The following is a 57671-nucleotide window of genomic DNA, read 5'->3' as shown; positions in this document are numbered from 1 at the left end:
TTCTGCCGCAGTGTATTAATAATTGTAGTAGGCTCTGACTGGGCTGGGGGAGAAATATCTCGCTGGGCAATACTGCTCTGTTTTCCCTGAATTAAATCTGTTACAACATCAGCATCAGTATGAATTTGCTGTGCCAACTTCGTCAGACTGGCTGTAATCTTCCTAATGTTGACTACATCGGGATATTCATCTATCTGAAGATTTATTGTTTGATTGAAGATTTGAGCGCGGAGAACTTCCCATTGGTACTCTACTGCTTCAACTGTCCGATCTAAATCTCCTAAGTGAACTGAGTTTTTTCCTTTAGCAATGGCTTCTGATAACATTTGCAGAGCAATTGCCAACTGTTCTATCACTTGCTCAATTTCTTCCTGTAATCGATAAAATAGTTGATGTTCGGATGCGATCGCTAACAGTTCGCTCAGTGCGATAACAGAATTGACAATTTGATTGACATCCTCAATTAATACAAGTAACTGATTTCCCCGCAGGGTAGCTCCTCTTTGCCTAGTCCAAATAGTTGTCCAGACACTACGAGCAGATGTCAAATCCTGGATAACGGTATCTTGAGCTTGTAAAAATCGCTGTGTCCATTCCTGACGCTCATTTGGGTTTAATCCTCTCTGGCTTGCCAAGTTTACAAATTGGCTCAAGGAGAGATAACAGTTTGCAACTATCTCCATTGCCGGCACATCAGGACGCACCACCCACAATCCTAATAACAAAAAACTTGTCCATGTGCCACCAGCTAGACATAGCGCACAGTGCAGGATAAGGGTAGACCAATTAGAAAATGAAGCAAATTTAGCAAGGGAGATGACAAACATGATCGATGTAACCAAGCTGACAGATGCAGCCACATTGCCATAGAGACTTGCTAAACCTGCGATAAATATTACTAAGAAAGTTGTCGGGATGGATAACCAGAGATGATTACTAACCAAACTGGCGATTAGGAACATCAGAGTTACCCCAATGGTAGCTGCTATCATCGCAGTCGCTCTCTGGCGATAGGCTCCGTCAACATTTACCATTCCAACAAACCAAGCTGCCATCGTAGCGATCGCACTTTCAGCCGCATGATTAGTAATAATGCCAATTCCAATGGGGACACCCAAGATAACAAGACTACGCAATCCTGATAAAATGGCAGGTTTACCTGGCTTGAGTTGAAACTGCTGCAATAACCAACTGAGAGGACGTTTATCTGTAGATTGCATTATTTAAGCTGGCGACTATAAACAAAGCAGATCGCCTCTTACAGCATTTTAAACAAAATCACATCTATATTAACTTTCCCGTTTAGTGGTGTATAAATGCAGAGAAACAAGGGGCAAAATCCCCTTGTTTGAAACCTGCCAAGACAAGTAAAGTCTCGGATAGACGCAGTTTCTAACCGTCTATTTCACGTTAACTTAAAGGATGCCCCAAAAATGGAGTAAACCTTGACCAGAAAAAGCTTCAATCAAAACCGCAGATAGAAAACCAATCATTGCAAGCCGACCATTCCAATTTTCACTCTGAGGAGTGAAGCCAAAACGTACTGCATTAGGATCTTCTGAAACAATAGGCGTAGTAGGATTCTTAAAACCTGTCATAAGTAAAACTCCAAAGTTCAATTTTTGTAGCAGTTGTAACTGTCTGTAAAGTAATGTAACAGATATTTAAAAAAATGCAACATTCACTGAATAAAAAAAAGCTGAAAATAATACGCTCCTAAAGACGCGATAAATCGCCGTCTTTACAATAATCAGTCCTTTGTAGAGACGGCGATTTATCGCGTCTCTTACCTTAACCGAACAGTATTGACTTCACTACGACTTTCTCTCCCCCTGCTCCCTGCTCTTAAAGCAATGTCCTTTGCACCAATAAACCTATCCAATTCTTATTGCCCTAAATTGCTTCGCAGCTTGGGGATGTCACGATGCGGGGGAATACCAACGAATCATCGTTGTACCGTGACCTAAATTAATATCAAAAATATCAAAAGCGATCGCGATTCATTCCGGCTACCATCGCATTAAGTGCGGCTTTGCGATCGGTATCTATCCGAGACATAATATTTTCTTTGCTCATCGTCTTGTAGAAGTTGTATTGCAATACAACATAATATCGCTATTTTCTCAGAGCGCTTGTAGCTTGTAAGCGTTACACTACATAAAAAAAGCCTGCCAACGCAAGCTTTTTAAAAAATTTTGGCAGGGCGATCGCGCTGTTATCAAATTAAAATTTCCATTCGTGATTTGGATCATCTAGGGCGGCGCGAACAGAAGCTAAGTTAGCAAGGTCTTTGAAAGGGCTTGATTTAGCTATTTCTGTAATTGAATTTAAGGTAAGGGCTAGTTGGTCATTATTGCCGGCTGCGATCGCATGATCAACGACAGCAAACAAAGCGCGAAAGTTTTCTGCACGTTCATCAAAAGAGCGATCTAGATACGCCATCAGCAACTCTCGCTGGGCGTTAATCTTGGTGATTGTTTCTTTTTCCCAAGCTTCAATTTCTCGTCTCTTTGTCTGTTCTTGTTCGGCAATTATCTTATATTCAGTATAGGCTGAAGAAAGTATATCAACACATTGTGTTTTTTCTAAAGCTGCTATCTCACGCCTTTTAGTCCGTTCTTGCTCTCCAATTTGCTTGCAACTGGAAACAATGCTTACTAACGATTTTGTGGCGTTAACCGCAGTAGATATTGTACCGATACTTGGTAAAACCATTGCTAAATACCTCCCAGGGTTTTGTATTTAGCTTGGATGGTTAAAGTAGCAGGGTTTAATATTCCTTCATTATCTAAAATAGGAATTTTCATAATTTCTGCAAGTGCTTTAACTAAAAGTGCGACCTCTTGAAATTTGCTAGCATCGCGATCGCGATTAAAAGGTTGGGCTTCAAGATCCTGAAGTGCAGATTTAGCACGGTTGTTTAAATTACACAATAAATTAGCCAGTTCCACTGTTCGCCGTTTAACCTGTAATAGAAAATCTTGAGCTGCTTCAATATTGGCAATCTCTATGTTTACCCTAGCTTCGTACTCCCGCGCTTTAGTTAAAGCTTCCTCACCCTTACCAGCAAGTTGAAAACCCCCAACCATCAACGCCGGACCGAGTGTAATACCTCCCAATACAGCACCACCAACCGCCATACTGGTACCACCACCTAACCAAGTTATGGCTCCAGTCCAAGCCGCAGCACCACCAAGTTGTGAGATAGCAGCTTCAGTAGCCCACAATCCAAAGAACTTGGAAACTTGAACTGTACCTATACTCCTTGCTAAGGTAATTGCACCAGAACCTGCTGCTGAGGCTGCAACGGCTGCTGACACTCCACCTTTCACCCACTGTTCAGCTTTGATAACTTCTGTTTTGTACTCCTGAATTTGCTGAGTAGAGATTTCTAATCCAGCTACAATGTCCAGATTGTTTTGGGAACCTCGCTGACCAATTCTTTCAATAAAAGCTATAAAGTTTGAAATTGTACCCTGCTTGATACGAAGCTGCATTTGGCCATAGACTTCTGCTGATTGATTGGTAATTTCCCAGGCTGCTTTTAAGTTTTGTAAGCTACTTTCGTATTTTTGTTGAGCCTCTTGACCAATTTCCTTTGCCTGATTCATATTGCCAATGCCTTTAGCACCTTTCACTGCTCCGAAGGCTCCAGTAGCCAAAGCCGCAGCACCCAAAATCAGTGGAATCATGAAATACTCCTGATTATGATTAGTATTTTGTTAGTACTCGCCTACGGGTTTAACATCAAAAGAAGGCATCACCTTATACTTATTGTTCCCGCAGATACTAACTAATGAACATTCAGAAGGTATAAATTTGAGACTGCGATCAATGCAGTTGTCAATCCTTTTCGTGTTGAGTGCGATCGCTGTGGGAGGCTAACACCTCAATGCAATGGACAAGCGATCGCACTGGACTTGAGGCTAAAATATTAGCCACAGTCTTGTCGAGATGATTGTCAATGAAAATTAAAGCAGTATATGTAGGGTGTGTTAGGCGTAAGCCGTAACGCACCAAAAGCTTTGGGGGAGGTGCGTTACGGCTTACGCCTAACACACCCTACGTGTATTTCAATAATCAAACAGGAGTCCTATAGGTTCAGTCAGTATGTAGTAAGGTCTTGTTAGACTTAATCACACCTTGATTAGAAATACTGTACATCGATTTTGCAGTGCGATCGCATTCATCTGAGAAATTTTTATCGCCATCTGTCAAGCTGTTGGTCGCTGATTTATCCAATGCAGACTTAGAATCTATTGCAGATATCCCCACACCTTACCTAGACTGCAATGAATTTTCAGCAACGCCAGGGAGAAAAATATGGCGGCTGTAAGTGCGATTATTAATAGATAGAAACAGATAAACACTAATGATTTACCTGTTTCTATCTGTGATTGTCTGGTTTCAATACCTGGGAATTAAACCATTAGACTTGTTGTATTCCTGGACGGCCGTCTTCAACCACAAATGAAGCTCGTTTACTAATTGTGCCAGATGGGGTTGTCACATTTGACAAAACCAAATAGTCTGTCTTGCAGGTTGTGGAAGTCAGCCCACAGCGAACATACCCCCGTTGACTGTTGAAGAACTTAATGTGTGGGTTTTCAGGTAAGTAAGCTTGAACACTTGCGCTGGTATCTGCCCCATCTCCACCGGAGGTTATTGAGGTACAGACGAATTCACTCCCGACTATAGCAGATTCTGGGTTATTAAAGTCAGCCTTTAAATTTATTGCCCAGTTGGAATGAATATCGCCTGATAAGACTACTGGATTAGATGGTTTACGCTGTTCTAAGAAACGCATGAGGCGATCGCGCGAAGCCACATAACCATCCCACTTATCCATGCTGTAGGTTTCGCCAGCCCCTGCTTTTGTGTCTATCTGAGCAACTACAACTTGCTGCGCCAAAACGTTCCACTTAGCCTGTGAGCGATCTAAACCATCATATAGCCAATCCTCCTGACGCTTACCAGTAATGGTTCCATTGGGATCTTCTCCACAAGGACGTTGTTTAGTGCCATCACCACAGGGCTGATCGGTGCGATATTGGCGGGTATCTAAGACATGGAAGGTGGCTAAGTTACCAAAGGAGAGCCGACGGTAAAGTTGCATATCAGGGCCAACGGGACGCGAGAAGGGGCGCAGTGGCATGTGTTCGTAGTAAGCCTGATAAGCAGCAGCCCGCCGTTGGAGGAAAATTGCCGGATCTTGATCTGGTTCAGTATCAATTTCTGAAATATCGTTGGCGTAGTTGTTTTCTACTTCGTGGTCATCCCAGGTAACAATCCAAGGAAATGCTGCATGGGCTGCTTGCAGATTGGTATCAGTTTTATAAAGGGCGTGACGGTTGCGGTAATCTTTTAAAGTCAAAATTTCTGCACTGTTGTGCTTTCTGGGGCTAGTGGTTGAGGTTGAGATCCCGCCTTCATAGATGTAATCGCCAACATGCACTACTAAATCGAGGTCATCTTGAGCTAAATATTTGTAAGCAGTAAAGTACCCCTGCTCATAGTGTTGGCAAGAAACAAGGGCAAAGTTTAATTTGTTCAAGTAGCCACCTGCTAAAGGCGCTGTACGAGTGCGACCAATAGGGCTAGCATCTTGACCAACAAGAAAGCGATACCAGTACAAAGTATTAGATTGCAATCCTTCTACTACAACTCGCACTGAGTGAGCTAATTCTGGGGTCGCAAGTACCGTACCTCTAGAGACAATACGCCTCATATCAGAATCAGTTGCTACTTCCCAGCGAATTGGGACATTCACAGATGGCATTCCACCTCCCTCTAAGGGTTCAGGTGCGAGACGAGTCCAAATCACTACGCTGGTGGAATCGGGATCGCCTGATGCGACACCTAAGGTAAAAGGATAATTGGAAAATCTGCTTGTAGCGATCGCTGTTTGATGAGAAAATTGACCAGCGATCGCTAAACCAGACAATGCCCCTGCGCCGATAATTAAGTTGCGTCGTTTCATTCGACTATGCAGGAACTGCTCAAAATTCCGGTAATCTACCATTTTCCTCTCCTGAGTAACAGGTAAGTTAAAGCACAGCAACAGCTAACACAAAGAAGGCAAGGTAATCGTAGGCAAGCTTCATAATTAATTCCCTTACCAAAATCAGGTTTTAATTCCCAATTTTTCTCTTAGGGTCAATGTGTTAGATGCCATGTTTCTACAGAAAAGCCTACTAGTAATAGATTAATTTTTGGCAAAGAAAGCGTTAATATCAACTTAATTAAAGTTAGACTTTAACCTTTTTAATTGATGCTAATCTTCTCTTCATCATCAAACCCAGGCTACAAGCAAAGAGAGCGCCAACTAAAGGTGTAGATTCAGGTACTTGTCTATATGAAACTTTACCTGATATAGGTACAATATCTGAAGAGGTTCTAGAGAAAATTGTAAAATCTTCACCAATAATTTCGTAACTAAGATAACTGGCAGAATTAGATTTATCGTTGAACAGAGAATCTAATGCAAAAGATGTTTGTCCTGTTAAAGATGTGGTTTGAAATGAAACAGGAAAGTCTGGGTAGTTGACATCATCTTGTTCTGTGTAAACGGTAGAATCACTGTCAAATTGGAAAGACAGTGACTTAATCGTAGCTTCGGGAGTATAGCCACTCAAAGTTGAGTCGTCAAAGCTAAAAAAGCCATTTCCCTTAGTTGCAGAACTATCAACTGTGAAAGCGTAATTATTAATTGCGGCAGATACAGATTTAGCATCTACAATAGCAAAACCTAGAGCTAGGCTAGCAGCAGCAAGCGCTAATTTTGAAACTATTTTCATCTCGATTTTCCTCACAATAAACTTCTGTAAGCAATGCACACTAAAAGGTATAGAAATAGTTTGTCTTTAACTTCCTTATTTCCCCAACAAGGATTTATCACTGATTAGAACAGTGATATAAATCAATGATTTCTCCCTTTTTAATAAAGAGAAATAAGCCTCCAACTAATTTTATACACCTTATATTAAAATCGTCAGTTTAAGCAGACTTTAATTAGAGGTAAAATCACATCAAATTTCAGTTTGGAATATCTAGCGCTGATCGTTTTGATGAAATAGACTTTTACCTCTCCCCCTAAAAGAAAAAAGGCTTGAATCTTACTCCCCAACGCTAGCTATTAAGGGGCTGGGGGTTAGGTCTATATTTGATGCAATTAAGAATATAAGATTATTGAATTCACCAAAAACGCTTTCAAATAAAAATCTTCGTTTGTAGTCAGCATTAAAATCCCAGATGTGGGGACTAAAGTCCCCACCACAAACTACTTGTTGTCGTCGCTACAGAATACTACTCAATCTCTTATTCTTCTAACATTTTGAAGAATCGAGTAAAGTAATCTGGAAAGGTTTTCGCTGTACAGCCAGGATCTTTAATTACAATTCCTGGAACCTTCAAGCCAGTGACAGCAAAAGCCATTGCCATGCGATGATCGTGATAGGTTTCAATCTCTGCCGGGGTAATGGGGCCAGGCTCAATTTTCAGTCTATCGGGGAATTCTTCAACCTTAACTCCTAGGCGACGCAACTCTGTCACCACAGCTCGAATTCGGTCGGTTTCCTTATATCGAATATGTTCCACATTACGAATAGTAATTGGTGAACTGGCAAAGGGCGCGATCGCACCTAATGTTTGCACCAAATCTGATATATCATTCATATCAATATCGATGCCTTGTAATTGCTTCGGCCCAGTCACTTCGGTGTAATCATCCGTAGCCTTAATTTGGCAACCCATCTGTTCTAAAACATCTAGCCAGAGAATATCACCTTGACAGGATTGTTTCGTCAAATGTTTGACGCGCACCCGTCCACCTGTGACGGCGGCGGCGGCAAAAAAGTAAGAAGCATTTGACGCATCGGGTTCTACTGTATAATTTCGAGCTTGGTAACGTTGACCTGCTTTAATTTGAAATTGATTATTGCTGATTTGATTCACCTCTACGCCAAAATCTGCCATTAAACGACAGGTCATCTTAACGTAAGATTGAGAAACTAATGTTCCTTCAACTTCAATGCTCGTATCTTTTTGAGCATAAGGTGCAATCATCAGCAATGCCGAAAGCTGCTGACTTGTTTGGTTCGCTTTCAAACTAAAATTTCCGCCAGCGAATCCTTGACTATAGACGGTGTAGGGCATAAACCCGGAGTTTCCCTCAAAGTTAACGGTTGCTCCTCCCGTTTGCAGCACCGTCAACATGTCACCCATCGGTCGTTCTCGCATCCTGGGAACGCCATCTAGACGGTATTCACCGTTACCCAGTGCTACCAGCGCCGAAATAAACCGTGCTGCTGTACCTGCCAAACCGACAAATAAATCTGCCTGTTTAGCGGGAATCTCACCTCCTCTTCCCGCCACTTGGATTTGTGCTTGATGAGGATTCAAAGTAATGGGAATGCCTAATTGCTCTACGCATTTGACAAAATATTCGCTGTCTTCACTAAATAAGGCATTTTCTAAAATTGAGTCACCTTGCGCCAAAGCCGCGACAAGCAATGCCCGATTGGTAAGACTTTTAGAACCGGGAATTTCTACCGTGGCATCCACTGGCCGATCTAGAGCAGGAATTGCAATGGTATCCACGTTAAACCTCCAAGTAGGCGGTTAGCTACAACTTCTTTATATATTGCCATATTGTCAAGCAATTTAGATTTGAGATTTGAGATTTCATCACAGGAGCAGTGAAAAATAACCAATCCCCAATTCCCAATTGCAAGATAACTCCATCTCGCCTAATTTAATGCGAGACAAGGTGGTATTAATAAGTTCAACCGAAAAAGTAGGTAATTGAGCTTTTTTTCAAATAGTAACAATTGTTGCCGATCTAACCAAGCGATCGCGGTAAGATTTTGGACTTAAGCCCCAGCTAACTCTAACAAATACTTAATAATTTGTAATTAATGGTAGAGAGTAAATAATTTTACTTTTGGGTATACAAAATATAATTCCTTGTCAAACAGAAATTCAATTACATCCGAAAGAGAAATGACGAACGTAAATAAGTTTCAAAGACTAGTAGAACTTGCAAATGAATATGGCATTATTTGCCAGCCAACACCAGAAGAATGCTTGATTGCATCCTTACCTGGAGACGATGATTTTTTATTAGCTTTTACTTGGTCTGGCGCAGTTGAAGGAGAGCCGCTAGAGCATGAATTAATCGCAATTAGTGTACAGGATATAGTCAAAGAAGTTACCGTTGCAGCTTGGCAGATTCCTTTTTATTTATTCGGAAACGTTTTAAGACAAGCTCAGATGCTTGTTGCTGCCCACAAAGATTTTGTTAGCAGCTAGCAAATAAGTTTTAGCTAAAAACTATATCCCTGTTTACTGTGGTAGGGATTTTTAGTACATTGGACATGAGGGAAGGTGTACCTGATTATAATGCGATCGCCCGGTTGGAAAAACAAGCCTCATAAGCTGTTGCCAGACATCGCAGGCAACACCATCCGTAACTGCTACCTTAAACTTAATGTCACCCCAAAACTTGCAGTCATGTCCGCCGCTCAAGATTTTGAACTCCCAAAAGATGTAATATTTCCTCCAGGAGACTTATATAGTGACGAACCGCCCTTGGAAAGTGAATTACATCTAACGCTCTTTTATTACTCTGAAAAAATAAAATATTTGTAGGTTGGGTTGAACAAAGTGAAACCCAACAAAATCAAAGATTATTGGTGTTGGGTTTCGTTCCTCAACCCAACCTACGCCTAGATTTATAAAAACTAATTACAACACAGGTTTCTAATTTTTATAAGATGATTTGCTGCTGCTGTACTTTTCGGGACATGGCATTAAAGACGATCGCGGCAGGCTGTATCTGGCGACTCGCAACACCAGTAAAACGCAGCAGGGCGAATTGATTCGCTCAACGTCGGTGTCTGCCAACTTCATTCACGATCGCATCGCATGAGCGAAAGCCGCTCCCGGCGGCAGGTGGTTATCCTAGATAGCTGCTTTAGTGGCGCGTTTGCTGAGGGAATGTCTGCCAAAGATGTCGGCACAATTGACATCCGCGAGCAACTGGGCGGTGAAGGACGAGCCGTATTGACTTCTTCTACTTCAACTCAATATTCCTTTGAAGAAAAGGGGCAAGATTTATCAATTTACACTCGTTTTTTGGTTGAAGGTATTAAGTCAGGAGAAGCCGATCCCGATCGCGATGAGTTTATCTCCATCGATGAACTCCATGAATACGCTAGTCAAAAGGTACGAAAAGTTCAGCCTGCGATGAAGCCGGAAATCTATGCAATTCGAGAAGGCTTTAAAATTCGACTGACAAAGGTGGCTCAGGGTGATCCGAGACAGCGATACCGTAAGGAGGTAGCGCGATTTATTCATCGAGGCGAAATTTCCTTTGTTGGTCGTCGTACATTAGATGTATTGAAAACTCGCTTGGGATTGGAGACAACTGAAGCTAAGGCGATCGAAGATGGGGTGTTAGAACCGTACCGCAAGGACTTTGGCGAAAAACTCCAGCAGTATCAGCAAGTGTTCACCGAGCTACTTGAACGGGACGAGACGATTACAGATAGCGATCGCCACGATCTGCAAAATCTCCAACAAATTTTGGGGCTGCGGAATGAGGACACGATGCCGATTGAAGCATTAGTGACTGCACAGTTTAAGACACATCGGCAAAACCTGCAAACATATCAGCAAGCGTTTACAACGGCACTGCGACAGGAGTTTCCTTTGAGTATGGCCAGCCGCGATCGCTTACGGCAAACCCAGCAGCAATTACATTTTGAGGGTAGCGGAACGATCTAATTTTTTTCAAAAAACAGATTGGCTCAAATTAGGATTAGGTTTAAGTAAAGACTCCAACTAGAGATAATTATGAACCAAGAGCTTACCCAAGCGATCGCTTTAGTAAGCTAGAATATTAGTAAGAATTATTTTTGCTACTAATTGGTAGGAATATGAATGTAGAAAAACTCTCTATTTCCTTGTCACCATCTTTAGTGGAGTTTGTCGAAAACTACAAGCGAAATAAAGGATGTAAATCTCGTTCTCAAGTAATTGAAGAAGCATTAAAATTGCTGCGAAACCGAGAATTAGAGGCAGCTTACCGAGAAGCATCTGCTGAAGTTGATAACGATTGGGATGTGACAGTGGCAGATGGTTTAACAGATGAAACGTGGTGATATTTATTACGCAAATCTTAGTCCGGTGATGGGTTCAGAAATGGGTAAACGTCGCCCCGTGCTAATTGTCAGTAATAATATAAGTAATATTGCTGCTACAACCGTGACAATTTTACCGCTTACTTCTAATGTTAATCGTGTTTATCCCTTTGAAGTTTTGCTTAATCCAGAGATTAGTGGTTTAACAAAGCCTTCTAAAGTACAAGCGCAGCAAGTGCGAACAATCTCTAAGCAACGAATTACTGGTGAAGTATTAGGTAGTTTAAATGAAGAGATGATGGTACTAATTGATGCGGCGTTAAAATTGCATCTGGAATTGGTTTGAGTTTGCAGAAAAATAGCGATGTTTAAGTAAAGACCAAACTAGAAATAATTATGAACCAAGAGCTTACCCAAGCGATCGCCTTAGAAGTTCAGCTATTCCACAGCATCGAGCAGAAAGAAAATTTTCTCTTTTTACTTGGTGCTTTACTTGCTAAACTAATCAGTCTTCAAAAAGCCGCAGAAGTTCTGCAACTGGAACCAGCAGAATTCCTCAAAATTTTAGACCTTATGGGGATTGAATTTTCTTACCTTTCTGAAGAAGATGTTGCTGTAGAAAAAAACTGGTAAATGAATGCAAATTGTTCTCAATTCATCACCACTGATTTTTCTGGCTAAACTAAGCTACCTGAATCAATTTATCGAATATCCTGATGATTTTTACATTCCTCAATCTGTTGCTGAGGAAATTAGTGCTAAGTCAGATCCAGCTAGCCAAACCATTCAAACGCTAATCAACACTCGTAGACTTCAAGTTCGCACATCTAGCCTTATAACCCTACTCAACAGCTTAAATCAACGATTGGGTAAAGGAGAATCGGAAGCGATCGCTTTAGGGATTGAGTTGAATGCAGATTATGTTTTGTTAGACGACTCGACAGCTAGAAGAGAAGCTAAAAGACTTGGTTTGAGTATCAAAGGAACATTAGCCGTTATCAAAAAGATAAGCAAAGATGGCAAAATTAGCATTGAGAGCCTAGATAGTTTTTACCAAAAGATTATTTAAATTGAGTTTAGAGTTAAGCGATCTTTATTTGATCAAATCTTTTCTGAAGAATAAAGAAAGAGTTTACCCAAGCGATCGCTCGCCTACGGCTGTAAACTACGCAAATGCCGGGAGAAACCAAGCTAAGGGTAAAATCAGGGCGGAGGATCGTAAACAGCTAAGAGGGAAAATTATAAATGCAAAAAAAAATATATAGTACTAAGTCGTGGTTGGATAATGATACATTAGCCGCCTGGACTTTTCTTACACCAGCACTAATTTTACTAGGCGTTTTTATCATTTGGCCGATCGCTTATTTGTTTTACCTCAGCTTTACTGCTGGTAGTTTCACCTTAAAAGGTACTTATTGGATAGGCTTAAAAAATTATTGGCGCTTGCTACTAGATCCCGACTTCTGGCAAGTTTTGGGTAATACCTTTTATTTTACTGTTGCCACGATTATTCCCAGTTTAGTTATTTCCTTGGCATTGGCAGTCCTATTAAACCGCTCCATTCCCTTGCGGGGCATCCTACGGAGTGCTTATTTCCTGCCTTCGATTATTTCACTTGTAGCAGCCGGTTTAGGATTTCGCTGGCTGTTTCAAACACCAGGGCCAGTTAACGGACTTTTAAATTTTTTTGGCATTCCAGATATACCCTGGCTAGGAGATACATTTTGGGCAATGCCAGTAATTATTTTAATGAGTATTTGGAAACAACTGGGTTTCAATATGGTAGTTTTTTTAGCAGGGTTGCAAGCAATTCCTCCCAGTCGTTATGAAGCAGCAGATTTAGATGGAGCAAATGCTTGGCAACAATTTTGGTATATTACTCTGCCTGGATTGCGCCCTACTGTGATATTTGCAATCATCACCACCGCGATTTTTACGTTGCGGAGTTTTGAGCAAGTTTTTGTGATGACTGGCGGTGGGCCACTGAATTCGACTAATTTGCTGGTTTACTACATTTATCAAGAGGCTTTTGGTCAATTCGATTTTGGTTATGCAGCAGCAGCAGCAACGGTATTACTAGCAGTGACGCTGGTATTAGTTTATTTGCAACTGCAAACTTGGAAAGATGAGTAAAGGAGGCAGAGAGAATTTTGGGAGTTGTTAAATTATCCCGCAAATATGCAATGCCAGAAAATGTAGTGTATTAAATTAGAAAAAACTAGAGTTTTTATTTCTTTGATAAAGTGCGATATTCCCAAGGATTGACAAATTTAGTGTCACTCCAAATACCAAGGCGTTGTTCCTTGGCTTGGGCTTCAGCTTGTTGAACTAAGTCTTTGCTAGGACACTTATTTAAATAAGGACGATACACTTTTGCCAATCCTTCTTGTAACAATACCTGCTGCACAAAAGTGCCATTTTGTAAACGAACTTCGGCAATTTTGCGTCCATAGCGATCGCTATCTGTGATATTCAAAGTCACGCGATCGCCTCCTTGTTGCACTAGTTGTTGTACCCGTTCTTGGGCTTTCGCACCCCAAGTAAATTGATTGCGATCGCTAGTGCGTTTACTCTGCTTTTCTTTGTTGGTATGAGCGATTTCTGGCGCATCTACACAAGCAAAGCGCACGCTAAAGTTTTTGCCATTGGTATCTTTAACTACTATAGTATCGCCATCACTGACTCGCTCAACCGGTTCTCCAGAATTACCAGTAAAGCGATCGCAGCCGATCAGACCCAAAATCATGATAGTTGCACAAAGCCAAAATCGCACTGGTTTAGTTAATTTCTCCATCCAAACTCACCTGCATTACCTCTGTGGGATGATATTAGCAAAATGACCAAATATATTTGTTAACCTTTGACATACTGCCACAAGCAATTGAAAATTAAAAACGGGGCGTTGGATATTTGCTGGATGATTTAGCAACTTCCAAAATTCCCCCTGCCCCCTCGTGGCAACCCAATAGAAAATACGGTTTAGTATAAGAATTGTAACCTTCCAATTAGCAGTGGCAATTTCTGATGAATTTCTTAACTCACATTCTGCATCTAGCTGGTTCAGGTGCTTTTGCCTATTACTCTGCTGCTCAAATTCGTGATTTAAAAACCCGTCCCAACATCCTTGCGGGGTTTTATTTCGCTGAATCTGGTTCTGTGCCGTTTTTATCTACACTTAGCGATCGCGCCGCAGCCGAAGGCGATACATGGCTAGCCGAAAAACTAGCAAAACATGCATCCGATGAAACTAGGCATGGTAAAATTTTTGCCCACGCTCTACAACAGTTGAATAAACAAGTTATCGATTTTAAGCGCCAACCCCAAACTACAACCACAAATAAATCACAACAGCAGCGTAGTCCCTTTTTCGCAGCATTCTTTGAAGGCTACACCCAAGAACAGCTAAAACCGGCTGTCATTGACTGGGATATATTTATGGCTAGCACATACATTCTTGAGTTAGATGCTAGTAAAGACTTTGCGCGAATGGCGAAAGTATTACCTGATAACGACGCAACCAGTCGGAACTTGAAGTTAGGAATGCTAAATATTGCTCAAGATGAAACTGGACATGCTGCTTATCTCTACGAAGCAATGATGCGACGGATGCCTGCTGCCAAAGTGGAAAAACTTGTAGATATGTGGCGAACCCGCAAAGTAAACGCCGTGTTAGCAATGGTTGGCGGTATCCTCCAGCGTAACGGTGAAACGCGATCGCTAGTCCAAGATAGTGCGCCGTCAGAAATCGATTCTGAGTTGATAGCTACGTAATTACAAGTATCGTTTGTTAAAGAAATCGAGAACATTCAACATCTGGCTTGAAAAGTAAAAGGTAATTAGCGGTACTATTCAGCAAACCTAAGTAAGATACTTCTTAAAAACTGACTATGAAAGCTGAAGCAGAAAACAATCTCAGGCTGACTTGTGAAGTAGAAACTACCCTAAAGGTAATTGGCGGACGCTGGAAAGTTTTGATTATTAGAGAATTAATGACTGGCGTAAAACGTTTTGGTGAGTTGCAACGGGCTTTACCTGGAGTGACGCAAAAGATGCTAACCCAACAACTTAGAGAAATGGAGCAAGATAGCATTATTCATCGAGAAGTTTATCCCCAAATTCCACCAAAGGTAGAATATTCACTAACCCCTTTAGGAGAAACTTTGCAACCAATTCTCTATGCTATGCATGAATGGGCTGTTGAACATTTAGCTTTAACAAATCACCATCAATACTGATTACAGGTAAATTGCATTAAAATGTGTCTTTATTTTGAATTTATTCGTTGTTTCTTAAATATTCAATCGCTGCCTCTAATTTAGAAGAGTAACTTTCAGCAAACCTCTCAAACCAAAGTCCTTCAGAAGAAAGCGGATCTACTTTGGCTAACCATTCTTTTGCCTGCACTTTCAAAGCCTCTAATTGTTTGGCTTTGAGTTTTTCTTGGCAAATTCGTTCTTGTTCTAATTCTTGCTGTTTTTTTAACTCAATAGCAGCATCCTCTTCTGCAAAATCAGCCTTAATTTCTGCCAAAAGGTTATCCATGAAAGATGCCGGCTTTGGCGATGATGGAATGAACGATTTAGCCGTGGTTGATTTTGACTGCTGCTGTTTTGGTTGCACTTCTTTATATTCACTTTGGAGTTCAGCTAACAGCTTATCAATGGAATCCATTTTTGCAATTCCTCTAAATGGTATAGCTAGTCATTAATGGCATTGAGTAGCACTTCTGATAAACTCATATCTTCCATATCTTCCATAGTAATGGTGTCACAGATATCAAACTTAGCACCAGCACTTTGAAGTTCATCATCTAAAACTTTTAGAAAGCGAGTAGCTTGTACATCTGTGCCGACTTGAATGAAGGAAATAGCTAATTCTTCATCTCGATCGATGCGGCGAGAAGCTTCAATAATTACCTTCATGACTGCTTTGCGATCGTCCGGTTCACCATCAGTAACCACTAAAATTGTTTCACCATTTGGCTTTGTTTGACCGGCCGCTTTGCGTTGTAAATAATCATCAGTTGCGTGTTTCAACACACCTGCTAAGTCGGTTGTACCAGAGGGGTCATTTTCTCGGAAAATTTGCGGTACTATGCTGGATGTAACATTTTCGTATCGCTTAAATTTACCAGAGAATACGTAGATAGTAATGCCATCGGGGTCAAATTGCTCACATTTGCTAGCTAAAGCTAAAGTAGATTCTTGTGCTGCAAACCATCTACTTCTACCACCTTTTTGATCTTGGGTTGCCATGCTGCCGCTTTTGTCGATAATTAAGGTATAGTCACGATTTTCTAGCATTATTCAATTCTCCAGTTAATAGTCAAGATTTAGCGAACTATGGGCAATTAACCCATTAGTCAGTTATTGCGTTTGTCAATACATCTACAAGGCTCATTTCTTCTAAGTCGTCTAAAGTAACCGTGTCGCAAATATCAAATTTAGCGCCAACACTTAGCAACTGATCGTCCAAAGCTTTGAGGAACTTAGTGGCTTGGGCATCTGAACCTACTTGAACGATGGAAATTCCTAATTCTTCATCACGCTCCATTTGGCGAGTAGCATGAATGATGACTTCAAATACAGCTTTGCGATCGTCTGGTTCGCCATCGGTAATAACTAAAATTGTCTCTCCGTTGGGCTTACTTTTACCGGCTGCTTTGCGTTGAAAGTAGTTATTGAGTGCATCCTGAAGTACACCTGCTAAGTTTGTCGTTCCAGCCGGGTCATTTTCAAGAAATATCTGTGCAACCTTGGCTGAGGTGACATCATCGTAGCGTTTAAATCTACCGGAAAACACATAAACAGTGATGCCATCAGGGTCAAACTGTTCAGCCTTTCTAGCCAAGGCGAGTGTAGACTCTTGAGCGATCTCCCATCTACTTCTACCACCCACTTGGTCGGGTGTGGACATACTACCACTTTTGTCAATGATTAATGTATAGTCGCGATCGCTCATCATAATTTTCCTCTAATTGTTACCTTGCAATTCTAGTCTAACTCCGTTTTTTTACCAGTAAGCAAGGCTTATAAGCTTTTGTATAAATTCTGCAACTTCCAAAAACCACACCACAGATGATGAGTGCGTTGGCGTAGCCCGCCTCCGGCATCGCGTAGTACAGCACGGCGGAAATAAGCCAACCTTATGAAATGTCTAAAACCCTTACGCAATATGAATTACGAATTACGCGATCGCGCAGCGTCTCGTAGAGAAGCGGTACTAGTCCCCAATCCCCTGAAAACCCTCAAAATTAAAGATTGATTTGGTTGTTGCATCATTACTCATTATTTAGTCTGGGAATAATAAATACAATTATCCTGACACGCACAGAGCTAAATAAACCTGCCCTCGACAAATCTCACCTTGGCTTGAGCTTCTATTCAAGTCTATCCCTCTCCGACTCGGAGAAAGACGATTTTTCCTAGTAAAACCAGGGAGAGGTTTCTTTATTACTTAATTTTAGAGATAAATTCCAGTATGGACAATCCTAGATTCCTAAATAACCCGGCACAAAAACACAACACGCAGCAACAAAACTTCTCCCTGATATTTCTGCATCAGATGGTCAATGCCATCTCTGACCCCATTTTTGTTAAAGACCGTCAACATTGCTGGGTATTACTTAACGATACCTACTGTGATTTTGTCGGTCATAGCCGAGAAGAATTAATTGGCAAATCAGACTATGACTTTTTTCCTCAAGCAGAAGCTGATGTGTTTTGGAAAAAAGATGAGCTAGTTTTCACCACAAATATTACTAATGAGAACCAGGAACTTTTGACCGATGCTCAGGGTATAACTCATCTCATCTCTACCAAAAAGTCTTGCTTTGAAGATGAGACTGGTAATAAATTTCTAGTGGGTAGTATTCGAGACATCATTTTACAGCGTGAAGCCGATAAATTTCTCGGTGCGACTGACACAGTTACCAAGATTACCGATCTTATGCAAACCTCTGAGGCACTTGAAGAAACCTTAGAAGAACTCCAGGTAGTCAAAGAAGAACTACGCCAGCAAGCAGAGTCAGATTTACACCGCATTAATGCTGTACTGCAAGCTCAACAAGAAGCTTCCATCGATGGAATTCTGATTATTGATGAAAATCGTACAGTGACATCATTCAATCATAAATTCTCTCAGTTATGGCAAATACCTGCGTCAGTTCTCCAAACACACGACGATCGGCAACTCCTGGAATGGGTACTAGACAAACTAGTAAATCCAGAAGAATTTTTCACTAAGGTAGAGTATCTTTACCAGCATCCAGAAAAAAGCAGCCATGATGAAATTTTCCTGAAGTCTGGAAAGATTTTTGAACGCTATTCTGCACCGGTGCGTAAACACCAAGGATCTTGTGATGAGATATCTCTTTTAGGAGACTATTACGGTAGAATTTGGTATTTTCGGGACATTACCGAATACAAGCAAGCAGAAGCAGAACTTAGGGCTTCACAGCAAAGACTGGTATTGCTGATTGAACAAACGCCTTTAGCCATTATTGAATGGAATACGAAGTTTGAAGTTCAGACATGGAATCGGGCAGCAGAAGGAATGTTTGGATACACCACAGAGGAAATGTTGGGCAATGGTTTTGAGATACTAGTACCTCAAAACGCCAGAAAGCACGTAAATGAGATTCTCACCGCTCTGCTAGCACAACGTGGAGGAAGTTTTAGTGTCAACGAGAACATCACTAAAGATGGCAGGATAATGGTTTGTGAGTGGTATAACAACCCGTTAGTAGCTCCTGATGGCCAGGTAATTGGCGTTGCCTCAATGGTGTTAGACATCACAGAACGCAAACAAGCCGAAGAGGAACAGCAAAAATTTGTAGCGTTGGTTGAAAACAGTAGTGACTTTATTGGCATTTCTTCAATGGAAGCGCAAGTTGTTTATGTAAATCCTGCCGGACTCAAGATGGTGGGACTTAGTAGCCTGGAAGCAGCCAAAGCCAAGTCAGTGACTGATTTTCATTCACCACAAGCTTTTGCAGAGTTCCACCAACAAATTATGCCTTTGATGTCTCAACATGGTTTTTGGCAAGGTGAGTTTCGCCATCAACATTTTCAAACTGGCATAGAAATTCCGACTGATTGCAGCCTGTTTATGGTTAAACATCCTGAAACAGGAGAGCCTTTTTGTCAGGTAGCTGTTGCTAGGGACATCACAGAACGCAAACAAGCCAAGGAAGCCTTGCTAAAGTCGGAAGCGCAACTACGACAGCAAGCCGAAGAACTTAAAGAAGCACTCCACGAACTTCAACACACTCAGACTCAGTTAATTCAAAGTGAAAAGATGTCCAGCTTGGGTCAACTAGTCGCAGGAGTGGCACACGAAATCAACAATCCAGTCAATTTTATTTATGGCAACCTTAGCCCTGCCCAGGAATACACTCAAGATTTACTTTCACTTTTGCAACTCTACCAAAGTCATTATCCTGAACCTATGCCAGAAATTGAGGATTTTGTAGAACGAATCGAACTAGACTTTTTGAAATCAGATTTGCCACAAATAATCAACTCGATGAAAGTTGGGGCAGTCCGCATTCGAGAGATTGTGCTTTCCTTGCGAACTTTTTCGCGCTTGGATGAAGCCGAAATGAAAGCTGTTAATATCCATGAGGGAATCGATAGTACTTTGATGATTTTGCAAAGCCGCTTCAAAGGTAATGACCAACGTCCAACAATTGAAATAATCAAAGAATACGACAAACTACCTCTAATTGAATGTTATGCTGGGCAGCTAAACCAAGTATTCATGAATATTTTGTCAAATGCGATCGATGCTTTAGAAGAGAGAGTAGAGAGTGGGAGTGAGGGAGACAAGGAGAATAACCAGTGCCTAATTCCGAAAATTAGCATTTGCACTCAACTACAAGAGCCAAATCAGGTAACAATTAAGATTACCGATAATGGATTGGGAATACCAGAAGATTTGAAGAAACAACTATTTAACCCCTTCTTTACCACAAAGCCCATCGGCAAAGGAACAGGGATGGGACTTGCCATTAGCTACCAGATAATTACAGAAAGACATCGTGGTTCCTTAGAATGTATTTCGCAGCCAGGACAAGGTGCTGAGTTTGTGATTAAGATTCCCCTGATTCAAGATAGTCAATATAATTCGTAATTCGTAATTTTAAGAATTTTATTCTATTAAGGCTTATAAAGGTTACAAAACAATTATATTGTGTCTCAACGTAAATACACAGTTTTAGGTTTTTATTAATCATTATTTGATAATAATAGAGCCTTTCTGTAGAGGCAATTAATCAATTGCCCCTACAATAGATGTTGTTTTTCAAATCATCTGTATTTGCTCTTTACTATCAATTAACTAGTAATTACAAATTATGAATTACGAATTATCTCAATGCCTCCACTTCTTGGGGAACCTTCATTTGGTCGAGAATTCCCCAAATTTCTTGTAACATCGGCTCTAAGCCGGTGCGAGTAACTGCTGAAATTACAAAAACCGGAGCGTAGGACAGATGATTAAGTTGAATAGCTAACGCCTCCAAATCGACAGTTTCCCGGTCGACTGCATCAATTTTATTCAGTGCTAAAATTTGCGGACGTTCTGCTAAACCCCGCCCATAGGCTTGTAATTCTTCCTTAATTGTGTTGTAATCTCCAATCACATTATCACTAGTGGCATCAATCAAGTGAAGTAGCACTCGCGTGCGCTCAATATGGCGCAAGAAATCATGCCCTAATCCAGCCCCCTGAGATGCTCCCTCAATTAGTCCGGGGATGTCGGCGAAAACAGTACCATCGCCAGTAGGTTTTCGCACTACACCCAAATTGGGGATCAGGGTAGTAAAGGGGTAGTCGGCAATTTTTGGACGTGCAGCTGATAAAGATGAAATTAAAGTAGATTTACCAGCATTTGGTAAGCCAATAATCCCTACTTCTGCTAAAAGTTTTAATTCTAGGCGTAGCTGCTTGATTTCCCCTGGTAATCCTGGGAGGGCGTATTCTGGGGCGCGGTTACGGTTACTCAAAAAATGCTGATTTCCTAGTCCACCTTTACCACCTTGAGCAATCAGCAGACTTTGCTGAGGCTCAATTAAATCCCCTAGTAATTCGCCAGTTCCAGCATCATAAATGGTTGTACCACAAGGAACTTCGATGATTAAATCCTTTCCTCCTGCTCCAGTGCAGTTACTTGGCCCACCACGAGTTCCTTTTTCTGCCTGAAAGCGATGGTTATATCTGAAGTCCAGCAAGGTTTGTAGGTTTTCGTCGGCAACGAAAAATACTGAACCGCCTCGTCCTCCATTACCACCAGAGGGGCCACCAGTCGGCACGTATTTCTCTCGCCGGAAGGCGACAATACCATCGCCGCCCTTACCAGCTTCAACTTCAATTTTTGCTTGATCGATAAATTGCATACTTAAATAATAATGAGAAGTGAGGAGTGAGGAGTTAAAAATTATAACTCCTTACTCCTCACTCCTAACTCTAACTAAATATATGGTGAAACATCTTCACCGCATTTATCTGCTAGATAAGAGAGGGCGCGGAAACGTAAGCCCACTAGTTGCTCATACAAGGGGTTAATTTTACACATCGGCGGGATGTGGACAATCTTGCGTCCAAATAGAGTGACATCTCGCTCAAAAGGACACTGAGAGGGAATCATTTTACACAAAAAGCGGGCTACTCTTGGATCTTGGATATCTAGCCCATCCAGCCAGTCACGTAGGGGGTGTAGTGCATTAATTTGACGCTTTGTAAGTCCAGGGCTGGCGATCGCAGGGGCAAGTTGCTGTGGGTGTTCTAGGGTCTGGCGAAGGGCTTCTAGTAAATTCTCTGGCTGTTCTAAGGCTTGGCAGAACTGATGTAGGACTTGATCTTCGCTGGGAGAATAAGTGCCATCTGCGATCGCTACCATCACTGCTGTCCTTAAGAAATTTTCTGCGGCGGGTGTAGCTTTACCCAACACTGCGGCTAATTCCTCTGGCGTAATTACCTCTAGTGAGTCCCATTTAATCTTAGGAGCTAATTCATTTTTGGTGATGTTGGTTATTAATTCCTGTTCTTGGGCATCAAAATTACCATCTGCCCAAGCAATGGTAAGCAGTCCACGCAACCAAGCGGCAATCTGTTCGCTGCTGTAGGGGGATTGAACGGTACTTGTCATAAACATCACGTCTGGTAGCTTTCCTCAATCACTACTAAGCTACCCTACCCAGCCACTAGGAAGATAGTAGGGACAGTAGAGAAAATAAATTAGAGAAGTTTTAAAATCGCAAAAGTCGAACTTAGGGTAAAATCCATTTATACCATTATTTATTGAGAATTTTTATATTTAAAAGGAATTTTAGAGGATCTCAAATATTCGTACTACGTCTCTTTAATAGCTCTGAATAAAGCGTATTTTATTTTTGGAAATATCTATTAGGTGGATTAGGTTAACTCTCAGCAATTAAGGTATTAATAATGTTTTTCTTTGGCATTGAGCATGAAGTTGCTTTCCTAAACAAGGAAGGAAAGTTTGCTGATTTTTCCCACACGAAATTTGCTGATTTTAATCAAATTATTGAAAAGCTACCCACATATCCCAGCGACTATCCTCAACTGCGCGTAGGTGATGCGGGTATTAAAATGAAAAGATGGTACATTGAGGGATTTGAAAGATTTGCAAATTCAGATGAAGTGATTGACTGTCATGTTAAAGGTATTGAAATTAGAACAACTATACATTCTGATATTCAAGGCGCTATTACAGAATTATCAGCAAGTTTTCAGTTGCTACGTGAGGTTGCTGCTAACTTTGGTTTATCACCAGTTTTGGTCAGTTTTAATCCCTACAATCCAGCTTTTGAGCCTCAACCCCCATTAAATGATTATGAAATTAAACAGCTAGAGGCTTATCCTGACGAACAAACTGCTAATATTCACATGGTGTCTTATGGGCCAGATTTAAATATTTCAGTGGCAGATTTATCTACTAAGGCTGTGATTGATATTGGTAAAAAGTTAACTTATTACAGTCCCTATATCGTTCCTTTTAGTTATAGTTCCCCTTTTTATAAAGGAGGTTTATGGGATGGGTTATCAGTAAGAACATTTATCAGAACCGGAAAAAGATCAGCAGCCTTAGTTTTTATTCAGAAAGAGGAAGAACTAATTGATAGCATACCTTCCTTAACAAAACTTGCCCGCATTCCGGCTGAAGTGGGACGCATTGAATTTAAGGCTTGTGATAGTTGCGATAATTTTTTAATCTATGCAGCTTTGCTGACTTTATTAAAAGGTTTAGTGTTAGATGAAACTTTACTGGGTAGAGTAACCGTACCCGATGCAGGATTACATCAAATTTCTGCAAAAGAAGGTTTTGACAACGAGGGTATTTTTGAGAATGCGACAAAAGTCTTGCAAGCAGCTGAAGTTGCTTTGGGAGATGACCCAGATGTTCAGTATTTAACACCGTTAAAAGTGCTGTTGGCGAACCGAAAAACTAGATCCCATGAATTAATAGAAATGTTTCATTATGGAAGTTCAATAGAAGAGGTAATAAGGCAGACTTATCAGTTTTAAAGAAAAGATTTACTTTCCACCTTAAAAAGGCAGAATTTTCATATAAATTTATACTTTACAAAGATCCTCTAAAGTGCATAGTCCCGAAAGTGCTTTAATTGGATAAAATCGAGCTAACTGAATATAAATACTAGAGTCATTAAAATCTCACAACTATATTAAGTAAGTCGATATATCTAGAGACTGATTTTATTACAACCATAGATAGAGGAAAGTTCATTCTAGAGATTGATGCAGGCTTTAGCATTTTCCAAGTACAAGTAGAAATAGCGAACCTTGAGAGAATAATGTCAATATTGAATGTAATAGTTTTGCTACAGAATTAAGGTGGTATATGCCTATTATGCCTTGCTAATTCGATGCATAAATACAAATACATACATACAACAATTTCTTTGTCAGGTTCGTTTTACAAGAACTTCCAGATTGAAGCGTAGCTTGCTAGTTTTATTCCTGCTCAAATTTGCCAAATTTAAAGTATAAGCTTCCGCTCTCTCACTGAAAGTTCTGCGTTGTTCAAGCTGTTATTGAGGATTTCAAATGAAGATTGTTGCTTCTGTTTTATCTATCTTAAGCCCAGTACGTTTTTTGGTGGTGGCCTTTACTTGCGCCATACTATTGTTATCTAACGCTTTTCCTGCTTTTGCAATCGATAGCTATCAAAGCGATCCTACCGAAGGTACTACACAACTGCTTGACATTCAAAGCAAAACTGACCAAGCTGCGAAAGAACCACCACAAGGTTTAAAAAAGGTTCAAAAGGAGTCTAACGAAGGACTAAATGAAGTTCAGGGAGCGGCTGATATTGATAAGCAGAAGCGTCCAGAAAATTCCCAGAGTGCAAGAACTGTGGAAGAAAATATAAAGAATGTATTGGAAAAAGTTACGGGTAAGTAACTAAATTAATAGTTCTGTTAATTTTTTGGTAGTAAAGGGTGATTGCATAAAAGCAATCACCCTTTACTAATGTTAATCTGGCAAATTGAATTAATTATCAAATTGAGTAAAACTGCCTTTAGATAGTTTTAATATAAATTGACTATAATTCTTATTTATATTTATTTAATATTTTATATTTGGAACTTAAAAAACAATAAAGTTCACTAAATACTAGATTATTGGCATAATACTACCTATTAAGACATAGGCATAATTACGAATTGGCGAATTAATTTAAGCTCATAATGTTTCCTTTGGTTGATGTGGAATGTATATGGAATTTGAGAGATTAGTGAATAAGTTTGCTTAGGGATGGAAAAACAATGCGTGCGATAAACATTGGTTTGACTGAAGAACAGCGTCAAGGTGTAATTAATCTGTTAAATCAAGATTTGGCAGATGCCTATCTACTGTTGGTAAAAACCAAAAAGTATCACTGGGATGTCGTTGGCCCTCAGTTCCGCTCTTTGCACCAGCTTTGGGAAGAACACTACCAAAAACTCACTCTAAATATTGATGCCTTGGCAGAGCGGACTCGTGCTTTGGGCGGTTATCCAGTTGGTACAATGGAAGGATTTCTCAAGCTTGCTACTCTTAAGGAACATGCTGGTAATGTTCCTACAGCAACGGGGATGGTAGCTAATCTAGTGCAAGACCACGAGCAGGTTATTCGTAATTTAAGAGACCATGTGGATCAGTCTGGCGACAAATTTCACGATCAAGGTACTGCTGACTTTTTGACTGGACTGCTAGAACAGCATGAGGAAATAGCTTGGATGCTGCGTTCATTTATTGAAGGGGAAGCATTAGATCCAGATGGTAAACAGCCAGCATCTGGGGCTAAGACTCCTGTAGGTGTATAGCTTATAACTTCTGAGTTGAGGATAACTGTCTGTGAAACCAGTTAAAAGGAGGATTGATTCCTCCTTTTAATTTGCGTGAAAGAATTAATTTCTTTGCATCTACCTTTCACCATATTCATTGCAAAAACAACATCATACAAGGAGTATTTAAGTGGCAGAAGTATATAAAGCAGAACGTACCATTTCTGCTGTATATTCTTTTGACGTTTTGTTACCACTCTTTTACTTTCCTTTTGACTTGTACTTAGGACTTACGCCAAAGTACACACAATAGGCTTAATATCCTGCGGGTTCGCCTTTGGTGTTTTCGGAGAGTAGCCGCTTTGCCTCTAGATGAATCACCTTAAGAAGAAAATCTTTCTTTTTAGCTATTCTTTGCATAACTCCTAATACTAATTCTCTATGAAGATGCATAGAGTAGTCCTAAATATTTTATGAAAAGTTAAATCCCCAACTTATCGAAGAAGTCAGGGATTGGGATAATATAAATTTTCCCAGATTCGTATTTACAATCGCACTTTTAACAAAAACTAAATCCAGCTTACAGCTGCACAATTACTAGAGATATTTTTGAAATTTAATGCTGCCTTAATTTTCGTTTACCAAATCAACTAAGGCGTTCGACCGGAAGCGCACTATAGATGAAACTGAGCAACCGCGATAATTCTCAGAGGTGAATACTGATAGTGTGATATTAGCTTGACCAGGATCTAAGATGCGTTTTACCTTGCAGGTTTGCATTTTGTTGTTGCAGTAAGCAATAATGCGATCGCCAGCCTTGACATCCAACGCTTGAATTTTCACTTAATATCAACCTCGCCCAAGATTTTGTGCAGCTAAAGAAAAATACATGACTATATTTCACTCGCTAGACAATTTAAATATTTATTTCAGTATAGCATAAAAACGAAGGGTTTTAAATGCTATCAATTTGATCTTAATAATGTCAAGTTGATTTATGCTCAAAACTCTATTACATGCGGGACTTTAAGAAAACAAGGATACTTGTAGCCCCTGTGTTACAGCGCGGCATAAATCCAGCTAGCATATCAATTAACAAGATTTGGGGCTTAACTATTTTTCTAATGGTAGGCAATCGCCATAGTTTACTAGAACATAAGCCTTTTGCTCTAAATTTTTTGGGTAGAGATTTTTACTTCTATGTTTTTGTTACAATTAGTGAAAATTATACCTAAAAGTATCACTATGGCTTTATATGCTGAATTACATAGACATCTGGGCGGTTCCGTTGTACCGCGAGTTCTATGGCGATATTTTGAGCGACATTCTTCGGAGTTGATTTCCCGCTTTGCTGACTATTCAGAATTTGAAGATTTTTATACTCGCCCACGCAACAGCCTAGATGAGTATCTAGAATTACATACCCTGGTAGAAAGTGTGCAAACTGTGGAGACTTTGCCTTACTTTATCTATCGCTTGGTGCGGGGTGCTTACATTTTTGAAAATTTGGCTTATTTGGAACTACGCTACACTCCCTATTTACGAACACCTGAGCATCTGAATCAATCACAGAGAATTGACAAGATGGCTGAAATTGTGAAAGTAGTAGGACTTGCTAGCCACCAGCCAGAACATCCGATTGTTACTAGCCAAATTCTTTGTATGCACACGCGCTTACCATACGAGGTGAACAAGGCGATTATAGATTTGGCGGCACAAAATAAGCAGTACGTCTGTGCAGTCGATGTAGCTGGCGGTGATAGCTATTATGCCGATCGCTTAGAAGAATGGATTAGCTTATATGATTATGCGCGATCGCTAGGCGTTAACACCACGGGACATCTATATGAAACCACCGCCGGTTGTTATCCCGAACTGTTACCCTATCTGATGCGAATCGGTCACGGTATCCAAATCCCCCTACTGTATCCAGAATTACTTAATGATGTCGCTAGACGCGGACAATGTTTAGAGATTTGCCCCACAACTTACATAAAAACTGGTACTTTACAAGATATCCGTCAACTCAAATTAGTTTTTGACCGTTGTTTTGATGCTGGGGTAGATATTGCTATCTGTACTGATAATGCTGGATTACATAATGTACGTCTACCGTTTGAGTATGAAAATCTCTTGACTTACGACATTATCAGTTTTGAACAACTACAAGCTTGTCAGGATGCAGCTTTCCGTCATGCTTTCGCTTGGCCTTACAGTGAACGTCCTGCATCTTTGTTGAACGATTTGCTCAAACCCGAACCACCGAAAGTTTTGGCAATTAGGGATAGTAATTAACGATCGCTTAGAGGTAACTAGAAAGTAAGGTAATTTAATGTTAATTAATGTTGAGTGTTGCGATCGCTGATTTGTCTGATGCTTTAGAGAAAGCTGTAATGCACAATAGATATCTGGCAAAAACAATGCTTTAGAAATTAAACCACAGATGTACGCAGATTGTTCATCGGTGTTTATTTGTGGTTTATTTTTCGCTGGTTAGATTTTTTCTATAAGTTTAATGTGCAATACAAAAAAACCAGCAATGATCGAATAAATAGACTTAGATTGGTATGCTTGGGTTAAGTTTAAGCGCCAATACCTTTATGGCATCTACTATTCAAGCTCTACCAACAGAAGTCGTATATCTTATTACAGCTGGTGAAGTTATCGACTCCTTAGCTTCTGTGGTGCGGGAATTGGTAGAAAATTCCCTAGACGCAGGTGCAACGCGAATTGTGGTTTCTCTATGGCCGCAGCAATGGCGAATTCGCGTTGCAGACAATGGCTATGGAATGAACCTAGATGACTTGCAACAAGCAGCCACAGCCCACAGCACCAGTAAAATTCGCTCTAGTGCCGATTTATGGAAAATTAAAAGTTTGGGGTTTCGTGGTGAGGCGTTACATAGCTTAACAACTCTGGCAGATTTGGAAATTTTGAGTCGTCCTGTGGATGGAAAATTAGGATGGCGGATTAGCTATGGCGATGGTGGGGAAGTTATGCAAGTTGAAGTAACTGCGATCGCACCTGGTACAGTGGTGACAGTTTCTAATCTTTTCGGTAACTGCTCATCACGCCGTCAGGGATTACCCACAGTTGCACAGCAAATGAAAGCCGTGCAAGCCACAATTCAACAAATTGCCTTATGTCATCCCCATCTCACCTGGCAGATTTGGCAAAATGACCGTCAATGGTTCACCATCTCTCCGGCTAGAACAACTGGGCAACTCCTACCGCAGATTTTACCCCAGGTACGACAAGGTGATTTGCAAGAGGTGAAACTCCAACTCCCCAACCCTTGTACAGACGCGATGAATCGCGTCTGTCCTAACTCCTCACTAAATTTAGTGGTAGGATTACCCGATCGCATTCATCGTCATCGTCCAGATTGGGTACGTGTAGCCATTAACGGACGGATGGTTAAGACACCAGAACTAGAGCAAACGATATTATCAGCATTTCACAGAACATTACCACGCGATCGCTATCCAATTTGTTTCTTACATCTAGCCATTTCACCCGACCAAATTAACTGGAATCGCAATCCCGCAAAAACAGAAATTTACCTCAACGAAATCATTTATTGGCAAGAGCAAATTACCCAAGCAATTAACCAAGCACTTAGCATATCTTCTAACAATCTCAAAGAAGCTGTTCACACAACACGAGTTAGTAAATTACTCAAAGCCGCAGAAGCCAAAGGCGGCTACAACTTCAATCCTAAAACTCCTAACTCTTGTACAGACGCGATTAATCGCGTCTCTCCTAACTCTTTAAAAGCTGTTGCTCAAGTTAGCAACACCTATATTGTCGCTGAACATTCAGGTGGTATGTGGTTGGTAGAACAGCATATTGCTCATGAGCGAGTTTTATATGAGCAATTGTGTGATGATTGGCAACTTGTCCCCGTTGAACCAGCAATTATTCTTTATCAATTGTCCCCAGCGCAAGTATCGCAACTGCAACGCATCGGTTTAGAAATAGAACCTTTTGGCGAGCAACTTTGGGCTGTCCGAAACATACCTGCACCTTTGCAACAGCGAGACGACTGTGCAGAAGCAATTTTAGAGCTTAGTTGGGGAGGTGATTTACAAACCGCTCAAGTAGCTGTCGCCTGTCGCAGTGCCATTCGTAATGGTACACCCATGAACCAAGAAGAAATGCAGACGCTTTTAGATAATTGGCAACATACTCGCAACCCTCGCACCTGTCCCCACGGACGACCAATTTATTTATCTTTAGAAGAATCAGCTTTAGCCCGATTTTTCCGGCGTAATTGGGTAATTGGTAAAAGTCATGGAATTTGATGTTTTCAGTAATGCCAATACTAGACCTGTTGCAAAAGTGGACATTAACTAATTCTTTGTCACAATCATGAACTGCGGCACTGTTGGATTTTCTTATTTTATTGGTATGCATTTCAAAAATAGGTTGTTTCAGGCTTTTATTAATTATTATTTAGTGGTAAATATACCTACAATGTAGGGACACAGCAGTGCTGTGCCCTTACAACAGATATAGTTTTTCAAAACATTCATATTTAGTATTTTATGTCAATGCGTAATATCATGTCCGCTTGATTGCTTAACAATCACAAATCTTCCGCTTTTTTAAACTGTTTCAAAACTTGCTCATATTCCTTTACCTCCGCTTTTAACTCCTTGGCATTTTCCCCAGAGCCTTTTGATCCCCCCAACCCCCCGATAAATTGGGGGGCAAAAGTCTCTTAAAGTCCCCCAATTTATCGGGGGATTTAGGGGGATCTCCAACGATTTTGGGTTTGTACAGAGATGTGTGTACACCGTAGCCCCAATATATCGGGGAGGGTTAGGGTGGGGTAAAACCCAGATTTATCAAGCAACAGCGTCTTGCTTAAGCTTTCGTACCGGACGCTTGCGTTCGCTTCGACGAACGCCCCCTGCCATTTCGTACTCATCGCTATTCTTGCCATACTTTGCAGCTACACTGAGTAACATGTGTTCTGTTAGTTCCATCAGCGACTTTTCGGCAAATTCTAAGGCTCCTTGAGTCATATCCACGGTGGAGAGGCTTGAGTTATAAGCTTCTAACTTGTCTTGCGTTGTTTTGATGACGGCTGCAAAGGACTCAATTGTTACCCCATTCCCTAAGTCTAAGGTGGGATTGATCGATTTCAAAGCCGCAATCCGACGCTGCGCTCTATCAATTACTTTAGACCCGCGTTTTGGGCGTGACATAAATCACTTTCCTATTATTAATAATGCGCCAGGATAAAAACTGACTTCTACCCTGGACTGTACAGCACTACGATAAACAGAATTAGGGTTACTTGACAGCCGCATTATTCAGTATAAATTAATTAATTTATAACAAATATATTGAATAACTTTACGTATATTTCTGGAGATTGCCCGAATTCAATCAACGGCTGCCCGAATTCAATCAACAATTGCCCGAATTCAATCAACGGCTGCCTGAATTCAATCAACAACTGCCCGAATTAAATCAACAATTGCCCGAATTCAATCAACAATTGCCCGAATTCAATCAACAACTGCCCGAATTCAATATAGGAACTTAGCAAACTTGCTTTTATTAAATACAAAAGCGATGGCTTTGCCAACGCCTGCCGTATGATGCCCGTTCGCGGAGCGTCTCGTAGAGAAGGACTGTAGGGCGAACGCAAGGATTGAACTAGACATCTCCGAAAATTAATGCGACCCCTCTCCAAACCTCTCCCCGAAGCGGAGAGAGGCTTTAATTCCCCCTCCCTTTTGAAGGGGAGCGTCTGAGGTTTCCCCAAGTAGAGCAAGTGGCGTGCGTGGGGTATTAATAATTGCGAATTGCGTTAGGATAGCGGGGCGTAGCCCATTGGGAATTGTGAATTGTAATTACCTTAACTGTTAAGAATCCGTTCCACCGCAACAGAAATATCTGGAAATGCTAGGGGTTGAATTGTTCCCGCAGTGAATGTCAATTTTGTCGCATACTCTCCGTCTAAGATTTCTCGAAACACCACTAGGTGTAGCTTCTTGAGATTTACAACCCAATACTCTAAAATACCTGCTTCTGCGTAGATTTTGCTTTTTCTCTCTAAATCTTTTTCTAAACTGGAGTTAGCATACTCAATCAACCAGAAGATATTTGCTGGATAGGGATGATGCTCTCGATACTCGCGTCCTAAACGTTGGACAATGGCAATATCTGGCTCTGGTTCCGAGTCATTGGGTAAAATGATAGGCTTGGCTTGCCGGATTGTGGCACGCTTACCTAACAAATCCGCTAGATACTCTGCCGATTCATGACTACAATAAGCATGGGGTTCCCCTTCCGGCGACATTTCGACAATTTCTCCCTTAAGTAGTTCAACTTTGCGATCGCTTAAAATGCCAGCATCAATCATGCGGTGATATTCGTCAATCGTCCATTTCGCAACAATAAAAGTCATGACGATTGATTCCTCCCAATAATTCTTGATATTTTACCATTTTAAACAGACCTGAAAGGAAAAGACTAACGCATCTATAACCCTGAGTATCCCTGGTGTAATTGTTGCTGTAGTTGACGCAATAATTGCCATGTTCCTCTGGAACTTATTGGCTAATCATGCCAGTCATTAGTTGAATTAATTTGCTAAAAAAATCATGGTTAGAGCCAGTTTGTTACTAATTAAACTTTTACAGTTTTGTACACACACAAAAACCCCACTAGCTTTGAGTTAGTGGAGTAATTAATGTTCAACTATCAGGAGCAAATTATGGCTAATATTGCTATTTGTACTGTATAAGCAAAATTAGTCTACAACTTTCTTCACTTCATCTTTGATATTTTCTACAGTGTGAGTAACTTGAGCATCAGCTTGCTTTGCTTGTCCTTCAGCTTTATCTTGCGGATTACCAGTGATTTCACCCACAACCTCTTGGATTTTTCCTTCAATATTTTTTGCAGTAGCTTCTATTCTTTTTTCGATACTCATGGTTTTATTTCCTGCTTTTAGTTGAGGCAGCTATTACATAAACTAACAATAGTGTATTCTTTTCGACTTCTATCAACCGATAGAGTAATTTTGGAAATTATGTATCTTAAGATAGATGTGGGTTGCTACAGAGGTAAAATCTATGAATAGATCGTAAATGAACAAGCCTTCAAAATTAAGGAATGAGTTCCGAATAATTTGAGTTTTGAAAGGCGATCGCTGAATTTGACTTGCTTCAGAATATAGCTAATTTGCTACTATAATTCCATCGAATTTTATAGTCAGAAAGAAAATTAAGGTTCTTCAGTACCTGTTATGCCAAATTATTAGTTAAATATCAAAGCTAGACTTTAAAGTAAAGTTTAGAACCCTTAAGTCCCAAGAATTGCCTAAAATGTTAAAAACAATGCCTGTTTTTGTTGTGCAGCAATATTTTCAGCTTTTTAGCAGATTAATTTAGCATACTAAGTACTGAAGAGCCAAAATTAATATTGACTGACTATTAAAAACACTGTCTGCAATAACCCGATGACAAAACCCAAAACACCACCTAAAGTTACAATCGCCTGCAATTCATTTTTGACAATTCCCTCAATAGCAGCTTCTAATTCAGCCGGCGAAGTTGATTTCACGCGGTCAACTATCACTTGATCTATCGATAAAATCGGAATAGCCTGTGCCACAATTACTTCTAAATCTTTTTCCAAATACTTATCTAAAATTAGAGCCAACTCTTGACTCATAACTTCTAAAGAAGTACTGACAACAGGTGAAGTACTAAGACGATTCAGTAGAACTACAGCAATATTTTCCCAATCAACAGAATCAGTTAATCCTTGTAAAAAATCGCTGCCACTGTTTTGTAGGTAATGACGAACACTTTCGCGGGTAGTCTTTTGCAGTTGGCGCACCGTACCCATTGGCAAGTTTTGTAATGATAAATTTTGCAGTAATTTCTTGATGCGATCGCGCATCTGCAAACCTTGAGTCAATTCCTCCAAGCGACTATTTGCAGCCTCTTTTTCATCTAAGCAAAAAGTCCGTAACCTTGTCAGAGTATTACGTAAGCCAAACAAATTTGCTACTACCCAATAAGTACCACTGGTTTTTTCGCGGAAGCCTTCATCAATAATTTGAATGGTGCGATCGGTCAAAAAATCAACTATCGCTTGGCGCAGCAGATCCGGCGGTAAAACTACTTCAAATAACCAATCAACAAGCCTTGTAGCTTGTTCTTCACTTAGTTGAAATTCCAGTAATATCTGGTCAAAAATTTGATTGATCTGCACTTCCAAAAAGTCTTCACGTCGCGCTAAAACCTTGAGCAACCGTGGTAAGGATTCCCCTAGCAAATCCCGCAAAATTCCCGCTATAATTTTGACACTTTTTTGGTTATTATCTGTTTTGATTTGTTCAATCGCCAGCCGCAACAACCAGAGAATTGCCGATTGTACTCGTTCTGTTTGCAACAAACGCCGTGCGAGATTTTGCAATTCTTGGGGTGTCAATAATGACCCCATGATTGTCTTAGAAATATTCAGAGCCAGACGTTCCTGGTTGCGAGGAATCAAACCAGGGGTAAAGGGTACTCTTCGTCCAGCAATATAAATTGCTCGGTAAGGACGGAACAACATTTTGATGGCTATATCATTTGTGAAATAGCCAATAATTCCACCCAGTACCGGGGGAGACACATAAAGCCAAAGATGAGACCAGTCCAAGGGAATAATTAAAAAATTTAGGAGTTAGAGACGCGATTAATCGCGTCTGTACAAGAGTTAGGAGTTAGGAGTTAAGAGTTAGAAATTAGGAATGATAAATTTTCAATGAGAATTTATCACTACTGATAATTCATGACTTTTAACTAATAACTCCTAACTTACTAAGCACTAGCACTCCCATCATACCGTTCACAATGGGGTAGTGTGTGGCAACAGCAAAACCAACTTGACGCGCTAACTCTACTTGCTCTTTGCCAATGGGGAAGCGGTCTAAGCTGGGACTAATATAAGCATATTCTTCTTTTAAGCCTAAATAATTGGCAACTGGTACTACAAAACCGTCCAGATACAACTGCTGAAAAGCACGTAGCTGAGGATTGCTCGGTCGATGAAAGTCTAAGATTGCGGCTTTAGCTCCCGGCTTCAAAACCCGATGTAACTCTTGGAGACTGCGGGAAATATCTTTAACATTTCTTAAACCATAGCCCATTGTTGCGGCATCAAATTGGTTATCCTCAAAGGGTAAATTTAGCACATCGGCTTCTATCCAGGCGATTGCAGGTTGGGGATACTGTCTTTGGGAGCGTAATGAAGCAGTTTCTAGCAGGTTGCAGGAAAAATCAACTCCATACACCTTTCCTGTTGCTCCCACACGCCTTGCCAAACGTAAAGCTAAATCACCACTACCGCAGCACAAATCTAATACAGTATCACCCGATTTAGCTGCACTCCATTTAACTGCCATTTCCTTCCAGATTCGATGCTGTCCCAAGCTTAACCAATCGTTTAATTGGTCATAAACTGGGGCAATACGGTTAAAAATGGACTGAATTTCGTTAGTCATTGGTCAATTAGTCATTGGTCATTTGTCAAGGATAAAGGACAAAGGACAAATGACTAATGAGAACTACACAGTAATTTTAGGGGAGTGACTACTAGTAAGAGCGATCGCTACTAGTTCGGCTAATAAATTAATTAGCATTAATTCATCGTCCCGCAAAGTGCAGGGTTGTTTCCACTGTAGCGACAACACGCCCAAAAGTTTATGACGGTAGCTAATTGGGATAACTAAATGTGCTTGCACACCCGTATTTTTGTAATGAATTGCATCAACTAAGTTAGTATCTTTAAGTACATTTAAGGAGACTTGCATTTGCCCAGTGGCGATCGCTTCTATTGTTAGTGGGTCAAGAGATAGCCAGTTTTCTATTGTACCTGTATCACTGTAAGTTCCTTGAGTCGCAACCAGATTATTTCCATCTGTAAGCTGGAGGATACAGCCTTCTGCCCCAAAAGTCTCACTCACAGCCTTAGCGATCGGGGCGAGAGTTTCCTCTAAGCTAGAAGCTGCTTGAGTTACCTGTACCAAAACACTCAGCAGCGCCATTTGAGCATGAGCGCGGCGTAATTCTTCTGTACGTTGTTTGAGCAAATCGTAGGTTTCTGCGGCTCTTTGCACCACTGCCTTCAGTTCCCCTGGATCCCAAGGCTTGGTAATATATTTGTAGACTTGCCCCGCATTAATTGCTTCTACCAAGTCTTCAATATCAGTAAATCCGGTGAGAATTATCCTGACCGTATCGGGAAACTGAGGTACAGTCTTACTCAGAAACTCAGTTCCTTTCATTTCTGGCATCCGTTGATCGGAGATAATCACCGCTACTTCCCCTTCTGCTGCCAAAACTTGTAGAGCATTCACCCCACTATCAGCTTTCAGAACATTAAAGTCGCGTCGAAATGTACGATAAAGCAAATCGAGGTTATCTGGCTCATCGTCAACTACCAAGATTTTGAGCTTTTTTGGTCGTTCTAGAGTCATCACTTGATATTGCAGTTTATCAATTTCGCCACTGGGCTTATCCATAAGATATTTCCTTTAAATATTCACTATCTTGTTATATTCCATACCAAGCTTAGTTGAGAATAGCCCAAATTTATCAAGGGTTTTTACGGGCTTAACTTGCATGTTTAAATACGTTATGCATGGGTAGTACAGAGGATATTTCGCTGTCCAAACATTTGAATTAGAAGAAAATGCACTGGAAAACCAACTAAATCAGCCTTATAGCTTCTGAGAAACCTCACCCTGGTTTTGCATAGCAAAACCTGTCCCTCTCCTTACTAAGGAGAGGGATGTCCTTTCTTGACAGGGTGAGGTTTTTCTTTTGTTTTGGGTAATTCGATGACTTGTGTGTAGACTGTAGCCTTAATAAGGGGAGGGAGAAAAACCCTGTGGGATAAGCGTTTGAGCTTACAGCTATTTTCAGGTAAATAGACCACGCGGTAGGGGCGCAAGACCTTGCGCCTTTACGACAGGTGTGGTTAAAATACATGAAAACTGCTGTAAGTTGACACCAATGGCATCTTGCCCGCCCTGGTTGTGCAAATTAAATACGCGACAGCTTACCTAATTCAGGGGATTATATTCTGAAAGCAGATGATCTAAAAGCTTAACCTCATAACGATTAAAATCTGAAGCAGATGTTCCTAATTCCTGTAATTTATGGTAAATAAAATCACGTTCATAAGTTTCGATACGTTCTTGTAAGTCTCCATAGAGTTCCTGAAAGGTGAACTCAGTTGCTAAAGCTAAGGTAATTTGTTCTCGATTTTTACCAATTGACCGACCGTTAAATTGATAATCACCTTGAGAATGTTGGGATAGTAGCCCAAGAGCGATCGCTAACAGCAGGGTTTGATAAGCTAATTTTAATTCCCTACCAGAACCTATTTCTTCTGGGATTAAATCAGGAATGTTTTCGTCTTCGTCGATTTGTTCGCTCTGAGTCCGCTCATAGCAGTCTCGATAAAACTCTATTTTACTGAGAAAATAAGCCGGAAAGCCTAATGAACGGGTCAGAATAGACAACCTCTGCTCATCTTCAGCTACCAAGGCGGTTAAATTACGACTCAAGTGACTGTAAAACCCAAAAATTTGTTCTTTATCTTTTGCTCCCACCCAAAGGGTAATCTCCCGTTGAGAAGTTGGGTTTAAGTTAGCGTCAATATCTTGAAGTCGCAGCAACAAATTAGCGCTATCATAAAGTTGATTCAAACGCAGATTAGCAGTATTGGCAGCAATTAAATCTGATTGTTTTAATACTTCGCCAATAGACAAATTACCCAATTGCTCGAACTGTTGACGGGCAAAGGGCATAAGTTGATTTTGAAACTCTTCAGCAGAAATTTTCCATGACTGAGAACGACTGATCTGTTCTTCAGTAAACTTCTCAGTTGGTAATGTGGAAAGAAAACTTTGGTAATAAGCATCAATATCCGCATCAGTCAGAACTGTAAGCCGAATTTCAGAGAACTTCGTGGTAGCTCGATCGCGTTGAGCAACCAAATTATTGTAGATATCAGAGAAATTGGACAGAGTTTGACGTAAGATTTCAGTTCTTTGTTTAGCTGTTTTAATCAAATAATTTAACGCTTCGACACGGAGATTTTGGGCGTATAAATCGTACTCTAACTTTAGTTGTTCATTATAAGTGCGACGCAATTCGACGGCGGTTGCTTTAATAGTGCTTTCTAGGCGTTTAATTTGTTTCTGAACTTTCTGAATGCGATCGCGGATATTAGTGCTGTACTTGAGCCAAACAACACCTAAGTAAGTCAAAATTGTTACCGCAGTCCAAAGCAGATAACTAATTAAGTTAGCCCAAAACTTTTGCAATAACAGCCATAGTGTGGATTGACTGAAAATTCCGGTCAGAATCAGCAAGGCTAATAAAGCACCAGTAACTAAGGTAGGATAAACGATTAAATATTGTGAACGAAAACGGTTTTCTTCTGCTAGCAGTTCATTTAAGTTATCTGTAGCTGTTTCGAGTTGATTTTCAATGGCCGTTAAGTGGTTCTGAGCTACAACGATCGCAGCTTCGCCTTGTTCACGAGCGCGAGCGATCGCCATAAAGCGGATTTGTCGAGCGTGTTCGATTTCGGCATTTAACGCTTGACGATACTCCGCAACTGCTGTTTCTAGCTGTTTCTGAGTTGTTTCTAGCTCTTGCTGTTGTTCTTCAGATTTTCTTTCAGCTAAAATATCTTGTAATTGTTGCTGCCGCAATTTTAACGATAGAACTTGGTTGAGCAGCTTTTGAGTGGCTTCTCGATCAATTGTTACCTGCAATCTTGAATCGAGAAATGCTTCAGCTGCACGCAGTTCTGTAACCAGATTCTGCGATTGATCGCCAATGGCATCCGTTTGCAGTTCCAAATACAAAAAGGTCAATATATTTAATAGCCTAACTCCTTCATGTAAGCCTCTAGGTGTAGCATCAATATAGCGATTTATGCTGCTATCTAAAAAGCTGCTTAGGTTTCCTTGTAGTTGTTTGCAACACTTTTCCAGTGTGCGCTTATAGGAAAGTAGCTCTTTATTTTCAAATTGCCGATAGGCACGCTGCAATTCCATCCCATATTCCCGCGCCATCGCTGGATGGATGTCAATACGCGGATTGAAATCTTGCCAAACTGGTTTGCCGTTGTCTCGTTCTAATTGCAGAAAAGCATTGCTAAAATCTTCACTAAGGACAAATCCTTTGGCATCTAACAGGCATTTGCGAGTTGCTTCTGGAGTGAATTCTGCCTTCGGTAAAAACTGCTCCATGACAATATCGGCAGCGAAGGCAGCACTCAAACGGTTAATGATTGTTTCTCCTGGAAAAAATAGTTCTCCATAACCAAATGCACTATAGGCGGGTATTTTCCCCCGCACTTTTTGTGCGCCAATCAATAAGCCACTGGTTTCCGGTTCGATGGTGAGAAAACCTGCCAAAGCATCAGCATAGCTAGATAAATTATCCCTCAGTCCCCCAATTTGCTCATCCATCAGCCAGCAGTTATCAAAAGGTGGTGCTTTTTGAGCGCCTGTAATCACAACTCCAATGGTCATTTTGTAATCTAACTCTTTCAGGAGCGTGTAAGCAACGCCGTAATCAGCAGTTGTGGTTTGGGTAAATAACCCTGGTAATAGCAATAACGCTTCCAAGCTGTAAGGAATATCTATAAAGTACTTAGAAAATAGCCAACGAATTAAGCGTACTATGTCAAAAACAATTCCCCTGGCAAATTGATTGCTGACTGAGAGCATGAGATATATTCGATGGGTGTTGCTGATTTTCACTCCTTGGCGTTTTGCTGCGATCGCTTCTTTTGACTGACTAGACGTTTTCAATAATTCAATCAGTGCAGTTTGCAGTTCGCCTGTCGCGTCGCTGAACTGGGTACGAATTTTGGAAACATAAGCTTGTTTACTATGAGTTTGAGCCAGCTCAAAACTAGTGTCAGCAAACTGATCTAACTCGCCACTAAAGCCAAAAGTTTGACCATCCCAAGTTAAGGTATAAGTTTGGATTAAACAGGTTTGATCGGCTGGAAATTCTTGCAGTTGCCGTTTAATGGCTGCACAAAAAGCGGCACTGTGAGGATCGAGTGCAAGTAAAATAGTTGGTTTTGGCATGGGGACACTTCTCAGAGTGCAAACTATAGGGCTAAATAATCACATCTAAATCTTCCAGGTAAGCTTCAATTTCCTGGATTTCCATTTCTACTTGTTCTTGAATCTGGGCATCAACCCTGCGATCTTTTAAAACCTGATTGAGGTGATTGATGTAGTTTTGCAAAGTAAATTTGGCTTTGTCTTGGTCTTCATGGGTAATACGCTCAACTTTGTCAGCAACTTCCTGAACCAGAGGCAAGTTACGCTTGAAAGCTTGAAATGCTGACTTGCGATCGCCTCCCAAAGGCAAAACACCGCCTTCTAATCTTTTCGCTTGTTCTGTAGAAACGAAATAGGTTCTACGCTGATTGACAATTAATTTATATCGATCGGGTGCTAGCGCTAAAGCAAACCAACGCAACGCCCCACCATCGTCTTCTGGAGGAATTAAATTTGCTAAGTTTGTCCAATTGCGATGCAGGTGCTTGAAGACTTTATTCGGATCTAAGTAAGCTAGCTCCATATCCCTCATTCCATTGAAGGCAAATAAGGGGACACCAATTTCGACTCGAAACAGCATAACCTTATGGGGTTCGCCTGTCGGTACAAAAGAAGGACTATTATTTCCTCTAGGTAGGCGATTAGAAAGCGGTGGATCGCTAAAAACTGTGTTGTTACTCTCTACGCCGTAGTAATAAAATTCTGTGATTACGTGCTGCTGTTGAACGGGAATTTCCATTTCTTCGTACTGCCAAAGAGGAACTGCAAGTTTGCCAAGTTGTTGCAAATCTTGTCCCGCATCTTCGGGATTGCTATCTGCTAAAACCTGCTCAACAGTCATACTGGTGAGAGGATAGTAAGCTTCATCGACAAATTTCAGAATTTCGTTTTTGACATCTTCAGCTTTTTTATCAGACCAATTGGTTAAAGTTTGAGACTGTTCTCGATACCAACGGATAAAATCTTCGCCAGTGACTTTGGGGCGTTTCGATTGCAGATTGATGCGCTGAATAGTGTGAATAAAAGGATTATCGTTACTTCCTTGACGGTTAACCTCGTGATAACTCTGTTCTAAATCTCGATAAACTTTATCTAAGTTGCTATGTAGACGCTGACACTTTTCCTGGATTTGCTCTACCTTAGCCCGTAGTACACCATAGAGTTCAGCCGCTTTATCACACCGTTTCCAATGTAAATAAGTCTTCCACTTTTGGTCAGCCCGTTCTTTGTATCTCTGACAAGCTGCTTGGATAGTATTTTTATTTGGGAACCAAGTTTCTGCGGCTTCTTTAATTTTTTCTTCTTGTGGTTCTAATTTTAAAGCATTGAAACTGGATTGCGCCTCTTGCGATTTACGCTGGACACTCTGCTGTAATTCGTCTAATTTTTGGGAAAGTTTGCTCAAAAATTCCAAAACATAAGCTAGTCCATTGGGACGGTTAAGACCGCGTTCCCAGAAAGTTGCGATCGCAGCAGATGCAGTCTGCTCTAAGCGATAAAAACTCAATCCCAGTTCTTGAGCCGTCCGTTGTTCAAATTGATCTAACTGCCGTTTGTAGAGTTCTTTGATTGTCGGCAAAGCTGTGCGATCGTGACGCATTTCGCCAATTCGGAATTCGGGTTTAATCTGTCCGCCGCGATCGCTTTCAGTTAACGCATTCAGGACAGTGGCAGCGTCTGCTAGCTTGCAATCTTCTAAAAACCGGGTGATGTCGCTTTCTAAATCGATTGTTGCAGTAGATGCCATCAACTCATTTTTCAGCAAGCTTTGAGCATCCTCTAATTTCATCCGCTCGTATTGCTGTACTGGCAGAGTCAGAGTAGCAAAGCCAAAACTACAGTAATTTATATTGCGTCCTCGAACTTTTTCACCATTTGCCAAATAAGCGCGAATGTTATCAGCAACGTTAGCAGCGTCTAGACCGATTTGAGAACCAATCTGGATGTATAAGCCATCTGCAACTAAATTTTGCAAATCGTCTGGACGACCGACTACAGTTCCATTTTTGTTAACCCCGTCAATTAAAAATACAGCATCAAAGGGAGGGCGATCGGCTTTGATTTTTGTGATGCCATAATCAATCTCAATGCTATTAGATGGTGACAATCCCCAAAAGTGTTCAATTTCCTTGAGAGCGCCATAGGCATTAGACTTCACCAAGTGAGTTTGGGGAATATTGGCAAACACTCTCGGTAAAACAAATACCCCCGTAATATTAGAAAAATTATTGAGATGTTCCCTTGTTAAAAATGCCACATCTAAAAATGTGCCACTGCCCGTTCCACCAGCCAAACTGCCAACAATAAAAACTTCGACACCATCCCGACTGGAAACTTGAAAGTTATCTGAAAATGCTTGTTTATTAATGCGAATTTCGCGGACAGCATTGATTGCTTGAGAAATTAAACTTTTGATATCGCCTACTCTCGCAAATAAAGCGAGTCGTCCCCGGGCCCGAATCTGTCCGGCACCACTGATCAAGGCGTTTGCTGGAATATCCCTAGGCCACCATTCTGCGATGTGGTCGTTACGTGTTAGCGGGAGAGGATTAGCGACAGAGATTGCATAAAGTTCATTAGGTTCTAAAATAACCTTGGTGCCATCAGGTGATTTTTCTCGTTCTTGGATGTTTTCGGTAGTATCAATCGAAATAAAACGAATAACTTCTGGAACTGAGCCGTAAACGTCTATGAATCGCTTTTTAAGTTTGAGGACAACTTCATAACCCGTTCCTCCTAACCCGATAACAACGGTAGGACGAAAAACAACCGTGGGACGCACAACCTTGGGACTTAACATTCACTTTCCTGTGAGATTATTCAAAAGTTTGTCTGCCCACTGCTTGACTCAGAGGGTCTTTGGTGTTCAATCCAGTTAAATTGCAGCTTAACGTTGTCAATCTCAATGATGTCCTCGTCGTAGAGTTCATCTGTATTTATTTTTTTAGTATTGACAAAAATTACACCTTTCAAACACCGCAAATCTATATTTTTTTTGCCTACCCGCCAAACTGTGACTAACTCGGCATCAGAATTTGTCGCAGCAATGGCTGGTATCAAATCACTCAAGCGTACTCTCCCCTTGTGTAGGTGAGTGAGACTAATCTCTTCGTCTGCTGATGATTGTGGCAGGGGTTCTAGCACTACCAACGCTCCTTCTAAGCGTTTGCGGGTACGAAAATCTTCGACTAATTCCAAGGGGGTTTTGCGTTGAATCAAACAAATTAGTATCAGGGTAATTAACAGTACCAGCAGCACTAAGAGCAACCAAATGACTATTTTTCGTCCCAGTGGCATCAAAATATACAGATGAACTTCCGCACTAACCGGGGTAGCAATTGAGTTATCTGGAGTTAAGACTAAGGTGAAAGTGCGATCGCCTGCAAAACTGCTATCAGTAACTTGCAACTGCACAGGAATTTTAGTTTCTCCTGGTTGTAAGGATATGGCTGCTGAAGGTTCTGCGATAGAAACGTCTTTGAAATTGCCTTGCTGTTGTAAGCTAGCTGTTCCAGATATATTGCTGCGAAGTACAAAAGTTTGGGTTTCAGTGGTTTTGCCTGCTTCTATTGAGCCAAAATCTAGCTTTGTCGGTTGTATTTGTAGTTTTGACTTAATGGTTACAGGTAGGTCAATTTTAATTGGTGCTATCGCTTGGTCTGCGATCGCTAATACCAAGCGCAAGTTACTAGCGCCCGCTTTTGCCTCTGCTGGTATCTGTAAGCGTACAGGAATGGGTGTTTCTTGATTCGCAACTAAGTCGATGGTGCGATCGGGTGAAATTAAACGAATACCGCTTTGCTGAGGGTCTTCCAGTTGCAAACTTACTTTACTATTGACATTACTGATGCCATTAATATTGAGCGGTTCAGTAGTTGTTCCAGGTGATACTGGCTGCAAATTGGCAGTGGGTAAATTAATATCAAGTTTGGGTTTAATAAGCGTTGGTCGGATATTTTTAGCCAGTTGGTTAAGCTGAACTCCTCCAGGATCTCGCAATACTTGCCCCTTGCCGCAAAGTGCTGGATTGCTAGCAAAATCATTCAGTTGCTTTTCGTGTTCTTTTAATCCTAAAGACACAAAAAATATGTATGGCTTACATTGTTGCTCACGTAGAAATTGGGTATTACCAGGAATAGAAACAGGATTAGGAATACCACGCACATCTTCTAATCCATCTGTCAGAAATACTATACTGACAGTCCGACCAAGAGCATCAGTACGTTTGTTTAATAGGGCAGAATGTTGTAGCGCTTTTTGCACAGCTTTACCTGTATGAGTCCGCACACCCTCAGCCTGAAGTGAGCTAATTATTTGCTTTAGTTTACCTCTGTCTGGATTACTGGTAATCTTGATATCATCTGCATTTAAAGTTACATCTTTGTCAAAAGTATAGATAGTAACTGTATCGCCTAATCTAGCAGTATTGACAAATTCAGTAATAGAATTTTTGACTGGCTCAAAAATATTTTTTGTTCCACCTACACCACGCATGGAAGCAGAAGTATCTACTACTAAAATCCAGTCAATTCCACCTTTTGGAGTAGTTTGAGCAGATGCACCACACAAGTTATTAATTGATATTAGAGCAAAAAAAATCATGCTTTGGATTGAACGAAATCTCAAGTAATGCTTGAAGTATCTAAAACTCATTGATAGATTTCTCCATGCATAGTGATTTGATATTTGTCTTCTGTTAAGCTACTGCTTAACAGTTGATATTTAATCCGTCTAATGGCTGTACATATATTTCTGTACCATCCATATAATTCTCTTTTTGGTAAACTTCGGTTTGACAACCTGACAATTATGATTTGATGCACTGATTTCATCTTATTACCTAAAAAATGTAGGCTAAAGCTGCTATTTTCATACCAAAATCGATATAAAAATTTGATGAGATGTGTAAGTTATTTAAATCCAGTAGCTCGGTAAAAAAATCGCTCTTTATTTAATTATTTAATCTCAATATGAAATATTATATTGATATCTAACCATTAGTTAAATATTGTAAAAAACACTAATAATTGCGAATTATTTTTGTTTTAATCCCATTAATATATGTATTTCATAGAGAATTTGACAATTTTTGTCTGGCTAATTCTTTTTTTATCAATAAAAATATGAATGGTGCTAATCAGCGTTTTGTCAAGTTATATGTTAGCTATTTTTTTAAAGAATGTCACGTTTTTTTTAGACATGCAAGTTATCAAAAACTACAAGTTCAACTCTTTATATAGTCAGTAAATATATACAAAATTGTTGAGATAGTTGCCAAGATAATTTGATATTTCCGTTTAATTAGCCTTGACAGGGAGAAGGATAAATTGTTAGTGCTTGTAGTTATAGCGGCTCCGGTATAATTAACGTAGAAAAAGCTCTACTAAGAATCATGAACAGCTAAGGGCAAAAGCAAGCGACTGACTACCCGATTGTCTGGTAATTGATAGAAATTTAACTCTCCTCCCAGTTCCAGCATGAGATTTTGGCAGATTAGTAGATGTAAAGCTGGTGGTTGGTCGAGCTTGGAGGGAGCAAGCACATCTTTGGGTGTATTATCATGTAGTTCTGTGAGTAGCTCTGATTCCATCGCACCGTTATATGTAATCGACAGTTCTAGGGATTTCTGATGTTCAGTTCCTCCACTTGTGGAAGAATACTTTGCCTCTGAGGATTTTGACGCATCTAAACGGCGACACCAAATGTCAATTCTGCCGCCCATTGGAGAACAGTTACAGGCAGTAATTAATAATTCATGAATAACTAATTCAATTTTGACAATATCACCAGCGATCGCCATTGCAGATTGAGGGCTGGAACTAGGAATGCTTTTAGCTAATGTAGAGTTATTGGGCGATTCTGGCTGATCAATTGATTGTCCCAAACCGTGTACACCAATCCACAGCTTTTGTTTATGAAGTAAATTTTCGATGCGTTCGAGCGATCGCTTTAGTAAACTGGCTATGGGCATAGTTTCCCAACTGAGATGTAGCTGCCAGTTCTCAAGTTTTAGCATTCCACTCATGGAAGTGGCTGTGTGGTCTAATTGTCTTAGCAATAGCTGGTAGCGCATCTGAGTCAGTTCATTAGCAGGAATGCCCAAATCATGTATTTGTTTCAGGGATAACGCTGTTATTCTTTGGATTTCCTCTAGGCGACGATGTTTGTACCAGTTGAGTTGTTGTAATTCCTCTGTTGTGGATTCTAGAAGTCGGTTAATTTGCTTTTGACGACGCCACCAAGCTAATTGATTAACCAGAGTTGCGATCGCATTCAGGTTTTGTTGTAACCAGCGACGCTCTTGATAGTCTGCTAACAACACTACACCTGTGATTTCATAATCAGCATTAGTACGTAATGCCATCACCAAAATTTGACCTTTATCTGGAGTATTTAACCATTTTCGAGTTTCTGGGGGTAAATTATCCACCTTCAAAGTCAGGTAATTTTCCGTAGCCACTGCCCACTGAATTAAAGCTTCAGACTGGATAGAAATAGGTGCATCGGAAAAAATCCCAAATAGACTATTGTCAATGACTCCAGGAATAATTTCTGCCCAATTTTCCCCAGGCGACCAGGATAGTAGTAAGGCTAGGGGACAACCCATAATTGATGCTATTTGTTCGAGTGCTGTTCGTTCTAAATGCTTTTTTTCAACCTCGATTTTACTGTTCTGGGTTTGTGTCAAGATGTTGAGGCATTGCTCAAAAGCCTGGGAAGTTTTTTGCTGCTGGGTAGTATGGTTGTGCAATTGCCACTGACGAACAATCACACCAATTTGTTGACTAACAGCCCACAGTAACTCTTTTTCGAGAGTTGTCCAAGAGCGATGGGTTTCGTGAGTGATCAGCAAAAGTGCTGCTGGGATATGGCCATGAGTGCATTTACAAATAAGTAGCGATCGCACCCCACTTTCTAGTAAAAAAGGCCGCCAGTTAAAAAAGCGTAAATCTTCATCTAAATTCTCAATTTCCACCGCTTCAGTTGCACCTTGCAAAAGCTGTCTATCTAATTCTTTGAGAATATTCAGGTTAAATGTCAATGTTCGACGATTATGGGGCTGACTTTGGTAAATAAATTGATAATTATTCTGTTCGGGATCGTATTGCAAAAGCAAAAAACGGGTAGCTGCTAGTCGAGTTAAAATTCTTTTAGCACAGCTTTGTAAAGTTTCCTGAAGTTCATGCTCGCTATAAATACCTTGGGCAACTTGACTAGTTAGTTGGGCATCTTCTTGAATCTGTTTGATAGTACTTTCCATAGTTTCGTTAGGTGCAACCAAGGAGATTAAACCAGCCACACCCTGAACAAAATTTTTGTCTGCTTCCGTCCAGATTCGAGGTTCATTGCTTTCCACCGCCAGAAAACCGAGCAAGTTCTTTTGCCAGATGATTGGAGCAGCCAAGAGCGATCGCACCTTCAGCCGTTGCAGCAATTTTGCCGTAAAATGGCCTTTCAAAGAACTGCGGGCATCACCAATTGAGACAATTTGGTTTACTGCCAAAGCATAATAAAAGTCGCTCAAGTCCTGTACAGTCACTCCCACCGCTTGCTGAGTGCTGGAATTGCGATCGATTTTGACAAGCTGATTGCTCATCCGACACCAAAAGTAGCGCCCTTCACGATCAAACCAGTAAACATTTGTCCGGCTAGGGGAGACAAATTTATGAGTTGCTTGTACGCCTGCTTCCAGTCTTTGATTAAGGTTACTGAGGGTGCGTAAATTTCCAAGCAATTCTAATAATGGCTCATCGATTCGCTTGGTTTGCTTTCGCTGCTTACGTATCTCAAGTTGATAAAGCATTGCCCCCAGTTCGCCTAAAACCATCATCAATCGTGCTTTTGTTTCCTCTGTCAGTAGATAGCCCCAGCGTTCTGAACCCAGTAACAGCAAACCTAAGCAACGGTCTTTATAGCGAATTGGTAAAATAATCGTTCCTTGGATCTGCAATTTTTCAGCAATTTTGCGCCATTCAGCAGCGCGGATTTCAGTTTGTAAATCAGCTATGCCCAAAGGATGCTGTTCAATCACCACTTGCTCTAATAAATCCCCAGGACTGAGAACAACCCTTTGGTATAAAAAGCTCGTGTCACGCTCTGGCGTAATACCACCTTTGCCGAATAATATGTGATTTACGCGATCGTAAAGAGCAATCCAAATCAGTCTGTAATCAAACTGTTCTTTAAGATAAGAAATAGTAGTTTCAATCAGAACGTCAACATCATCTTCTTCTCTGAGGCTCTGGAGGACGCGCCCTAAAGAGAGGATCTGCTGTTCGGCGGCTATAGGTTTTTGCGGCTGCGCCATCTGATTTATTGGTTAACATAACTTGTAATATATAAGATGCCCAGAAAACCACCCTGAGTAATATTGCCACAAGTGTTTAATCTTGAACCTGAACAGCTTAATAGGCGGTTATGTACCCAGAACTACTTAACAGTAACAATACCTTCACCAAAAGAGAGCCTACAAAACAAAAATTTTAGCCAAACTAGCAAAATGACCCATACATGAGCATTTAACTGACAGCGAATGCCATAAGCATAAGTTTTGCGTGCATGACCATAGCGATCGCGCTGAAGGTTTTGAGCCACCTTTAGAAGTGCAGCAGCAAATAGTTGATGAATGTGAGGCGATCGATCAGACTGTAATTAATGCTCAACAGGCAATTCAACAACCTAGAAATGAAATTGAAGAGAATATAAATCAAATATAGTCTGATAATTAACCAACTTTTCGCGGCGATCGCTTACCTCAGTACATTGAATTATTACCCACTTGTACAAAATTCTGGAGTTAATTCTGACTGCTGAATTTTGAGTTATTCTTTATATTTATATAAGTTAATGGATATTTATAAATTTGCAATTAGTCCACTTTTGTTCAATCTGGTAAAAACAGACCCAGAGTGGTTACACCAGCAGACGATTCGCAGTTTTAGCTGGCTATCACAAACCCCTGCTAGTTGGGCAAACCAACGCTTACAAAAATCTTTATGTATGTACGATTCCCGCCTAGAACAAAATTTGTTTGGGCTAAACTTCCCAAATCCGGTCGGATTAGCGGCTGGCTTCGACAAGGATGGAGTCGCTGCTGGTATTTGGTCTAATCTGGGTTTTGGCTTTGCAGAACTAGGAACTGTAACTTTTCACGCACAACCAGGAAATCCGCGTCCCCGTTTGTTTCGCTTGCCGTCGGATAAAGCTGCTCTTAATCGCATGGGCTTTAATAATCTTGGTGCAGCAGCAATGGCGGCACGTTTGAAACAGAATTCAACGCAATTAATACCTATAGGGATAAATTTGGGTAAATCTAAAGTAACTCCTCTAGAAGAAGCCGCACAAGATTATCTTGATAGTTTTCGCTTACTCAAGGATTTGGGAGATTATTTTGTTGTTAATGTCTCTTCCCCAAATACGCCGGGGTTGCGATCGCTCCAAGATGCTTCTATGCTCAGTACCATCTTGAATTTATTACAAGAAGAAAATACAGCACATAAACCAATTTTTGTCAAGATAGCGCCAGATTTAGAATACGTTGCGATCGCTGACATTATTTCTTTGGCTAAAACCTACCAACTGGCAGGAATTATCGCCACTAACACCACCATCAGGCGTGATGGACTGAAAACTCAAGTAATTGACCAAACTGGCAAATCACCCCAAGAAGAAGCTGGCGGAATTAGTGGTGAACCATTGCGCGATCGCTCCACTGAGGTGATTCGTTTTATTTGGCAGCAAACCCAAGGAGAAATCCCAATTATTGGCGTTGGTGGCATTTTTTCCCCAGAGGATGCTTGGGAAAAAATTACTGCTGGTGCTAGCTTGATCCAAGTTTATACAGGCTGGATTTATGAAGGCCCACTGATGGTACGCCGGATTCTAGGAGGATTGCTTTCCAAACTAGAACAAAACGGATTAAATTCCATCAACGAAGCTGTGGGCTTAGAAGTAAAAAGTAAAAAATAAAAAGTCAAAAGTAAAGCTTGAAAGTTCTTTCTTTTGCCTTTTTATTTTTCGTCTACTGGAAAAAACTCTTTAGTTCTTTCCGAATATGACCAGGCAATACCATCAGGGTCTTTACTGCGACTCCATTCAGGAAACTCTGGATCGTTTCGTCGTTTATAAACCGTACTGGAATAGACATTTAGCCGTTTGGCAAGTTCAGATTGAATGAGAGAGCCAAAAATTAACTGTTTTTCCAGCGATCGTTTATCTTCTTCATGGGTTAGCTGTGGTTGTGATTCAGTTTCTGGTTGTTCCTCCTGTGGGATTGGTGGTGGTGCTAGGAGCGATCGCGCAGTTTTAGTTACTGGTTGAGTTGGAAGTTCTTTGACAGGCTCACTACTGTCAAGAATATTGCCGAGAATACTGGCAGTTATAAAGTAATAAGACTGTCCTGTATCTTCAGAGTTAACGATAGTGGCACCAAATTCAGAGGCTTTACCATCCAAGTAGCGTTTTGCCGTTGTTCCGGGAAAATTGCCCTTGATTGCCAAGTCCATTGGCGTAAGTCTGCCCTGATTTTCTCGAACCAACTGATGAAAAGTTGGGTTAACTCGTATAGTCCACTGTTGCCATTGATATTCCTGCCAAATCTTGAAGCCAATTACCAGCACAATTAACGCTAGTAAAATTCTCCAGGTAGCAACCAGGAAAATAATCAAAAACGAGATGGGCAAAAGTAGAACGAGAAAAGCCTTGCCGTTATCTTCTATGGGTTTTTCACTCATGCTGATTTTTGCCAAGTGAATTTTGGGAAATAGTATTATATATCTTGGCAAAAATTGTGACACTTTTTTGTATCTTTTGGCAAATTTAAGGCAAATTTATCGGCAAAATATTTACTATGTGAGTCTTGCAAGCCTTCTGAAACTAGAAATTTTCTAATTTTTCTGCGATCGCATTGGTAAATTAAATATACAAATCATGGTTTGCGCCGATCGAGCGATGCCTTCTCTACGAGACGCTACGCGATCGCTAACGCAGTCCCAACGAGAAGGTAATAATTTGCTGGTTGGATTAGAATCATCCCATTCCCCATCTCCAATTCCCAATGCCCAATGCCCTATCAACAAAAAAGTTGCTGCCTGCAACCCTAGTTAGTGAATCAAATAAACCATTCACATTCAGTTAAAAATCGAAGGTTGTACGAAGTACACCCACATACTGCGTATTATTTCTACTATCGTTTTCCGGGTTAAGAATCACCCAAAAACCAGGAGTTACTGAGATATTATCGTTCAGGCGGTAGCGATAGAATGCTTCAATATGATAGGCAGTGTCTCGGTCTTGACGGACATCACTGTTAGAGACACGCGGCGGTATACCGAAGAGAATTCCCGGCAAGTTGCCCTTACCGCCCAAATCGGGAAACGACATCCCAATCGCCCCAAACCAAGCATTGGCACTATCACCATTGTTCACAAAGAGAGAATCTGTTCCACCCCTACCATTAGAAATATCACTGAAACCAGAATTCTTCGCGTTTGCCCAGACATATCCACCCCAAGAGTGAACCTGGAAATTTGGGGAAAAGCGATAGTATCCCTGTACACCAACAATACTATTGGAAGTAGCAATGTTGTTTCCAAAAGGAGCGTTTGACAGGGCGCTGCCTCTCCCAGCGTTGACATCTACAGTGCCAGCAGGATTATAACCATGAGAATAGGCAACACCAATAGCTCCTTGTTTGCCGTAATATGCCAGGTGCGCCAGAGCATTGTAGCCACCATCAAATAAGCCATTTTGTGCTGATGAAACGCTTGGATTATTTGCTAAATAGCCCAAGGTGAGAATCAAGTTTTTACTGATACTCAAGTTAGCGGCTGCACCACCACCACCCCGCTCAAAGAGAGGGCTATTTTTGCCAAATAGTGAGGGAATCCCGTTCCCATCATCGCCGATAGTGGCAGGAGTGATGTTGTTTGTGATGTCGTTGTAACCAATACCTGTGGGGCCAACAACGAAGGAAAGGGAATCACCAACGGGGAAGTAGTAACGGATGTGGGGAATTATCAGTGTATCGTTGTTGTCATTGTCAAAATTCAGGCGTGTCATTCCCGTGCCTGTGGCTGCAGCAATTTGACTTGTACCATTGGAATTTGTAAAGTTGCCAAATTCTAGCCGAACTCGCAATAAATCCTTACCAGTAAAGCTACTCTCTAAGTTGAGACGACCCCGGTTTGCAAAGAAGAGACGGGAGTCATCGCGATCGCCACCCACTCTATTACCAAAGGTATCACTAATAGCGGTAATAATTTGAGCATTCAACTTAGTAGTGGTGGAAAATTGCTGCTCCTCTAGCGTTGCTGTATGTGCCTCCAGCGTATCCACCCGGCCACGCAGAGTTCCTAATTCTGTCGCAAACTCTGTCTGCAAATTTCGCAGCACTGTTAAATCTTTTTTCTTAACTAAATCATTAGTACCCACAGCAATTAATTCATTTACTCGGTCTAAACAGGCATTTAAACCAGCTGCAAATTCATAACGACTCAAGGCACGATTACCGCGATAGGTTGCGTCAGGATAACCTGCAATACAGCCATAGCGTTCGACCAGTGATTGCAGTGCTTGGAATGCCCAATCGCTCGGTTTGATATCGGAAAGTTGAGAAACAGAATTTACTTGTCCCTGCAAATTTCTATTAGCATCTGCTGGACTCGAATCTTCTTCTGGAGGTGATGCCGAAACTGCGGGAATTGCCAACAATAAGATAAAAAAGCTATGAGAAAAGACTTTGATCATTGACTTATTAATTGAAAATGGTTGAATTCTGACTTTGTAACTAAAGAAATTACAATCGAATAAAAGTTTATAACCAGTACATCAAGACGTACAAAAACAATAGCTGAAACCATTATCTTCGGTAGGGCAATTTATGAATTGCCTCTACGAATTGTAGTTTTGCAGAAGTCCTAATATTTTGAGTTTAGGTTTTAGGTTACTCAAAGCAACGCTATAACTTTTTGCTCATTGCTGCTTTTAATAGCCGCTTCTATAATCCGCATGACATTAATTCCGTCTTCGGCAGTAACAGCAATTGGCTGATTATCAACAATAGATTTATATACTGCGTCGTAATAGCCTAAATAACTGCCCTGTGAGCTTTTTACTTTTTCCCGAATTACTTTTGTGTCTTTTTCTGTATGCAGCAAGCCATATTCACTTTCCGGCTCTGTATACCAATCAAGTGTATTAGGCTTGATGCCTGCTACTAAATACTGTTCTTGAGCATCGGCTCTGCTTTTGAGAAAAGAACCCTTAGTGCCATGTATGATGTAGGCAGGTGCAGGCTCACGCACAAGGAAACCTGCTTTTAGTTTGACGCGCAGTTTGTCGTAGTAGAGTATTAACTCGAAATAATCATCTACCTGCGATCGCAGCCTTGTGATTCGGATGTCTGCAAAAATAGCATCAGGCATCCCAAATAAATACAAAGCTTGGTCTATTAAGTGCGGGCCTAGATTATTTAATATTCCTGCACCTGGACTTGGAACTTCTACATGTTGTTTATGGCTGAGTGCTGGTTTATATTTTTGAAATTGAAATTCTGCTTCAATAATATCACCCAGCAAGCCATATTCTATAACTTTTTTTACTGTTTTAAAATCACTATCCCACCTCCGGTTGTGATATACAGATAATTTCTTTCGCTGTTTTAATGCCAATTCATTAAGTTGTTCTGCTTCTCTGACTGTTGTGGTAAATGCTTTTTCCACCACTACATGTTTATCTGCTAACAAAGCCTGTTTAGTATAATCATAATGTGTATAAGTTGGTGTATTTACTACCACCAAGATTACTCGATCGTCAGCTAGCAATGCTTCCAAAGAAGGATAGCTTTTTACTCCTGGATAATCTTCCTGTATCAGCTTTTTGCTTCTTTCCCAGGAGCCTGCTAATTGAAAACCGGGATGCAAATCAATGAACGGCGTATGAAATACTTTACCGGACAAACCATAAGAACAAAGAGCCGTATTGAGAGTTTCCATCTTTTTACTGATTGACTGAAGCGAAAGCTTATATTTAGTTGTTGTCAGATGCTCGGCATAAAGTTTGCATAATTAGGGCGGGCAAGATGCCCACCCCACAAGATTTCTATAAATCTTGTCTGATTTGATATCAAATCAGTCTGTATCGGAATTATTCCTCTTTCCTCTTCCTCTGCGCTCTTAGCGTCTCTGCGGTTTTTTAATCATTCAGATATTATCAGAATTACCAATTACGCCACAGAGGTATTAAGTGAAGTGGATGTAAATTACATATCTTCTAACTCAATTCCTTTAGTTTCTTTAATAAAAAAGAGAATGAAAAAGAATGAGGTAGCAGCCGCAATTGTATAAAGTCCATAGGCAGAACCTAGACCGAAATATTGCAGTATGGGAGGGAATGTTGTGGAAATAACGAAATTCGCAACCCATTGGATTGCAGCAGCAATTGAAAGTGCAGCCGCTCGAATTTTGTTATTAAACATTTCTCCTAACAACACCCAAACTACTGGCCCCCAGGAGAAACCAAAGCAAAATACATAGAGATTGGCTGCAATCAGAGCTAGAGTTCCGGCACTTCCGGTAAGGGCGGGGTTTCCAGCAGCATCTAGGGGAGCGTTGCCAAAAATATAAGCCATCGTCCCCAAGGTAAAGGTCATACCAATTGACCCTATTATGAGCAAAGGCTTGCGACCAAATTTATCTACGAAGGCGATCGCAATTAATGTTGTAATAATATTGACTGCTCCTGTAATCACCGTGATGCTTAGGGAATCTTTTTCGGAAAAGCCGACTGCCCGCCACAAAACGCTGCTGTAGTAGAAGATTACATTAATTCCAACAAATTGCTGTAATACAGATAAGCCTATTCCTACCCAAACAATAGGCAGGAGTCCACCACTTCTAGTCAACAAATCAGAAAATTTAGGCTGGCGTTCACGAAATACTGTCTGCCGAATTTCTTCAATTTTTGGCAGCACATCACCCCCCAAAATCTTGGTCAGAACGTTAACGGCTTCTGGCTCCCGTCCTTTAGCAACTAAGTAACGAGGGGATTCAGGAATTGTTAAAGCCACCATCCCGTAAAATATAGCTGGCGGAACTGCTGTCCAAAACATCCAACGCCAGGCTGCAACCCCAAACAAAAATGGCAAGTCTGCTGAACCTGCTGACACAGCAATAAAGTAGTCGCTTAATAAGGCGACGAAAATTCCCACTACGATCGCTAATTGTTGCAGAGATCCTAATCTTCCTCGCAAATGGGTGGGAGAACATTCGGCAATGTAAGCGGGCGCGATGACGCTGGCAACGCCGATTCCAATGCCACCTAATACCCGCCAAAAGATAAAATCCCAGATACTGAAGGCAAGCCCAGAGCCAATGGCACTGATAGTAAACAACACAGAAGCGACCACCATTGCCTTGACTCGACCATAACGGTCTGCAATTTGTCCGGCAAAGAAGGCTCCTACCGCAGATCCTAGCAATGCTAGGGACACTGCTAGCCCTGTTACCCAACTACCGGTGTTAAAAGCTTTTGATATAGATGAAACTGCGCCGTTGATCACAGCAGTATCAAAACCGAATAAAAACCCACCAAGGGCAGCAGCACCAGCAATCAAAACGACATATAACGTGTTGGATTTACGACGAGCAGTAGTGGAGGTCATAGTTTATATATTGGGGATTAGGGATTAGGGATTGGGGATTGGGGATTGGGGATTGGGGATTGGGGATTGGGTGTTGATGCAGCCTCTGGTAGAGAAGTATTGGGGATTAGTTAGTTATTCCCTGTGTCCCCCACCCAATCCCCAATCACCTCTACCGTCTAGAACGTCTGCGGAGTCGGTCAATCATTACTGCCAAAATAATTACTAGTCCTTTGACGACTAGTTGCCAGAAGTAAGATAGGTTCAACAGAGTTAAACCGTTGTTGAGAATAGCAATAATTAATGCACCTAAAAGAGTGCCGCCAATGGTGCCAATACCACCTGTAAAACTGGTTCCACCAAGAATAACAGCTGCGATCGCATCTAATTCATAACCTTGACCCAATATGCCACTGGCACTGTATAGACGGCTGGCGCTCATGACTCCTCCTAAGCCTGCCAGTAATCCGCTAATACCATAAACAAATAGCAACACCCGATTAACTTTAATCCCAGTTAATCTGGCTGCCCGTTCGTTACCACCAACAGCATATATCTGCACTCCTAAAACAGTTTGCCGCAGCACAAACCAGCTAGCGATTACAGTTAGTAGTGCAATGATGACTAGCCACGGCAGAGGCCCGATGTAACTATTACCCACCCAAGCAAAATTGATGTCCCGATTAATCAGCGTTGTCCCTTTGGCAATCAAAAAGGCCACACCCCGCAAGGCTGTAAGTGAACCCAGGGTGACAATAAAAGGTGGCACATCCAAAAAGGTGATGAGAGCGCCGTTGACTAAGCCTAAAAGCAATCCTGCTAGCAATGCAGCAGGTACAGCCGCCCAACTTAAAGCCGGCAGTAGCGATACCAATAGTCCAACTACGGCAGACACAGCCAATATTGACCCAACTGATAGGTCAATACCGCCGGTGAGAATTACAAAGGTCATTCCTGTTGCCAGCACAATATTGATTGATGCCTGACGCAAGATATTAACGATGTTACCGCCGGTGAGAAAGTTGGGAGAAAGGAATGCAAATAAGATGCAGATAATTACTAAAATCGGCAGAATTCCCGCAACTTCCAGCAGAGTGCTGATTGATTTCCGGTTGCGAGCTGCGGGATTGTTGGCTGATTTATTGGCCGGGGGTCTGACTGTCTGACTCATAATGCTGATACCTCCGATGCTCCAGTTGCATAGTGCATAATCTTTTCTTGGGTGATTTCTTTGCCAAGACTGCCGTCCAGTTCGCCTACTAGTTGTCCCTCTCGCATCACCAAGACGCGATCGCTCATTCCGACAATCTCCGATAGTTCGCTGGAAACCATTAAAATAGCAACACCTTGCGCTGCTAATTCGCTCATAATTCGGTAAATTTCGCTTTTGGCACCAATGTCTACGCCGCGTGTCGGCTCATCTAACATCAGGACTCTGGGCTTAATGGCTAACCAACGCGCTAATAGTAGCTTCTGTTGATTACCGCCAGAAAGATCCAATGCTCTAATTTCCAAATTTGCTAGGCGGATATTGAAGTTTTCTACTGCCTCTGTTGACAGCCGATTTACTGAACCCCAGTTAACAATTCCACCCCTTGCATCCTGCTTGAGCGTGTTGATGGCAATATTCTTGCGGGCGCTCATCTCCAGAAATAAACCTTGGTCTTTGCGGTCTTCTGGGACGTAGCCAATTCCCGCAGCAATAGCATCACTGGGCGAATTAATTTCCAGTTTTTTCCCATTTAAAAATACTTCACCACTGGCCTTGCGGTCAGCACCAAAAATCAGTCGGGATAGTTCTGTGCGTCCTGCACCAACCAGTCCCGCTAAACCGAGAATTTCTCCAGCATGAAGTTCAAAACTAGCCGGCTCAATCTTCTTGCGGGCATCGCACATATTTCTGACTGACAGCACCACGGGGCCAGGATTCATTTGCCGTTGATGTTCGTAAAAATCTTGCATGGAACGCCCGACCATCATCTGCACCAATCGCTGTGGAGAAATTTCACTGCGTGTCAGACTGCCAATATATTGACCATCGCGCAGGACGCTAATTCGGTCAGCTAAGGCGTAGATTTCTTCCATGCGGTGGCTGATGTAAATAATCGCAATGCCATCACGCCGCAGTTTGCGAATTACCTCAAATAAATGGTCGCTCTCGCGGTCAGATAGGGCTGCTGTTGGCTCATCCATCACCAAAACGCGGCTTTTATCTTTTAGCGCTCGTGCAATTTCAACTTGTTGCTGTTCTGCGATCGATAAAGTACCAACTATAGTCTGGGCTGTAAAATTGGCTCCCAGGCTTTCTAAGACTTGCTCTGCTTCCAGTTGCATTGCTTTGCGGTCTAAAAATTGACCTCTCCGCAACTCGCTACCCATAAACATATTTTCGGTAACGGTTAAATTAGGTGCAACGTTCAGTTCTTGATAAATAAGATTAATACCCGCCTTGCGTGCTGTCGC

General features: G+C 41.1%; 51 protein-coding genes and 1 pseudogene (2 of these 52 cut by a window edge). 18 read left to right on the top strand and 34 right to left on the bottom strand.

Features of this window, described 5'->3' with window-relative positions; translation table 11 throughout:
- The 9 genes from V7K38_RS08380 to aroA all read right to left on the bottom strand — a co-directional run.
- Nucleotides 1–1220 carry the 5' portion of an FUSC family protein gene (locus V7K38_RS08380; RefSeq protein ID WP_334856959.1) on the bottom strand. 1078 nt of this gene lie to the left of the window's left edge, so 1220 of the gene's 2298 nt are visible here — the first part of the coding sequence; its start codon is at nt 1218–1220; its stop codon lies beyond the left edge, outside the window.
- Nucleotides 1221–1415: 195 nt separating this feature from the next.
- A complete protein-coding gene (locus V7K38_RS08375) occupies nt 1416–1598 on the bottom strand; it encodes a high light inducible protein (protein ID WP_334856957.1) in 183 nt (60 codons plus the stop codon).
- A 625-nt stretch (nt 1599–2223) separates the two neighbouring features.
- Nucleotides 2224–2715 (bottom strand): hypothetical protein, encoded by a 492-nt coding sequence (locus tag V7K38_RS08370; protein ID WP_334856955.1) that lies wholly within the window; start codon nt 2713–2715, stop codon nt 2224–2226.
- A 2-nt stretch (nt 2716–2717) separates the two neighbouring features.
- Nucleotides 2718–3692, bottom strand: coding sequence for a hypothetical protein (locus V7K38_RS08365; protein ID WP_334856953.1), 975 nt, complete (start codon nt 3690–3692; stop codon nt 2718–2720).
- 151 nt (nt 3693–3843) lie between these two features.
- Nucleotides 3844–4059 (bottom strand): hypothetical protein, encoded by a 216-nt coding sequence (locus V7K38_RS08360; RefSeq protein WP_334856951.1) that lies wholly within the window; start codon nt 4057–4059, stop codon nt 3844–3846.
- 42 nt (nt 4060–4101) lie between these two features.
- Nucleotides 4102–4275, bottom strand: a complete 174-nt coding sequence (locus V7K38_RS08355) for a hypothetical protein (RefSeq protein ID WP_334856949.1) — start codon at nt 4273–4275, stop codon at nt 4102–4104.
- Nucleotides 4276–4429: 154 nt separating this feature from the next.
- A complete protein-coding gene (locus V7K38_RS08350; RefSeq protein WP_334856947.1) occupies nt 4430–6022 on the bottom strand; it encodes an alkaline phosphatase D family protein in 1593 nt (530 codons plus the stop codon).
- A 226-nt stretch (nt 6023–6248) separates the two neighbouring features.
- Nucleotides 6249–6797 (bottom strand): PEP-CTERM sorting domain-containing protein, encoded by a 549-nt coding sequence (locus V7K38_RS08345; RefSeq protein ID WP_334856946.1) that lies wholly within the window; start codon nt 6795–6797, stop codon nt 6249–6251.
- A 520-nt stretch (nt 6798–7317) separates the two neighbouring features.
- Nucleotides 7318–8598, bottom strand: a complete 1281-nt coding sequence (aroA, locus tag V7K38_RS08340; protein WP_334856945.1) for a 3-phosphoshikimate 1-carboxyvinyltransferase — start codon at nt 8596–8598, stop codon at nt 7318–7320.
- 402 nt (nt 8599–9000) lie between these two features.
- Between aroA and V7K38_RS08335 the strand changes: the two genes are divergently transcribed.
- The 8 genes and pseudogenes from V7K38_RS08335 to V7K38_RS08300 all read left to right on the top strand — a co-directional run bounded on the left by V7K38_RS08335 (nt 9001) and on the right by V7K38_RS08300 (nt 13274).
- A complete protein-coding gene (locus V7K38_RS08335) occupies nt 9001–9309 on the top strand; it encodes a hypothetical protein (protein ID WP_334856944.1) in 309 nt (102 codons plus the stop codon).
- 201 nt (nt 9310–9510) lie between these two features.
- Nucleotides 9511–9609 (top strand): annotated as a pseudogene (locus V7K38_RS08330) (Uma2 family endonuclease); the annotation flags it as partial.
- A 315-nt stretch (nt 9610–9924) separates the two neighbouring features.
- Entirely contained in the window at nt 9925–10785 is an 861-nt protein-coding gene (locus V7K38_RS08325; protein ID WP_334856942.1) for a caspase family protein, read from the top strand.
- Between the two features lie 152 nt (nt 10786–10937).
- A complete protein-coding gene (locus tag V7K38_RS08320) occupies nt 10938–11162 on the top strand; it encodes a ribbon-helix-helix domain-containing protein (RefSeq protein WP_334856940.1) in 225 nt (74 codons plus the stop codon).
- Nucleotides 11149–11487 carry a type II toxin-antitoxin system PemK/MazF family toxin gene (locus V7K38_RS08315; RefSeq protein ID WP_334856939.1) on the top strand — a complete coding sequence of 113 codons (339 nt, stop codon included), beginning with the start codon at nt 11149–11151 and terminating at the stop codon, nt 11485–11487. The genes V7K38_RS08320 and V7K38_RS08315 overlap by 14 nt, the downstream gene beginning before the upstream one ends.
- 50 nt (nt 11488–11537) lie before the next feature.
- Complete coding sequence (locus V7K38_RS08310) at nt 11538–11774, top strand: hypothetical protein (RefSeq protein WP_334856937.1); 237 nt, start codon at nt 11538–11540, stop codon at nt 11772–11774.
- Nucleotides 11775–11778: 4 nt separating this feature from the next.
- Nucleotides 11779–12210, top strand: coding sequence for a DUF3368 domain-containing protein (locus tag V7K38_RS08305; RefSeq protein ID WP_334856936.1), 432 nt, complete (start codon nt 11779–11781; stop codon nt 12208–12210).
- A 176-nt stretch (nt 12211–12386) separates the two neighbouring features.
- Nucleotides 12387–13274 (top strand): carbohydrate ABC transporter permease, encoded by an 888-nt coding sequence (locus V7K38_RS08300; protein ID WP_334856934.1) that lies wholly within the window; start codon nt 12387–12389, stop codon nt 13272–13274.
- A 94-nt stretch (nt 13275–13368) separates the two neighbouring features.
- Here the strand turns inward: V7K38_RS08300 and V7K38_RS08295 are convergent, their stop codons facing one another.
- Nucleotides 13369–13935: a thermonuclease family protein gene (locus V7K38_RS08295; protein WP_334856932.1), complete on the bottom strand. Its 567-nt coding sequence runs from the start codon at nt 13933–13935 to the stop codon at nt 13369–13371.
- A 230-nt stretch (nt 13936–14165) separates the two neighbouring features.
- On the opposite strand from V7K38_RS08295, the gene V7K38_RS08290 reads away from it, so the two are divergent.
- Both V7K38_RS08290 and V7K38_RS08285 read left to right on the top strand, forming a co-directional pair.
- Nucleotides 14166–14912, top strand: coding sequence for a ferritin-like domain-containing protein (locus V7K38_RS08290; RefSeq protein ID WP_334856930.1), 747 nt, complete (start codon nt 14166–14168; stop codon nt 14910–14912).
- Nucleotides 14913–15028: 116 nt separating this feature from the next.
- Nucleotides 15029–15376, top strand: a complete 348-nt coding sequence (locus V7K38_RS08285) for a winged helix-turn-helix transcriptional regulator (RefSeq protein ID WP_334856929.1) — start codon at nt 15029–15031, stop codon at nt 15374–15376.
- A gap of 40 nt (nt 15377–15416) precedes the next feature.
- Here the strand turns inward: V7K38_RS08285 and V7K38_RS08280 are convergent, their stop codons facing one another.
- From V7K38_RS08280 to V7K38_RS08270, 3 genes are read right to left on the bottom strand one after another with little or no spacing between them, the layout of a single operon-like run.
- Nucleotides 15417–15812, bottom strand: a complete 396-nt coding sequence (locus V7K38_RS08280; RefSeq protein ID WP_334856927.1) for a salt stress protein, Slr1339 family — start codon at nt 15810–15812, stop codon at nt 15417–15419.
- Between the two features lie 26 nt (nt 15813–15838).
- The gene (locus tag V7K38_RS08275) at nt 15839–16444 is read right to left on the bottom strand and encodes a vWA domain-containing protein (RefSeq protein ID WP_334856926.1); all 606 of its coding nucleotides are present in this window, start codon (nt 16442–16444) and stop codon (nt 15839–15841) included.
- A 55-nt stretch (nt 16445–16499) separates the two neighbouring features.
- Nucleotides 16500–17105, bottom strand: a complete 606-nt coding sequence (locus V7K38_RS08270) for a vWA domain-containing protein (protein ID WP_334856925.1) — start codon at nt 17103–17105, stop codon at nt 16500–16502.
- Nucleotides 17106–17621: 516 nt separating this feature from the next.
- Here V7K38_RS08270 and V7K38_RS08265 point away from each other — a divergent pair.
- Nucleotides 17622–20273: a PAS domain S-box protein gene (locus V7K38_RS08265; protein WP_334856924.1), complete on the top strand. Its 2652-nt coding sequence runs from the start codon at nt 17622–17624 to the stop codon at nt 20271–20273.
- Nucleotides 20274–20508: 235 nt separating this feature from the next.
- Here V7K38_RS08265 and obgE read toward each other — a convergent pair whose 3' ends face one another.
- Both obgE and V7K38_RS08255 read right to left on the bottom strand, forming a co-directional pair.
- Nucleotides 20509–21537, bottom strand: coding sequence for a GTPase ObgE (gene obgE / locus V7K38_RS08260; protein WP_334856923.1), 1029 nt, complete (start codon nt 21535–21537; stop codon nt 20509–20511).
- Between the two features lie 74 nt (nt 21538–21611).
- A complete protein-coding gene (locus V7K38_RS08255; protein WP_334856921.1) occupies nt 21612–22289 on the bottom strand; it encodes a Mo-dependent nitrogenase C-terminal domain-containing protein in 678 nt (225 codons plus the stop codon).
- Between the two features lie 299 nt (nt 22290–22588).
- On the opposite strand from V7K38_RS08255, the gene V7K38_RS08250 reads away from it, so the two are divergent.
- From V7K38_RS08250 to V7K38_RS08240, 3 genes are all read left to right on the top strand, one after another.
- Nucleotides 22589–23689, top strand: a complete 1101-nt coding sequence (locus V7K38_RS08250) for a glutamate--cysteine ligase (protein ID WP_334856920.1) — start codon at nt 22589–22591, stop codon at nt 23687–23689.
- A gap of 540 nt (nt 23690–24229) precedes the next feature.
- Complete coding sequence (locus tag V7K38_RS08245; protein WP_334856918.1) at nt 24230–24586, top strand: hypothetical protein; 357 nt, start codon at nt 24230–24232, stop codon at nt 24584–24586.
- A 365-nt stretch (nt 24587–24951) separates the two neighbouring features.
- The gene (locus V7K38_RS08240; protein WP_334856917.1) at nt 24952–25491 is read left to right on the top strand and encodes a Dps family protein; all 540 of its coding nucleotides are present in this window, start codon (nt 24952–24954) and stop codon (nt 25489–25491) included.
- Nucleotides 25492–25767: 276 nt separating this feature from the next.
- Here the strand turns inward: V7K38_RS08240 and V7K38_RS08235 are convergent, their stop codons facing one another.
- The gene (locus V7K38_RS08235; RefSeq protein WP_334856915.1) at nt 25768–25905 is read right to left on the bottom strand and encodes a hypothetical protein; all 138 of its coding nucleotides are present in this window, start codon (nt 25903–25905) and stop codon (nt 25768–25770) included.
- Between the two features lie 174 nt (nt 25906–26079).
- Nucleotides 26080–26295, bottom strand: a complete 216-nt coding sequence (locus V7K38_RS08230; protein WP_334856913.1) for a hypothetical protein — start codon at nt 26293–26295, stop codon at nt 26080–26082.
- A gap of 402 nt (nt 26296–26697) precedes the next feature.
- On the opposite strand from V7K38_RS08230, the gene V7K38_RS08225 reads away from it, so the two are divergent.
- Nucleotides 26698–27747, top strand: coding sequence for an adenosine deaminase (locus tag V7K38_RS08225; protein ID WP_334856911.1), 1050 nt, complete (start codon nt 26698–26700; stop codon nt 27745–27747).
- 305 nt (nt 27748–28052) lie between these two features.
- Complete coding sequence (mutL, locus tag V7K38_RS08220; RefSeq protein ID WP_334856909.1) at nt 28053–29756, top strand: DNA mismatch repair endonuclease MutL; 1704 nt, start codon at nt 28053–28055, stop codon at nt 29754–29756.
- 546 nt (nt 29757–30302) lie between these two features.
- Here mutL and V7K38_RS08215 read toward each other — a convergent pair.
- The 10 genes from V7K38_RS08215 to V7K38_RS08170 form a co-directional block, all read right to left on the bottom strand.
- Nucleotides 30303–30665 carry a hypothetical protein gene (locus V7K38_RS08215; RefSeq protein WP_334856907.1) on the bottom strand — a complete coding sequence of 121 codons (363 nt, stop codon included), beginning with the start codon at nt 30663–30665 and terminating at the stop codon, nt 30303–30305.
- A gap of 659 nt (nt 30666–31324) precedes the next feature.
- Nucleotides 31325–31876, bottom strand: a complete 552-nt coding sequence (locus V7K38_RS08210) for a Uma2 family endonuclease (RefSeq protein WP_334856906.1) — start codon at nt 31874–31876, stop codon at nt 31325–31327.
- Between the two features lie 345 nt (nt 31877–32221).
- On the bottom strand, nt 32222–32404 hold the full coding sequence (locus V7K38_RS08205; protein ID WP_094343285.1) for a CsbD family protein: 183 nt from the start codon (nt 32402–32404) through the stop codon (nt 32222–32224).
- Between the two features lie 485 nt (nt 32405–32889).
- The gene (locus V7K38_RS08200) at nt 32890–34125 is read right to left on the bottom strand and encodes a DUF445 domain-containing protein (RefSeq protein ID WP_334856903.1); all 1236 of its coding nucleotides are present in this window, start codon (nt 34123–34125) and stop codon (nt 32890–32892) included.
- A gap of 139 nt (nt 34126–34264) precedes the next feature.
- Entirely contained in the window at nt 34265–34969 is a 705-nt protein-coding gene (gene ubiE, locus V7K38_RS08195; RefSeq protein WP_334856902.1) for a bifunctional demethylmenaquinone methyltransferase/2-methoxy-6-polyprenyl-1,4-benzoquinol methylase UbiE, read from the bottom strand.
- Between the two features lie 63 nt (nt 34970–35032).
- Nucleotides 35033–35989, bottom strand: a complete 957-nt coding sequence (locus V7K38_RS08190; protein ID WP_334856900.1) for a response regulator — start codon at nt 35987–35989, stop codon at nt 35033–35035.
- 543 nt (nt 35990–36532) lie between these two features.
- Complete coding sequence (locus V7K38_RS08185) at nt 36533–39589, bottom strand: hypothetical protein (protein ID WP_334856899.1); 3057 nt, start codon at nt 39587–39589, stop codon at nt 36533–36535.
- A 31-nt stretch (nt 39590–39620) separates the two neighbouring features.
- Entirely contained in the window at nt 39621–42368 is a 2748-nt protein-coding gene (locus V7K38_RS08180; protein ID WP_334856898.1) for a tubulin-like doman-containing protein, read from the bottom strand.
- A gap of 20 nt (nt 42369–42388) precedes the next feature.
- Nucleotides 42389–44170: a vWA domain-containing protein gene (locus tag V7K38_RS08175; RefSeq protein ID WP_334856896.1), complete on the bottom strand. Its 1782-nt coding sequence runs from the start codon at nt 44168–44170 to the stop codon at nt 42389–42391.
- Nucleotides 44171–44951: 781 nt separating this feature from the next.
- Complete coding sequence (locus V7K38_RS08170; RefSeq protein ID WP_334856894.1) at nt 44952–47876, bottom strand: GAF domain-containing protein; 2925 nt, start codon at nt 47874–47876, stop codon at nt 44952–44954.
- 247 nt (nt 47877–48123) lie between these two features.
- Between V7K38_RS08170 and V7K38_RS08165 the strand changes: the two genes are divergently transcribed.
- Together V7K38_RS08165 and V7K38_RS08160 are read left to right on the top strand one after the other, a co-directional pair.
- Complete coding sequence (locus V7K38_RS08165; RefSeq protein ID WP_334856892.1) at nt 48124–48285, top strand: hypothetical protein; 162 nt, start codon at nt 48124–48126, stop codon at nt 48283–48285.
- Between the two features lie 130 nt (nt 48286–48415).
- A complete protein-coding gene (locus tag V7K38_RS08160; protein ID WP_334856890.1) occupies nt 48416–49537 on the top strand; it encodes a quinone-dependent dihydroorotate dehydrogenase in 1122 nt (373 codons plus the stop codon).
- 41 nt (nt 49538–49578) lie between these two features.
- On the opposite strand, the gene V7K38_RS08155 is transcribed toward V7K38_RS08160, so the two are convergent.
- The 7 genes from V7K38_RS08155 to V7K38_RS08125 form a co-directional block, all read right to left on the bottom strand.
- Nucleotides 49579–50301, bottom strand: coding sequence for a hypothetical protein (locus V7K38_RS08155; RefSeq protein ID WP_334856888.1), 723 nt, complete (start codon nt 50299–50301; stop codon nt 49579–49581).
- Between the two features lie 153 nt (nt 50302–50454).
- A complete protein-coding gene (locus V7K38_RS08150; protein WP_334856886.1) occupies nt 50455–50646 on the bottom strand; it encodes a hypothetical protein in 192 nt (63 codons plus the stop codon).
- A gap of 55 nt (nt 50647–50701) precedes the next feature.
- Complete coding sequence (locus V7K38_RS08145) at nt 50702–52315, bottom strand: iron uptake porin (protein ID WP_334856884.1); 1614 nt, start codon at nt 52313–52315, stop codon at nt 50702–50704.
- A gap of 200 nt (nt 52316–52515) precedes the next feature.
- On the bottom strand, nt 52516–53562 hold the full coding sequence (locus V7K38_RS08140; RefSeq protein ID WP_334856882.1) for a Gfo/Idh/MocA family oxidoreductase: 1047 nt from the start codon (nt 53560–53562) through the stop codon (nt 52516–52518).
- 266 nt (nt 53563–53828) lie between these two features.
- Nucleotides 53829–55229 (bottom strand): sugar porter family MFS transporter, encoded by a 1401-nt coding sequence (locus tag V7K38_RS08135; RefSeq protein ID WP_334856880.1) that lies wholly within the window; start codon nt 55227–55229, stop codon nt 53829–53831.
- A gap of 151 nt (nt 55230–55380) precedes the next feature.
- A complete protein-coding gene (locus tag V7K38_RS08130; protein ID WP_334856878.1) occupies nt 55381–56379 on the bottom strand; it encodes an ABC transporter permease subunit in 999 nt (332 codons plus the stop codon).
- Nucleotides 56376–57671, bottom strand: partial view of a sugar ABC transporter ATP-binding protein gene (locus V7K38_RS08125; RefSeq protein WP_334856876.1) — the 3' portion only. It continues 261 nt past the right edge of the window; the window shows 1296 of its 1557 coding nt (coding positions 262–1557); its start codon lies off the right edge, out of view; it ends in the stop codon at nt 56376–56378. Before V7K38_RS08125 ends, V7K38_RS08130 begins: the two co-directional genes overlap by 4 nt.

Origin of the sequence: Nostoc sp. (genome assembly GCF_036917465.1) — a bacterium.
In the GTDB taxonomy this organism is placed as follows: domain Bacteria; phylum Cyanobacteriota; class Cyanobacteriia; order Cyanobacteriales; family Nostocaceae; genus Nostoc.
The sequence above is the reverse complement of the archived record's forward strand: the minus strand, read 5'-3'. Positions and strand labels throughout refer to the sequence as shown.

What these genes read in the sequence shown, in the direction of transcription:
- obgE (WP_334856923.1), bottom strand. Translation starts at nt 21,537, where the DNA reads ATGCAATTTATCGATCAAGCAAAAATTGAAGTTGAAGCTGGTAAGGGC.
- V7K38_RS08180 (WP_334856898.1), bottom strand. Translation starts at nt 42,368, where the DNA reads ATGTTAAGTCCCAAGGTTGTGCGTCCCACGGTTGTTTTTCGTCCTACC.
- V7K38_RS08265 (WP_334856924.1), top strand. Translation starts at nt 17,622, where the DNA reads ATGGACAATCCTAGATTCCTAAATAACCCGGCACAAAAACACAACACG.
- V7K38_RS08245 (WP_334856918.1), top strand. Translation starts at nt 24,230, where the DNA reads ATGAAGATTGTTGCTTCTGTTTTATCTATCTTAAGCCCAGTACGTTTT.
- V7K38_RS08285 (WP_334856929.1), top strand. Translation starts at nt 15,029, where the DNA reads ATGAAAGCTGAAGCAGAAAACAATCTCAGGCTGACTTGTGAAGTAGAA.
- V7K38_RS08375 (WP_334856957.1), bottom strand. Translation starts at nt 1,598, where the DNA reads ATGACAGGTTTTAAGAATCCTACTACGCCTATTGTTTCAGAAGATCCT.
- V7K38_RS08270 (WP_334856925.1), bottom strand. Translation starts at nt 17,105, where the DNA reads ATGATGAGCGATCGCGACTATACATTAATCATTGACAAAAGTGGTAGT.
- V7K38_RS08255 (WP_334856921.1), bottom strand. Translation starts at nt 22,289, where the DNA reads ATGACAAGTACCGTTCAATCCCCCTACAGCAGCGAACAGATTGCCGCT.
- V7K38_RS08190 (WP_334856900.1), bottom strand. Translation starts at nt 35,989, where the DNA reads ATGGATAAGCCCAGTGGCGAAATTGATAAACTGCAATATCAAGTGATG.
- V7K38_RS08300 (WP_334856934.1), top strand. Translation starts at nt 12,387, where the DNA reads ATGCAAAAAAAAATATATAGTACTAAGTCGTGGTTGGATAATGATACA.
- V7K38_RS08155 (WP_334856888.1), bottom strand. Translation starts at nt 50,301, where the DNA reads ATGAGTGAAAAACCCATAGAAGATAACGGCAAGGCTTTTCTCGTTCTA.
- ubiE (WP_334856902.1), bottom strand. Translation starts at nt 34,969, where the DNA reads ATGACTAACGAAATTCAGTCCATTTTTAACCGTATTGCCCCAGTTTAT.
- V7K38_RS08145 (WP_334856884.1), bottom strand. Translation starts at nt 52,315, where the DNA reads ATGATCAAAGTCTTTTCTCATAGCTTTTTTATCTTATTGTTGGCAATT.
- V7K38_RS08160 (WP_334856890.1), top strand. Translation starts at nt 48,416, where the DNA reads ATGGATATTTATAAATTTGCAATTAGTCCACTTTTGTTCAATCTGGTA.
- V7K38_RS08130 (WP_334856878.1), bottom strand. Translation starts at nt 56,379, where the DNA reads ATGAGTCAGACAGTCAGACCCCCGGCCAATAAATCAGCCAACAATCCC.
- V7K38_RS08315 (WP_334856939.1), top strand. Translation starts at nt 11,149, where the DNA reads ATGAAACGTGGTGATATTTATTACGCAAATCTTAGTCCGGTGATGGGT.
- V7K38_RS08365 (WP_334856953.1), bottom strand. Translation starts at nt 3,692, where the DNA reads ATGATTCCACTGATTTTGGGTGCTGCGGCTTTGGCTACTGGAGCCTTC.
- V7K38_RS08215 (WP_334856907.1), bottom strand. Translation starts at nt 30,665, where the DNA reads ATGTCACGCCCAAAACGCGGGTCTAAAGTAATTGATAGAGCGCAGCGT.
- V7K38_RS08325 (WP_334856942.1), top strand. Translation starts at nt 9,925, where the DNA reads ATGAGCGAAAGCCGCTCCCGGCGGCAGGTGGTTATCCTAGATAGCTGC.
- V7K38_RS08205 (WP_094343285.1), bottom strand. Translation starts at nt 32,404, where the DNA reads ATGAGTATCGAAAAAAGAATAGAAGCTACTGCAAAAAATATTGAAGGA.
- V7K38_RS08350 (WP_334856947.1), bottom strand. Translation starts at nt 6,022, where the DNA reads ATGGTAGATTACCGGAATTTTGAGCAGTTCCTGCATAGTCGAATGAAA.
- V7K38_RS08295 (WP_334856932.1), bottom strand. Translation starts at nt 13,935, where the DNA reads ATGGAGAAATTAACTAAACCAGTGCGATTTTGGCTTTGTGCAACTATC.
- V7K38_RS08290 (WP_334856930.1), top strand. Translation starts at nt 14,166, where the DNA reads ATGAATTTCTTAACTCACATTCTGCATCTAGCTGGTTCAGGTGCTTTT.
- V7K38_RS08210 (WP_334856906.1), bottom strand. Translation starts at nt 31,876, where the DNA reads ATGACTTTTATTGTTGCGAAATGGACGATTGACGAATATCACCGCATG.
- V7K38_RS08225 (WP_334856911.1), top strand. Translation starts at nt 26,698, where the DNA reads ATGGCTTTATATGCTGAATTACATAGACATCTGGGCGGTTCCGTTGTA.
- V7K38_RS08310 (WP_334856937.1), top strand. Translation starts at nt 11,538, where the DNA reads ATGAACCAAGAGCTTACCCAAGCGATCGCCTTAGAAGTTCAGCTATTC.
- V7K38_RS08370 (WP_334856955.1), bottom strand. Translation starts at nt 2,715, where the DNA reads ATGGTTTTACCAAGTATCGGTACAATATCTACTGCGGTTAACGCCACA.
- V7K38_RS08305 (WP_334856936.1), top strand. Translation starts at nt 11,779, where the DNA reads ATGCAAATTGTTCTCAATTCATCACCACTGATTTTTCTGGCTAAACTA.
- V7K38_RS08275 (WP_334856926.1), bottom strand. Translation starts at nt 16,444, where the DNA reads ATGCTAGAAAATCGTGACTATACCTTAATTATCGACAAAAGCGGCAGC.
- V7K38_RS08250 (WP_334856920.1), top strand. Translation starts at nt 22,589, where the DNA reads ATGTTTTTCTTTGGCATTGAGCATGAAGTTGCTTTCCTAAACAAGGAA.
- V7K38_RS08345 (WP_334856946.1), bottom strand. Translation starts at nt 6,797, where the DNA reads ATGAAAATAGTTTCAAAATTAGCGCTTGCTGCTGCTAGCCTAGCTCTA.
- V7K38_RS08175 (WP_334856896.1), bottom strand. Translation starts at nt 44,170, where the DNA reads ATGATTTTTTTTGCTCTAATATCAATTAATAACTTGTGTGGTGCATCT.
- V7K38_RS08335 (WP_334856944.1), top strand. Translation starts at nt 9,001, where the DNA reads ATGACGAACGTAAATAAGTTTCAAAGACTAGTAGAACTTGCAAATGAA.
- V7K38_RS08280 (WP_334856927.1), bottom strand. Translation starts at nt 15,812, where the DNA reads ATGGATTCCATTGATAAGCTGTTAGCTGAACTCCAAAGTGAATATAAA.
- V7K38_RS08140 (WP_334856882.1), bottom strand. Translation starts at nt 53,562, where the DNA reads ATGGAAACTCTCAATACGGCTCTTTGTTCTTATGGTTTGTCCGGTAAA.
- V7K38_RS08170 (WP_334856894.1), bottom strand. Translation starts at nt 47,876, where the DNA reads ATGGCGCAGCCGCAAAAACCTATAGCCGCCGAACAGCAGATCCTCTCT.
- V7K38_RS08235 (WP_334856915.1), bottom strand. Translation starts at nt 25,905, where the DNA reads ATGCATCTTCATAGAGAATTAGTATTAGGAGTTATGCAAAGAATAGCT.
- V7K38_RS08185 (WP_334856899.1), bottom strand. Translation starts at nt 39,589, where the DNA reads ATGCCAAAACCAACTATTTTACTTGCACTCGATCCTCACAGTGCCGCT.
- mutL (WP_334856909.1), top strand. Translation starts at nt 28,053, where the DNA reads ATGGCATCTACTATTCAAGCTCTACCAACAGAAGTCGTATATCTTATT.
- V7K38_RS08240 (WP_334856917.1), top strand. Translation starts at nt 24,952, where the DNA reads ATGCGTGCGATAAACATTGGTTTGACTGAAGAACAGCGTCAAGGTGTA.
- V7K38_RS08135 (WP_334856880.1), bottom strand. Translation starts at nt 55,229, where the DNA reads ATGACCTCCACTACTGCTCGTCGTAAATCCAACACGTTATATGTCGTT.
- V7K38_RS08320 (WP_334856940.1), top strand. Translation starts at nt 10,938, where the DNA reads ATGAATGTAGAAAAACTCTCTATTTCCTTGTCACCATCTTTAGTGGAG.